This is a genomic window from Nocardiopsis sp. NPDC050513, from assembly GCF_044457925.1.
GTDB lineage: Bacteria > Actinomycetota > Actinomycetes > Streptosporangiales > Streptosporangiaceae > Nocardiopsis.
Genome location: NZ_JBITHK010000013.1, coordinates 1 through 55,835, shown reverse-complemented (window position 1 = coordinate 55,835; position 55,835 = coordinate 1). Strand labels below are relative to the sequence as shown.

The window sequence follows — 55,835 nt, the reverse complement described above, 5'->3', positions numbered from 1 at the left end:
GTGGTGGTGTACGTCCGGCCCGTGCACACGACGACGATGTAGCCGGACGGGCACGGTTCGACGGCTCCGCCCTCGGGTGGGGCCGTCTTCCGTTGCGCGAAGTGAAACAATACACATTGAGAAAGCTTGCATGGCATGCAACTATTGGACGTGCACGGGGGAGGACACCATGGGACTGCGTGAACGCAAGAAGCAGGCCACGCGCCGCGCCCTGCAGGAGGCGGCCGCCAGGCTCACGCTCGAGCGCGGCCTGGAGCACGTCACCGTGGAGGAGATCGCGGCCGAGGCCGACGTCTCCACACGCACGTTCTTCAACTACTTCGCCACCAAGGAGGAGGCCGTCGTCGGCGACGTCCCGACGGCCCCCGACGAGGAGACCCGGCGGACGTTCGTCGAGGGCGGGCCCAGCGGCGTGTTCGTCGACGACCTCATCACCGTGCTGACCGACACCCTGCTCAGTTCGGACGACCTCGCCGCGCACCGCGCCGCCATGCGCGCGCGCAAGCGGCTCATGGAGCACGAGCCCCAGCTGGTGCCCGGCATGCTCAGCCGCTTCCACAACCTGGAACTCGAGCTCGGCAGGGCCATCGCCGAGCGGACGGACGCCCCCGACGGGGACGAGCGCCCGCACCTGGTCGCCGCGACCGCCATGGCGGTGATGCGCCACACCCTGAAGTGCCTCAACTTCCGGGAGGGCGAGGGCGCCGCGGACGTGCGGGCGGTCCTGCGCGACGCGTTCCGGCACATCGGCCGGGCCTACGCACCATCCGACGACTGACGCGGAGCCACACCGCCCCAGGGACCTCCCCGGGGTCGTTCTCGAACGGAGTTCCATGCCTTCCACACAAGCAGGGCCCGAGGAGGGCGTCAGCCGCTCACGGCTGCGCTGGATCCTTCTCGCGATCATCCTGACCATCCTCCTGGCCTCGCTGGACCAGACGATCGTGGCCACGGCGCTGCCCACGATCGTCGGCGAGCTGCACGGCCTGGAGCAGCTCTCGTGGGTGGTCACGGCGTACATGCTCGCGGCCACGGTCGGCATGCCCATCTACGGCAAGGCCGGGGACCTCTTCGGCCGCCGCCACGTGTACGTCTTCGCCATCGCGGTGTTCCTCCTCGGCTCCGTCCTGGCCGGCCTCGCCCAGAACATGCCGCAGCTCATCGCCTTCCGCGCCCTCCAGGGCATCGGCGGCGGCGGCCTCATGATCAGCGCGCAGGCGATCATCGCCGACGTCGTCTCCCCGCGCGAGCGCGGCAAGTACATGGGCGTCATCGGCGCCGTGTTCGGCGTCTCCGCGATCGCCGGTCCACTGCTGGGAGGGTTCTTCACCGATCACCTGGACTGGCGCTGGATCTTCTACATCAACCTGCCGCTCGGCGCGATCGCCCTGGTCACGGCGGCCACGATGATCCGCCTGCCCCAGCCGACGGGCCCCCGGCCCAGGCTGGACTACCTGGGGACCATCCTGCTGGCGACGACGAGTGTGTGCCTGGTCCTGCTCACCAGCTGGGCCGGGACCACCTACGACTGGGTCAGCCCGCAGATCCTGGGGCTGGCGGCGGGCGCGGTCCTGGCGGCCGTCCTGTTCGTCGTGGTGGAGCGGCGCGCGGCCGAGCCGATCATTCCGCTGCGGCTCTTCGCCGACCGCAACTTCGTGCTCACCGCCCTCATCGGCGTCACCGTCGGCATCGCGATGTTCTCCACGGTCTCCTATCTGCCCACGTTCCTCCAGATGGTCAACGGCGCCACCGCCACCGAGTCGGGGCTGCTCATGCTCCCGATGGTGTTCGGAATGCTCACCAGCACCATCACCACCGGACGGCTCATCAGCGCGACCGGACGCTACAAGCACTGGCCGATCATCGGCACCGCCGTCATCGCGGTGGGCCTGGTGCTGCTCTCCCAGATGGACGCGGACACGCCCTACCTCTACAACGGCCTCGGCATGCTGGTGCTGGGTCTGGGGGTCGGCATGGTGATGCAGAACCTCGTGCTCATCGTGCAGAACTCGGCGCCCCGCAGCGACCTGGGCTCGGCGACCTCGGCGAACAACTACTTCCGCCAGATCGGCGCGTCCTTCGGCATCGCGGTGTTCGGTTCGATCTTCGTCTCCCGCCTCAACGAGCGGATGGCCGACCTCCCGGGCGGCGGTCTGGCGTTCGAGGGCGGCGAGGCCGGGATCAGCTCCATGACCCCCGAGATGCTCCAGGGCCTGCCCGATCCGGTGCGCGAGTTCGTCGTGGAGGCGTTCGCCGGGGCGCTCCCGCCGATCTTCCTCCTCGCCGTCCCCATCGTGCTGGCCGGCTTCGTGCTCAGCTGGTTCGTCCAGGAACACCCGCTCGCCACGACCGTCGGGGAGCCGGAGCAGCCCGAACCGGAGAAGGACACCGTCCCGGCGGCCTGACCGGGGAGGCCCTGGCGGCCCGGACGGCACGCCCGGGCCCCGGACGCCCCGCGCCCGGGCCGGTCGGCCCGGGCTCGGGGCGGCTCCGGCCGAGCACCGTGCGGCGGTACTGTCGGCGGTGTCTCCAGCACCAGGAGCGCACCGGGCGGTGCCCGGGCCGCGCCGGGCGTCAGCCGCGCATGTGCGGGCGGGTGCGGTCCAACGGGGCCAGGGCGCCGCTCAGGTGTTCGGGCCGCAGACCGATCGCGACCGCTCTGCCCGCCAGCCGGGTGAAGCCCTTCCAGTGGCGCAGGACCCGCAGGGGCGCAGGCATCCGCAGTGGTGCCGCGGGCGCCTCGGCGCCGCCCAGGGAGTCCGCCACGAACCTCCGCTGCGCGGCCCGCTGCGCCGCCTGGGTGAGCACGGTGGGCAGCCACCGGCGCCGCTGCACGCGTCCGAGGTCCCTGTCGGTCACGTGCCCGCGCCGTAGGGCGGGGGTCAGGTGGCGGGCCGCCGCCACCGCGTCCTGGATCGCCAGGTTCACGCCCACGCCCGCGATCGGCGACATCGCGTGGGCGGCGTCGCCGATCAGCAGTGCGCCCGGCACCCACCAGCGCGGGAGTCGGTCGATACGTACCTGCAGCACGGCGATGTCCTTCGCCCCGATCGCGGCCATGCGGTCGGCGAGGTGGGGCGCCAGTCGCGTGACGACCGCGCGTACGGAGGCGCCGTCATCGGCGCGCGCCGCCTCGGCCCGGCCTTTGCCGATCAGCAGGGCCGTCTGCCAGTAGTGGCCCCGGTCGATCAGGATCAGGCCGCCCGAGGCGGAGAACCGCAGGACCGTGTGCCCGGGGTCGCCGAGCTCGCGCGGAACGCGCATGTAGAGGACGTCGTGCGCGGCGCCCCAGTCCTTGGGTCGCAGGCCCAGGCGGTCGCGTACGGTCGAGTGGCGCCCGTCGGTCGCCACCACCACAGCGGCCCGCAGGGTGTGCTCGCGGCCGGTGTCCCGGTCGGTGTACCGCACCCCGCGTACGGTCTCCCCTTCCCGGATCAGGTCGGTGACCTCGGCGTCGCGGGCCAGGTGGAAGCACGGCGACTCCTCGGCGGCCCCGGCGAGCAGGTCGAGGAAGTCCCATTGGGGCACCATCGCGATGTGCCCGTGCCGACCGGGCAGTCGGCTGAAGTCCTGGTGGAACTCACCGTCGTCGAAGCGCATGGTGAGGGTGCTCAGCCGGCGCTGGGGCAGTGCGGCGAAGCGCTCGCCGAGGCCGAGTTCGTCGAGCAGCGCGAGCGTGGAGGCGTGGACGGTGTCGCCGCGGAAGTCGCGCAGGAAGTCGGGGTACTTCTCGAGGACGGCGACCTCCACGCCGGAACGGGCGAGCAGCAGGCCCAGCATCATCCCGGCCGGGCCGCCGCCGACCACGACACAGGGCACGGAGGTCTTCGTGATGGCTCCCATGGCCACCTCCCGAATTAACTGGGGATATTTTCCCCGCTTAGGTCGGAGCGTAGCACAAGCGGGGAGATCGTCCCCGGATACAATCCTCTCGACACTGATCCGGGGAGGCCCCATGAACGAACGCCCGCCACTGCGCGCCGACGCCCGGCGCAACCGCGAACAGATCCTGCGCGCCGCCCACGCGGCCTTCCTCGAACAGGGCCCCGAGGCGCCCCTGGACCGGATCGCCGACCGCGCTGGCGTCGGCAACGCCACGCTCTACCGGCACTTCCCCACCCGCGCCGACCTGGCCACGAGCGTCGTCGTGGAGTCCATGGCGCGGGTCCGGGCCGCAGCCGAGGAGGCGCTGGAGGACGCACCCGACCCCGGGGCCGCACTGCGCCGGTTCGCCACTCGGGTGGTGCAGGGGCGCCTGGTGGCGATGCTGCCCGTCCTGGGATCCCACGTCGACGGCGGCGCGACCTTCCACACGGCCCGTGCGGAGGTCCTGGACGTGCTGGACCGGCTGATCGACGCTGCCCGCACCGACGGCCCCCTGCGGGCCGACGTCGACTCCGGCGAGCTGATCCTGTTCCTGACCGTGCTGTCCCGGCCGCTGCCGGTCCTGTCGACCGGGCTTGACGAGGCCCTGCGCGCACGGATGCTGTGCACGCTGTTGGACGGGCTGTGCTCACCGGATCCGACCGTGCTGCCCGGCGCCGCGCTCGATCCCGACCTCATCACCGAGGATCTGCTCGAACACGACCGGAACGGCGCCCCGCCCGGCGAACCCGGCCCGCCGTGAGCGGGCGTCCCGGTGAGCCCGGCGCTGCCGGGCGGTGCCCGGGGAGTCCGCGACGAACCGCCGCCCGGGTGGACACCGCACGGTGCGCGGGGTGTGCCCCACGCCTCAGGAACGGCGTGTGCCCCGCGGCCGTCCAAGACGGTGCGGGGGCGCGTCGCGGCGCCCCCGTCCCTCCCCTCCCGGGGCTCCGGGGGATGTCAGGGGCGGCCCAGGGCTGTCCCCGATGGGAAACGTCGTCGGTGACCGGCAGGCTGGAGACATGAACGGAAAACTCCAAGGACGCCTCGTCCGCAGTGACTCCGACCGCCTCCTCACCGGTGTCTGCGGCGGCATCGCCGCCTTCCTCGGTGTCGACTCCACGATCGTCCGCGTCGCCTTCGCGGCCTTCGCCCTGCTGGGCGGCGGCGTGTTCGTGTACATCCTCGCGTGGCTGCTCATGCCGGCCGAGAGCGAGAGCCACTCCTTGTTGGAACAGATCATCCGCAACTTCCAGGGAAAGCCGAGCGTGAACTGATGTGGACCCTTCGAGCCCAGCCGGGCTGGCAGCGCCGTGACCTGACGACCCAGCGCGAGGAACGGGAGACCGAGGAGGCCCGCGAGCCCGCCGCCGCGTGCGGCGCGGAGGCCTGAGGGACCGGATCCGCCGCGCCAGGAGCGGCCCGAGCCCTTGCACGGGTCCGTTTCGGTGCGCCCGTCCCGTCCCGTTGCGGACAGACCCGGAGTCCGTAACCCACAGCTTCCACCCGACTACTTTTCGTGCGATCGGGGGCGGGGTATACCGGCCGCGTTCGGTTCTCCTCGCAGTTCGGGCGGCTCGCATGACCCATGGCCACGCCTTCCCTCCGATGACCACCGTCGGCCCCGGCGACAAGCGCTACCCGGCGCTCGCCCGCGGCTTCAACCAACGCTGGATCGCGCGTCCCGACTACGTCCGCCTGGTCGGCTCCCCCGCCGGCGCCGTCCGGGCCCTGTCCGAAGCGGTCAACCAGCACCCCGCCGACCCCACCCGCACCCGGATCACCGTGCGCTCCGGCGGACACTGCTACGAGGACTTCGTCTCCGGCGACGACGTCCGCGTCATCCTCGACGTCAGTCCCATGTGCGGCGTCTACCGCGACCCCGACCTCGAAGCCGACTGCGTGGAGGCGGGCGCCACCAACTGGCACGTGTACAGCCACCTGTACCCGCTCACCGGCCGCGCGCTCCCCGGCGGGTCCTGCTACTCCGTCGGCACCGGCGGCCACGTCACCGGCGGCGGGTTCGGACTGCTGTCCCGCCAGTTCGGCCTCACCGTCGACTACCTCTACGCCGTGGAGGTGGCGGTCGTCCGCCCCAACCGCACGGTCGACCTCGTCGTGGCCACCCGGGACGACCCCGGGACCAACCTCAGGGACCTTCTGTGGGCGCACACCGGAGGCGGCGGCGGGAACTTCGGCCTGGTCACCCGCTTCTGGTTCCGGGACCTCCCCCAGCCGCCCAGGAAGGTCCGCCTCGCCGCCCTGGCCTGGAAGTGGTCGAAGTTCGACAAGGCCGAGTTCGGCAAGCTCGTCTCGGCCTACGGACAGTACTTCCGCGACCACCAGGACCCCGACGAGGCGTCCGGGAAGCTGTTCGCGATGCTCAAGCTCAACCACGTGAGCAACGGGGAGATCGGCCTGCTCGCCCAGGTCGACGACGACGATCCCGGCGGCGAGGAGGCGCTGGCCGACTTCCTCCGCGCCGTCGACGGCGCGATCAGGCCCACCTCCGGTCAGATGAACGCGCCCATGGGTGAGCACCCGCCCCTCCGGGACATGCACACTCCGCGCGTGCTGCCCTGGCTCACCGCCACCCAGGCGCTCAACGGCTCGGGCGAGAACCGGTGCGGCAAGTACAAGTCGGCCTACATGCGCAAGCCCTTCACCACGGCCCAGATCGACGAGATGTGGGCCTACCTGGGCAACGTCCACTACAAGGACTACGTCAACGGGGAGGCGCTCATCCAGATCGACTCCTACGGCGCCGCGATCAACCATCCGCCCCGGGACTCGGCGGTCCCGCAGCGCGACTCGATCATGAAGATGCAGTTCCAGGTGTACTGGAAGCGCACCGAGTCCGACAGCGCGGTCAAGCGGCACGAGGCGTGGATCCGCGACATCTACCGCAAGACGTTCGCCACGAGCGGCGGGGTCCCCGCGATCAACGACCTGACCGACGGCTGCTACGTCAACTACCCCGACGCCGACCTGGGCAGCGGTGAGTGGAACGCCTCCGGCGACGCGTGGCACACGCTCTACTACAAGGACGCCTACACCCGGTTGCAACAGGTGAAGAGGTGCTGGGACCCGCTCGACGTCTTCCGCCACCGGCAGTCGGTCCGGCTGCCCAAGGCCCGGGGAGAGGCGTCCGGGCCGGAATAGCGGTCACGCCAGTCGGTCGACTGATGCCCCGTCGGACGGCTGATCCCTAATGTCGTCCCCATGAACGAGACGAACGAGGGAACGTACCTGGTCACCGGCGCCACGGGCAGGGTCGGAGGACAGGTCGTACGACAGCTGCTCGACGCGGGAGCGACCAATGTGCGCGCGCTGGTGCGGGACCCGTCGGCGGCGCGCCTGCCCACCGGGGTGGAGGTGGTCAGAGGCGACCTGTCCGACCCCGCCTCCCTGGACGCGGCGCTCGACGGCGTGACCCGCGTCTTCCTGGTCTGGCCCACCCTCCAGGCCGACGCCGTCGCCCCGCAGGTCCTGGCCCGGATCACCGATCGCGTCCGCCGGGTGGTCTACCTGTCCTCGATGGGAGCGGGCGCCGCCGATCCCCAGGACCCCGTCAACGGGTCGCACGCCCGGATCGAGCGCATCCTGCGCGAGTCGGGGGTGGAGTGGACCTTCGTGCGCGGTGGGGGCTTCGCGGGCAACGACCTGGCCTGGGCCGAGGAGGTGCGCGACGGGGGTGTGGTCCGCGAGGCGTTCGCGGGATGGCGCAGGTCCGTCGTCCATGAGGCCGACCTCGCCGCCGTCGGCGTCCGCGCGCTGACCACCGACGACCACGTCGGCGCGGTGTTCGCGGTCACCGGACCGGCGGTGCTGAGCCAGGCGGAACGCGTGCGGATCATCGGCGAGGTCACCGGTCTGGACCTGCGCTTCGAGGAGCAGACCCCCGAGGAGGCGCGCGAGGCCTTCCGCGCCTGGCTGCCGGAGGACGCGGTCGAGGACACCATGACCGAGATGGCGACGATGACGCGCGTCCCCGAGCCGGTCACCGCCGACGTCGCCGAGGTGCTCGGCCGCCCCGCGCTCCCCTACCGGCGGTGGGTGGCCGACCACCTGGCGGACTTCCTCCCCGTGGACGCCCCCGAAGGCGTGCCGTCCACGGCCCGGGTGGCGGCCCCGTAGGCGGAGGCGATCGCGCGCGGCGGCTTCCGGACGGTCCTCGACCGCCTGACCGCGCCGGACTGCGTGTGCGTCGCCTCGGACGGCATGACCGGTCCGCCGGTGGTGCTCGGGGTGGAGGACAGGGAGCGGCGGCTGGGCGCCTCCGCCGAGATCTCGCTGTACACCGTCCGGAGCGGCCGGGTCGTGCGGGAGGAGGTGTCCGTCCAGCGACCGCCCGCGGTTCGGTAGCGTGGCCACGTGCTGTGGGGACGGAGCGGGGAGACGGCGAGGATCGACGCGGTCCTCACCCGTGCCCGCTCCGGTCTCGGCGGCGCGCTCGTCCTCAGGGGCGAGGCCGGGATCGGCAAGTCGGCGCTGCTGGAGTACGCCCGGACCAGGGCGACCGGCATGCGTGTCCTGCGCGGAGCCGGGGTCGAGACGGAGAGCGAGCTTCCCTACGCGGGTCTGCACCTGCTGCTGGGCAGGGCCGTGGACCGGGTGGACGCGCTGCCCGGCCCCCAGGCGAGGGCGCTGCGCGGCGCGCTCGGGTCGGCCGACGGCGACGCGCCGAACCGGTTCCTGGTCGGGCTGGCGGTCCTGACCCTGCTGGCCGACCTCGCGGAGACCGGCCCGGTGCTCTGCCTGGTCGACGACGCTCACTGGCTGGACCAGGCCTCGGCTGAGGCGCTGCTGTTCGCGGCCCGGCGGTTGGAGGCGGAACGGGTCGCCGTCCTCTTGGCGGTCCGGGAGCCGCACGCGCCCCAGCTCGCCACACCCCACCTCGACGAACTCCCCGTCCGGCGGCTCCCCCTCGCGGACGCCGAGGAGCTGCTGCGGGAGCGCGCCGCCGACCTCCCGCGCCGGGCGAGGGAACGCGTGCTGGCCGAGGCGGACGGGAACCCGCTGGCGCTGCTGACGCTGTCGGGCGACGGCGGCCCGCACCGCCGGTCCGGCGAACCCGACCGGGTCCAGAGCGCCTTCGCCGAGCGGGTCGCCGCCCTGCCCGAGCCGACGCGCACGCTGGTCCTGGTCGCCGCGGCCGACGACTCCGGCGAGATCGCCGCCGTGCTCCGTGCCGCCGCGGACCTGGGCGCCCGCCGGGACGACCTGCGCCCCGCCGAGCGCGAGGGGCTGCTCCGCGTCGCCGAGGGCCGGGTGGAGTTCGGCCACCCGCTGGTCCGGGCGGCCGTCTACCAGGGGGCGGCCTCGGACGCGCGCGCCGCCGCGCACGGGGCGCTGGCGGCGGTGTTCACGTCGCGCCCCGAGTCCGCGGACCGTCGCGCCTGGCACCTGGCGGCCGCGGCCACGGAACCCGACGAGGACGTCGCCGCCCTCCTGGCGGAGACCGCCGAACGCGCGCGGACACGCGGAGGGCTCTCGGCCGTCTCGGCCGCCTACGAACGCGCCGCCGCGCTGAGCCCCGGCCCCCGGGACCGGAGCCGCCGCACGGTCGCCGCCGCCGAAGCGGCCGTCGACGCCGGCGACCTCGCCCGCGCGGCAGACCTGGTCTCCCGCGTCGACCCGTCCCACGGGGACCTGGCGGAGCGCGCCGCCGCGGCCCGGCTGCACGCGCGCCTCGCCGTGGCCGACGGGAAGGCGGACGAGGCCCATCGGATCCTCTTCGGCGCCGTCCTGGCCGCCGGGGTCGCCGGTCCCGGTTCCGGGGCCGCCGGTCTGGGTGCCGGAGCGACCGGCGGCGCTGCGGCGACCGCACGGGGCGGCGGCGCCGGGGCCGCGGAGGCCGGGGCGCTGTTGGCCGACGCCGTCCGGGCGGCGTGGGTCGCCAACGACTTCGACTGCGTGGCGGGCATCGGCGCGTACGCCGCCCGTTTCCCCGAGGGGGACCTGGCCCGGGCCCTGGCCAGGGCGGCGCTCGCGACCAACCGGCTCGACGACGGGCACGTCGCCGAGGGCGTCCGCGAACTGCGCTCCCTGCTCGCCGAACCCTCCCCGGCCGCCGAGGCGTCGCACGACCGCGTGACCCGCGCCCGGCTGCACCTGGCCGCGGGCGATCTCCACGGCGCCCACCGTCTGGCCGCCGACCTCGAACGCGAGTGCCGCCACCAGGGCGCGTTGGCGGTCCTGCCAGGGGTCCAGGTGGTGCTCGCGCACACCCAGACCCTCCTCGGCCGCCTGCGCGACGCGCACGCGACCGTCGCCGACGGCCTCCGGAACGCGGCGGAGACCCGCCAGGACCACGCCCGTGTGGAGCTCCTGGCGGCCGGGGCCCAGATCGCCGCCCTCCAGGGGGACGACGACCGCTGCCGCGAGCTGGCGTCCGAACCCCTGGAACTCGGCACGGCCCCCGCCTACGCGCAGGCCGCCGCCGCGCTCAGTCTGCTCGACCTCGGTCGCGGCCGCTACGAGGAGGCCGTGGTCCGGTTGGAGGCCGTGGTGGCGGGCGACCGGCCCATGGGGGTCGTCGGCAGTCTGCCCGTCCTGGTCGAGGCGGCGTTCCGCCTGGGACGGCCGGACCGGGCCGCCGACGCGGCCGACCGGTACGCCCTCTGGGCGCGGGCGACGCGGCAGCCCTGGGCCCGGGCGGTGGCGCTGCGGTGCCAGGCCCTGGTCGACGGCTCGGAGGCGGACTTCCAGAGGGCGCTGGAGCTGGACTCGCTCCCCTTCGACCTGGCGCGGACGCGGCTGCTCTACGGGGAGTGGCTGCGCCGCCGGCGGCGGATGACCGAGGCCAGGCGGCATCTGCGCACGGCGTCCGAGGACTTCCTCCGGTGGCGGGCCGAGCCGTGGGCGGCGCGGGCCCGTGCCGAGCTGCGCGCGACGGGGGAGGTCCGCGCGGCCGACACCCTCGCGAGGGACGGCGCCGAGGAGCTGTTGGACCGGCTCACTCCGCAGGAGCTCCAGGTGGTCCGGCTGGCCGCCACCGGACTCAGCAACCGGGAGATCGGCGCGCGGCTGTTCCTGAGCCCGCGCACCGTCGGCCACCACCTGTACAAGGCCTACCCGAAGCTCGGCGTCGCCTCGCGGACCGAGCTGGGCGCGCTGGGCCTGCACCGCCGACCGCCGGAGCTCGGCGCCGCGCGCGCCCCGGCGGGGTGACCGGACCCGCGGACGCCGGGTTACCCCCGGCCGCCCAGGAGGCCGAACAGCAGGTCCCAGTTCCCCGGCAGGGAGGCGTCCGGCGGCCACTCGTCCCAGTGGCCCGTCAGCGTACCGAGCAGGTACCGCAGGTGGCTGTGCCTCGGGGGCATCGGCTCACGGCTCAGCCGTTCGGAGGTCAGCACCCGGTCGGTGTCGTAGCACAGCCCCGACTCCCGTACCGCGTCGTCGACCAGGTCCCTCCAGTAGGCCGCGTCATGGGCGCCGTCGGTCAGGAGCATGTGCTCGCTCGCGAACGCCGCCATCGCGTCGGGGTCGTCGATCAGCGGGGAGACGACCATGTCCCCCTTGTAGTCGAAGCCGAAGTAGTAGCGGCGCCCGTCGATGGTCATGGACTCGATGCCGCCCACGTGGCCGTCCCTGCCGGGCAGCGGCGCGATCCCGCTCGGTGATCCGTTCTCGCTCATGGGGAGTGACCCTAACCGCCGGAGACGACGGGACCGCCCCGGGCGTCCTGCGGCTCCCTCTCCCCGGGGACGTGCCCGTCCCCGGCCTCGCCGGCCGGGACCTCGGCGACGGTCGTCTCCCCGCCGAGGCCCTCCAGGCGCACGCCCCGCAGTGCCCACAGGACGACGAGTCCCACCGGGACCAGCACCGCCGCCGTGAATCCGTATCCCGTCTGCACCGCGACCGTGAACGCCGACCGCGCCGCCTCCAGCAGCTCGGTCCCGATCCCGCCGGGCAGCGTCCCCGCGACCGCCGTCGCACCCCCGACGCTCTCCCCCGCCGCCTCGACCGCGCCGGCCGGGACCTCCTCCAGCCCCGCGCCGTCCAGCAGCCGCCGGTAGACCACCGCGGCCAGGCTGCCCAGGAAGGCGAGGCTGAGCGCGTTGCCGAAACCGCCCGCGACGTCGCCCATCGCGGCGGCCGACCCCGCCTTCCTCAGCGGCGCGGACGCGATGATGAGGTTGTAGCTCAGGGTGAACAGCGGCCCCAGCGCCAACTGGATCACCACCGCCGCGACGACGATCCCCGGCAATGACTCGCCGCCGACGAACCACACCATGGCCACGGCCCCGGCTCCCGCGAGCAGCAGCGCGAACCCCATGACGAACCCCGGGCGCGCCCACCGGTTCAGGACGGTCGGCAGCAGACCGCCGACGATCGAGCCCAGGGCGGGGGCGATCAGCAGGAGACCCGCCCGCCCCGGCGACATCCCCTCCACCGCCTGCAGGTACTGGGCCAGCAGCATGTCGGCCCCGCCCGCGCCCAGCAGCATCAGCAGCATGGCCACCAGGGACACCGAGAACGCGGGCGTCGAGAACAGCCGCAGGTCGAGGAGGGGTTCCGGCGCGCTCAGCTGCCGCCGTACGAACAGCGCCCCGAGCGCCAGCCCCGCCGCGACGCAGAGCAGGTACGGCCACACCGGGGCGCCGGACCCGCTGGCCATGTCGTCGGCCATCTCCTGGAGCCCGAAGATCACCGCGATGACGGCCAGCACCGAGAACACCACGCCGAGCAGGTCCAGGCGCTGTGCCCGTTCCCCCTCCACGCGCGGCAGCAGCGGGGCGAACAGCAGCAGGAGCACCGCCACGGGGACGTTGATGAGGAACACCGAGCCCCAGGAGAAGTACTCCAGGAGCACGCCGCCCAGCGGCGGTCCGATCGCCATCCCCGCCGAGAACGAGCTCATGACCACGGCGATCGCGGCGGAGAACTGACGCGTGTCGGGGAACATCACCCGCAGCAGGGAGGTGATGCTCGGCAGCAGGGAGGCCGCGGCCATCCCCATCACCGCCCGCGTCGCGATGAGCATGAGCGGGTCGAACGAGAACGCCGCGACCAGGGAGGACACGCCGTACACGGCCACCCCGGCCGTGAGCAGCCGCCGGTGCCCCATCCGCGGCCCGAGCCACCCCATGGTGAGCACCACGCCGACCTGGAGGAACGAGGCCACGTGCAGGATCCACAGCAGCTGCGTGCTGCTGGGGGCCAGGTCCGCGGCGATGGCGGGCAGCGCCAGGAACAGGACGGTCATGTCCGTGGCCGACATGAGCAGCGGCAGCGTCAGCACCGCCAGGCCCAGCCACGCACGCCAGGTCGCGGTTCGGGGGATGTCGGTCGCCACGTCGTTCTCCCATGTTCGGAGGGGTCCCAGCGCCCCGACCGTAAGACCTCAACAATGGTTTCGATCAACGCGGCCGAGCGCGGTGTGACGAGCGTCACGCGACTCTGCGCGACGAGACGAGACGAAGTCCCGGGAAATTCTCGCCGAGAGTGAGCACAAAGGCACAAGCCCAGTGCCTTACGGGTTCCCGTGCATTATCGTCTCGTCACATGGGGCACACACCGAGACATGCGCTGATGGACACCAAGGACCGTACAGGTCCCCCCGAACCACACGCGACACTGTCCGCCTACTTCGGAACGCCGCTCGCCCCCCGGGAGTTCACCCTCCCGGGCGGCGTCAGAGTCGGCGTGGACTGCGCGGACGACACCCCCACGACCGTGCTCGGGCAGTGTTACATCCACTGGGGACAGCTCAAGTCGAACCAGCGCAACAAGGTCATCGCCGACGCCTTCAAGCTCGCCTGGCTCCGGGACACCGGGTTCCCCGACGCACGGGCCGTCCTGGCGCTGAGCACGCCCTTCACCCGCCTGCTGGGACGCGGCGCCTGGCTGCCCGCGGCCCTCGCCGCCCACCGGATCGAGGTCCTCCTGGTGGACGAGGGCCAGAACGTGCAGCGTATGGATATCGTCCCGTGACCACTTCTTCACAATTCATCCATTTTTCGTCCCTAGCTTTGACGGGTCAACGATCTCCGCGGGCCGTCGACGATCCTGCTTCCGCCCGCTCTCCGTCGAAGTCTCCGGTTCCCCGCCGGAGGAGTCTTGTCTGGAGGGTGTCCCGTGGGCTCATCCCATGTGGTAGCGCTGGTAGGTAATCCCCGATCGGGCTCTCGCACCGCCCGCGCCGCGGAGCACCTCGCCCGTCTGCTCTCGGGCGCGGTTCGGGCCGACGCGCCGGTCACGACCGTCGACCTGTCGACCTACGGCCCGGCCGTGCTCGACCCCCGCGCCGCCGACGTCGACTCCGCCGTCGACACCGTCCGGTCCGCCGACCTGCTCGTCGTGGCCAGCCCCGTCTACAAGGGAACGTTCACCGGCCTGCTCAAGTCCTTCCTGGACCGCATGCCCCCCGAGGCGCTGCGCGGCACCGTCTGCGTGCCCCTCATGGTCGGCGCGTCCGACGCGCACTCGTCCGCCCCCGAGGCGTCCCTGCGCCCGGTCCTGGTCGAGCTGTCCGCCATCTGCCCCACCCCCGCGCTCTACCTCAAGGAGGCCGTGCTCGGGGAGCTGGGCAGTGACACCGACCCCGCGCTGCGCTGGTACGACCGGCACGCGCGGACGCTCTCCTCGGTCATCGACGCACTCCCGGTACGCACGTGATCCGGCAGACTCCACCGTCCCCCGGCTCGGCCGCCGCCCCCTTCTCCGCGGCGGCCGAGCGCACGTGTCCGTCCCCTGAGGAGCAGGCTTGACCTTTCCCGAACCCAGCCCGCACGCCGCCGACGTGCACAGCGACCCCGCCGCCTTCCGCGACGGTCTCGCCCGCATGGCCACGTCCGTCTGCGTGATCACCACCGAGGTCGAGTCCGGCCGCCACGGCTTCACCGCCAACAGCGTCGTCTCGGTGTCCTCCGACCCGCCGCTGATCGGGGCCTTCCTCGCGACCACCGCCGAGTGCCACGACGCGTTCGTCCACGCGCGCACCCTCGCCGTGAACGTCCTGTCCGACGGGCAGGAACACCTCTCCACCCTCTTCGCCACCCGGGGAGCCGACAAGTTCGGCTCGGCCGAGTTCGCCCGCGGCGACCTGGGCGCCCCGGTCCTGCCCGGCGCGGCCGTCATCCTGGAAGGCAGCGTGCACGCACGGCACTCCGCGGGGGACCACACGATGTTCCTCGTCGACGTCGCCCGTGTCCGCGCCGGGAACACCGCCCCCCTCGTCTACCAGGGCCGCCGCTTCCGAAGGTTGGCCGCCGCGTGACCAGAGAACGCATCGAGGTCCGCGGGCTCACCAAGACCTACGAGGGCGGCGACCCGCACCGGCCCACCCTCGACCGCATCGACCTCGACGTCCCCCGGGGGCAGTTCGTCAGCCTCATCGGCCCCAGCGGCTGCGGCAAGTCCACCCTCGTGCGCGTCATCGCCGGGTTGGAGGACTACGACGAGGGCTCCGTGACGGTCTTCGACGCCACGCCCCGCCAGATGTGCGCGGCCAAGGCCGTCGGCTTCGTCCCCCAGACCCCCGCGCTCCTGCCGTGGCTGAACGTGCGGCGCAACGTGTCCCTGCCCGCCCGGGTGAACCGCAGGGCGGGCAAGGGCAACGAGCACCCGGACGAGCTGCTGAGGATGGTCGGGCTGGAGGACGCCGCCCGCAAGTACCCGTACGAGCTGTCCGGCGGCATGCGGCAGCGGGTCGCCATCGCGCGCGCCTTCGGTACGCGCCCCGACCTGCTGCTCATGGACGAACCCTTCTCCGCGCTGGACGAGTTCACCCGCGAGGCGCTCCAGTGGCACCTGCTGCGCCTGTGGGAGCACATGTCGACGACGGTCCTGTTCGTCACCCACTCGGTCCGGGAGGCGGTCACGCTCTCCGACCGGATCGTGGTCATGTCCGCCCGCCCGGGCCGCGTGCACGAGGTGATCCCCGTCGACCTCCCCCGACCGCGCGGCGACGAGGTGACCGGTCCCGAGGGGCGCGCCCTGGAGGACCGCGTCCGCGCCTCGCTGCTCGGCGCCTGGGAGAGCGGCGCCGCCCCCGACGACCTGATCCCGCAGTGACGGGAGGAGAGAACGTGGCCACCGTCAGCACAGCGGCGGGCGTCGACCCCCGCCCCGCGTCCGAGAGTCCGCCCGGCTCCCGGAGGCCCAGGAGGCGTCGCGCGCGCCGGTCCCCGTTGTCCCCGCGCGTGTGGCTGCCCACCGTCGTCGCGGTCGCGCTGGTCGGCGCGGGGTGGTCGTGGGTCGCCGCCGAGCACCCCTACGTCCTGCCCACGCTCTCCGAGGTCGGCGAGACGCTGGTCTCCGACCCGGTGCTCTTCGTGGAGAACGCCTGGTCCACGCTCCAGATCGCGCTGCTCGGCGTGGCCTGGGGCGCGGGGACGGCGTTCGTCCTGGCGCTGCTGATGTCGGAGATCCCCGTCCTGCGCCGGGCGATCATGCCGCTCGCCGTCGTCCTGAACGTGACCCCGGTCGTCGCCCTGGCGCCCGCCCTGGTGGTGGCGTTCGGGTTCGGGATGACCCCCAAGGTCATCGTCACGGCGATCGTCACCGTCTTCCCCGTCCTGATCAACGTCACCACCGGACTGCGCTCGGTCCCGGGTCCGCCGCTGCACGTGTTCAGGACCCTGCACGCCTCCCGGCTGGAGGTGCTGCTCAAGCTGCGCCTGCCCAGCAGCCTCCCCTACGCCCTGGCCGCGCTCCGTGTGGTCCTCCCGCTGTCCATCGTGGGCGCGGTCGTCGCCGAGTTCGTCGCGGCCGGGTCCTCCAGCGGTCTCGGGACGATGATCCGCAACGCGGCGGCCAACGCCCAGCTGCCCCATGTGTACGCGGCCATCACCTGCCTGGCGACGATGGGCGTGCTCATGCTCGCCGTCACCACCCTCCTCGAACGCAGACTCCTGTTCTGGCACGAGTCTCAACAGAGAAATCCCTCATGATCGGAGCTGTCCGCATGTCCACCCCCATCGACTCTCCCCGGCCCCGGTACCTACGCGCGGCGGCCTCGGCGGCGGCGGCATCCGCCGTCCTGCTGGTCTCGGCGTGCGGCGGGGGGCAGGAGGACGAGGCGCCCGCGGCCGCGACCATCATCGACGACGAGCGGTGCGCGACCAACGAGGCCGCCGGCACGGTCACCTACATCACCGGCTACCAGTACCAGGCCTCGGTGAGCATCCTGGAGGCCATCGCCGCCGACGCGCTCGGCTACTTCGACGCGGTCTGCCTCGACGTCGAGATCCAGCCCGGCACCGGCGACACGATCGGCAACGCCCAGTTCGTCGCCGCGGGCACCGCGCAGTTCACCTCGCTGGGCAACGAGGCCGAGATCCTCCAGGCGAACGCGTCGGACATCGGCGTCATGGGCATCGCCACCTACGGGCACGTGCCCATCGCGACGCTGCTCACCGGCACGGACGTCGAGGAGCTCGGCGACCTGGAGGGCGCCACGCTCGGGCACAAGGGCATGCTGCCCGCCCCCCTGGAGGCCATGCTGGTCGCCGAGGACGTGGACCTCGACGAGGTCGAGCAGGTCGAGGTCGGCTACGACCCCAGCGTCCTGCCGCGCGACCAGGTCCAGGCGCTGACCGCGTTCCGCTCCAACGAGCCGTTCCTCCTGGAGGGCATGGGCGAGGAGTTCACCGAGTGGCGGCCCGAGGAGTTCGGCGTGGCCGGCTCCTTCGGCGTCATGGCGACCTCGCCGGAGTTCGCCGAGGAGAACCCGACCGTCGTCGAGGACTTCCTGCGGGCGCTGTCGCGTGCCTTCGAGTACTGCGTGGAGAGCGAGAACGGTGAGGAGTGCGTCGGGTACGCGGCCGAGCTGAGCGAATCGGGCTACGACGTCGAGCACAACCTCCGGGTCTGGCAGACCGAGAGCGACCTGGCCACGGGCACGACCCGGGAGAACGCCCCGGTCGGGTACATCGACCTCGACGCGACCGAGGCCGAGGGCCAGACGCTCGTGGACGCGGGGCAGCTCGAGGAGCTGCCGGAGCTGGAGCCCCTCTTCGAGCCGAGCTACCTGGAGGGCGTCCACACCAACGGCGAGGTGACCTGGCCCGCCGAGGGGCAGTGAGAGCACGGAAGCGACCAAGGAGTCTGAAGGAATGACTGAACCAGGCGTGACGGCGCCGACGGAGTACGGTCTCTTCCTGCCGATCGGCAACGGCGGGTGGATCATCTCCGAGACCGCTCCGCACCCCGAGGCGAGCTACGAGTACAACCGGCGCTCCGCCGTCCTGGCGGAGGAGAACGGTTTCGACTTCATCATGTCGATGGGCAAGTGGCGCGGCTACGACGGCGCCACCGACCACTGGGGCCGGACCCTGGAGTCCATGACCATGATGTCCGGGCTCGCCGAGGCCACGGAGCGGGTGAAGGTGTGGTCGACCGTCCACACCAACCTGTTCCACCCCGCCCTGACCGCGAAGATGTTCACCACCCTCCAGGAGATCAGCGGCGGCAGGGCCGGGCTGAACATCGTGGTCGGCTCCTACGTGGACGAGTTCGCGCAGATGGGCCTGTGGCGCGAGGAACTGTCGCACGCCGACCGGTACCGGTTCACCGAGGAGTGGACCACGCTGGTCAAGCGGTTGTGGACCGAGGACTCGGTGACCTTCGACGGTGAGTTCCACCGCCTGGAGGACTGCCGGTCGCGTCCGCACCCCGACCCGGTGCCGACGCTGATCAGCGCGGGCCGTTCCGAGACCGGCCTGGACTTCCAGGCGCGGCACTGCGACGGGTCGTTCCTGACCGCGTCGACCCTGGAGGGCCTGCGCGACGCCAGCCGCGACGTGCGCGGGCGCGCGGAGGCGCTGGGTCGGCGGATCAGGACGTACTCGATGCTGACCGTCGTGATGGACGAGACCGACGCCGCCGCCGAGGACCGCCGTGCGGAGTACGGGCGGGGCGCGGACATCGACGCGATCGTCAACATGAAGCGCTCGTGGGGTCTGCCCGCGGACAAGGCGCTCTCGCTCACCGCGGAGAAGCCGGAGGACGAGGCGTTCCAGACGCCGTTCGTCGTCGGCTCGCCGGACACGGTCACCGAGCGGATCCAGGAGATCGTCGGGTTCGCCGAACTGGACGGGTTGATGCTGATCTTCCCGGACTACCACGCGGATCTGGCGGCGTTCGGCGAGGCGGTCATGCCGCGCCTTCGCCCCGACGTCGTCACGGCCACGAGCCGCTGACCGGCACCGTTCCCCGCCCCCGTACCGGGGCGCGGGGAGCCGGGGCCGCCGTCATCCCACGGCGGCCCCGCCCTCGACACCTCGTGACGAGCGCCACATGACAGTGGGTGACGATCGAGCGCGTACTCCCACGTAGCCTTCGCCCACAGTGACTAGCGTGTCGCACCCCCTATACCACAGGGGTTTGAGTCCACTAAAGTCCTGATTCATGCGGCACACTACCCACGCTGAGCAGGCACGCACCTCGGGCTGACCACCACAGCCACCCCCCTTTTCGTTACCGTCCGTACACATGGTGGCCGTGTCCGACCGTCCGAGCGTCGGCACCCCCACCTTCCCCAGCCCCTGGGCCCCTGCGGGTCGACGCGAGCCCCGTCCGTTACGGCACGCGATCGGCCACACACTCCGAAGCACGGCCTGTCGTGTGCCGCGCCTGTTTCCGCCCCGGGGGCATGTGCCCCCGACACGAAGGAGTCACCGGCCATGTCCACCCCCCACCCCCCTGCCCCACGGCGACGGTCGCGCGTCGGCTCCGCGGCCGCGGTCTCGGTCCTGTTCCTGAGCACCGCGTGCGGCGGCGCCCAGGAGGACGAGGAGCCCGGGTCGGCCGCCGTCATCAACGAGGAGCGGTGCGCGACCAACGAGGCCGCGGGCACGGTCACCTACCTCACCGGTTACCGGTACCAGGCCTCGGTGAGCATCCTGGAGGCCGTCGCGGCCGACGCGCTCGGCTACTTCGACGACGTGTGCCTCGACATCGAGATCGTTCCTGGCACCGGCGACACCTTCGGCAACGCCGCGGCGGTGGAGAGCGGCGAGGCGGAGTTCACCTCGATGGGCAACGAGGGAGAGATCCTCCAGGCCTTTGAGCAGGGCATCGACGTGATCGGTGTCGCCACCTACGGGCACGTGCCGATCGCGACGCTGCTGACCGGCCCGGACGTGGAACAGCTCAGCGACCTGGAGGGCGTCACCCTCGGGCACAAGGGCGCCCTGCCGCCGCCCATCGCGGCCATGCTCGTCTCCCAGGGCGTGGACCTGGAGTCCATCGAGCAGGTGCAGGTCGGCTACGACCCCTCCGTCCTGGTCGACGAGGAGGTCGACGCGCTGACGGCGTACCGGTCCAACGAGCCGTTCCTGCTGGACGACATGGACGCGCGGTTCATCGAATGGCTGCCCGGCCAGTACGGCGTGGTCGGGTCCTTCGGTGTGATGGCCACCGACGCCGAGTACGCGGAGGCCAACCCGACGGTCGTCGAGGACTTCCTGCGGGCGCTCTCCTACGCGTTCGAGTACTGCCGGGACCACGTCACCGAGTGCGTGGAGTTCGCGGCGGCCCTGGAGGACGAGCAGGAGTACGACGTCGAGCACAACGCGCGCATCTGGCAGGAGGAGTACGAGCTGGTCAGCACCTACACGGTGGAGGGCGACCCGCTCGGCAGCATCGACCTCATCCGCACGGAGGACGAGGCGACCGTCCTGGTGGAGAACGGCCAGCTGGAGGAGATCCCCGAGCTGGAGCCGCGGTTCGAGCCCCGTTTCCTGGAGTCGGTCCACCCGGCCGGCGAGGTGAGCTGGCCCCGCGGGGAGTAGCCGCCCCGCACGGGCCCGACACACAGGAAGCCGCTACCCGGGAGGGTGGCGGCTTTCTGTGTAGGCGTACTCAGTCCGTTTGTCCCCCGTGTCGGCATAATGCACGAGATAGGGCGGTACGAGCGGTACCCGTCCCAGGGTCGGCGCGGGAGGCGGGAGATGAAGTTCGAGCTGGTGGAGCCCCCGGATTGGTCGGACACCCCGTCGACCGACGCACGCCAGCCAGCCCGCGGGCACACGGAGCCCGGGGCGACAGGGAACGTGGTCCCCGTCACGTCCCTGGACCGCATGCGCGACCGTTCGGACGACCACGCGAAGGCGATCTCCCAGGCCATCGCCGCGATCCAGCCCTCCCTGACGCGGATGAACGCCCGCATCGCCGAGGTCGGGCGCGAACTGGCCGACACCGGCCACACGGGCGACGACCCGCCGGACGGCTTCCGCCCGGACCGCTTCTCTCCCCGACGAACCCGCATCGCGCCCCAGGAGTCCCCATGAGCGGATGGAACATCGACGCCCCCGGGGTCGGCGGCGTCCTGAACGCGGTCCTCACCCACCTCGGCGACGGCGAGGGCAGCGGTCTGGACGGGACCGTCGGCAGGGTCCAGGAGGGGATCGTCGACGCCGCCGCCAGTGCCGTCAGCGCGCCCGTGGAAGCCGAGCTCTTCAACCTCCTCGAACACGTGGGCGCACTGTCCGGGGAGATGTTCGCCCGCGCCGGATCCGCGTTGGAGGGCTGCGCGAACGCGGTGGACGCCTATCTCGTCGGCAACCACGAGATGGCCGAGGAGGCCCAGCGCAACGCCGGTCGGATCGACGAGTCGGACCTGCCGCCGAACGTGTGACCCCGCCCCCCTTGACTTGGAGCCCCCGTGCCTCCCGTTGACGTCAGCCAGCCCAGTCCCGACGCCAGGTTCCAGCAGCCCATCGACCCGGACCCGCTGACGCTCGTCTACCCCCCGGCGATCCCCATCCCCGGAACCACTCCCGAGTCCCTCCAGGCCGCCGCGGCCGACATCGGCGCCGCGGCCTCGGAGATCTCGCAGGGCGCGAACGACATCAGGAGCACGTGGCAGGGGCTGCAACCGCACTACTCAGCCCCCGAGGCCGAGGACCTGTTCGCCGTCATGGATCCCGTCGCCGCGAAGGGGGACACGATCCAGGACGACCTGGCGGACGCGGTCAGCGCCCTGGAGGAGTTCGCCGAGGCCGCCGAGACCGCCAAGAGCCAGCTCAGGGAGCTCAGGGACAGCGCGTGGGGGTTCTACGAGGAGAACAAGGACGACGAGTTCTGGCACCTCAATCCGTGGAAACTCGGTGAGAACAGGGCGCTGAAGCTCGCCGTGAACCGGGTGTGGGCCAGATTCCAGGAAGCCGAACGCGACTGCGCCAACCGGATCGTCGCCGTGTACGGCGGCGACACCACCTACACGGCGGCGAGCGCGGGGGAGCCCGGGGCGAACGAGATCGTCCACGGCATCGATCCGGACGACATCCCCGACACCGACTACGACCTGACGTCGTTCGAGGACTGGCAGCGGGTGTGGGAGGACGCGAACCACATCGCCCGCGACTCCGCCAAGCCTTGGCCCCTGGACTGGGCCGCCGACGCCTACTACGCGAACTGGGACAACTTCGGCGGCGGGATGGTCTGGGACACGGCGGTGGGCGCGGTCGCCGCGACCGGGCTGTGGCGCGCGGGCAGCGGATGGGCCGAGACGCCCGGCGAGGCGTTGGACAACGCGGTCCAGCACCAGGAGGAGCGGCTCCAGGGGCTGGGCGCGCTGGCGGGGGTCTACGGCGAGGACGGGTGGATGAACCCGTTCTCCGGTCCCGACGCGGGGACCTGGGACGGCGACATGTGGCGGGAGAACGCCGGTGCGGCGTGGACCGAGGTCGCACACGAGTTCCTCCCGTGGCGGGAGTGGGACGACCGCCCCGCGTACACGGTGTACACGGGCGCGGGCAACCTCGCGCTGACCGTGGTGGCCTTCCCGGTCCGGGGCGGAACGATCCTGGCCCGGCTGGGCAGCGGCGACTTCCTCGACGGTGGCCGCGTGCCCGACGACCTGTCGCCGGGGGACATGCCCACCCACTGGGAGAACGGTGCGGCGGGCCGGGTCGACTTCGACCTGTCCGAGCACCTCGCGCCCGACGGTGGGGGTCACGCGGGGGCGACGTCGATCGACGAGCTGCTCCGGGGCCTGAGCACGGACTTCGAGGCCCGGTTCGGGGGTCCCGGCGGCGGCGCCCCGCACGGGGACCGCCACCACGACGGCGCAGCGTCGGAATCGCCGTCCCCGGAGATTCGCTCACCCGCCACGACGGGAGACCGGACGGACACCGCGGACCCGTCCTCGGAACGGGTGGAGGACGACGAGCGGATCGAGCGCCAGGCGGGCGAACTCGTCACCGAGGTCGATGCGCGGTACCGCGACGAACTCAACGGTAGTCAGGGTGAAAGTAACGCCCGCACCCCCGATCACGCATCTTCCAAACCGGATACCACTCACGAGATAGATCGGATTGGCGCCAAGACCCCCACAAGCCACACTGACAACTACGGACATCGCACTGACCCAAGCCAGTCGCCACAAAGCCAAGGAGACGTTCACCAAGACGAACCCGACACAGGGGACCTGGAAACAGCCCGGGAAGACACTCCAGAATCTCTGGATCCCTCGCATGACGGCCCATGGGAAGAATCCCTCGACAATCGGCAGGACTTCCCCTACAGCATCCCTGAAGACATGCCAGCCGATCTGGCTTCAGAGGTAAGCGACACCGTTTCCCTCCTGGAATCGGTACACAGGTTTCCAGAGAATATGCGCACAGTCAGATTCGAAACCGGGCCATTGCCTCCCGGAGTTCTCGGTAGATATGAGATGCGAACGCGAACGATCACATTTGACCCTGCCGCACCCAGGCTCCGCGAGAACTTGATCCATGAGATCGGCCACGCACTCGATCATTTGGCCTCTCCGAACCCTGGCGTCGCGTCAGCCGTGCCCAAGACGACACAGATGCGGGACTGGCGCAGGGCCGTGGTGGAGTCCTGGTCGTATCACCGACTGGACGCTGAGCCGAGCACCAGGTACCAGAGCTACTTGTTGCGCAACACCGAGATGTGGGCCCGCTCCTACACCCAGTGGGTTGCCGAACGTTCGGGGGACGCCCGACTGCGGGACGAGCTCCGACAGCATCTTTCGGGACCAGCGCCGAGCAGGTATCGTCAGTGGGAAGACGAGGAGTTCCAGCCGATCGCAGAGGCGATTGACAAGGTAATCGAAGAAGATTGGGGACTGCAGTGATTGCTATCGTCAACGACCCGGAGAACTACACCCTCGATGAACTGGTCCAGATGTACATGGACGAAGGATTCGACGAGGAGAGCGCTCACGTTTATGCAGACATCCTAAAGAACCCCATCGAGGAAGAGACCAACTAACTCCGAAGACTGGTGAAAACGATATCAAAGGCGACCCAGACTACCTTGGCGACCGCATCCGAGATCGTCGAATCCACCAGCAACGAAGCCTTCGGAATGAATCTGGGAAACTTTACTCGCACCGGGGAAAACATTCCTGAATGACTTCGGGTGGAGATGCGACGAACCGAGTGTGAGGCCTGAGGACCGTCACCCTCCAGCCGCCCCCAGGTAGTTCAACTGCGCCCGCACCAGGTCCATCGCGCGTCGGGCCTCCGACACTCCGCCGGGAACGGGGCACCAGACGGCCCGGTGCTCCCCCTCTCCCAACAGTGTGCCTGCCATGGGCCCCGCGACTGCCCCCTCCTCCCCGACCCGGCCCACCCCGTCCGGGCCGAGGGCCATGCCCACCGGGACGGCCAGCCCGTGCCAACGGGGCCCGTACGTGAGGTCGGCACGCCCGCGCATCCGGCGCACCTGGAGCACGCCCAGCAGATCCCGGGCGGCGAGCGCCTCCACCAGTCCGGGCAGCGCGTCGGTCGGCAGGTCGGCCTCGTCCTCGAAGCCCACCACCATGGAGACCCGCTCCGTGGCCCGCTCCCCGTCCCACGCCACACGCACACTCCCCGCGCACGGGTGTCCGACCCCCTGGGGCCCGGAGAAGTGCGCCACCGTCGGTCTGGGCACGCGGTGCCGCGCCAGCCGGATCAGGCGCTCCGGCTCCCACGCCGCGAGCGCGGGCTCGTGCGGTCCCCACCCGGCGGGTGAGCACCCGGCCAGATGTTCCGTGACCGCCTCGGCAGCCTGCCCCAGGGGCGGCGCGAACTCCTCCTGGTGGCGCACCGACAGGTCCAGGACGAGCTGAGCCCCCAGCGGCGCGTCGTCGAGGAACCCCTCCGGCGGCGCCGCCGACTCCTCACCCCGCACGGGCACGTAGCCGTGCTCGTCATCCCAGCGCAGGGGAAGCCCGCTGACTCCGTCGAAGCGGGTGCCGTCCTCCGCGCGCACGACCCACCTGGCCATCGACGACGTGACCAGCGTGCGCAGGGCGTGGGTGAGCCGCGCCGAGGGCGGCGTGAGGACCTGGAGCCCCGTGCCCCGGGCCCAGGACACCGCGTCGGAGATCCACGAGGAGAGCGGGACGACGTCGCGGTCCTGGGCGATCACGACCGCCTCGGCCGCCGTGCGTTCGGCCGCCGGGTGCCCGGTCTCCTCCCACTCGGAGAAATCCGCAGGGCCCGACGTCCACACGGTGCCGCCGGATCTCAGGACCAGGAGGTCGGCGACGCGGTGCGCCGCCTCCCGCCCCTGGTCGTCCGGTCGGGCCCGTACCTCCACCCACCAGCACGGATCCGGCAGACCGATGGCCGCGTCCGGGCCGAGCAGACGGGCGACCTCGTCCCGTGCCTCCACCAGCTGCGCGCGCTCGACGGAGGCCAGGACGCGCCGGTCCGCGTCGCGGATCTGGAGGATCCCGCCGTCGTGCAGGGGACGGACCCAGAGGTCGGGGCCCGCGTCGTTCAGGGCGTGCGCGATCAACCGCAGGTCGGGGTCCCTCGCCGACAACGCCACGACGTCATAACTCACCGGTTCTCTCCCCGCGTCGGTCGGTCACGTCCCGCCGGGAAGCATAGACACGACGCGCACGGGCAGGTCTTTCGACCGTCCTGTCGGAGGCGGGGGCCAGAGTGGGGCCGACGGCACCGGACGAAGGCGGGGAACCACATGGCGATCACGAACGAGCGGATGGCGGGACACGAGTTCCTCCGGGCGATGTACGCGGACGGCTGCTATCCGGACCACGTGGTGGACCAGGGCAGGGACATCCTGGTGCGCCTGTGCGAACGGATCGAGGCGGAGCGGCCCGCGGACCTGGCGGCGCTGTACGCGCTCACGCACGCCGCGACGGACGGGTTCAACGCCTTGGAGGCGGAGTTCGAGGCCGCGGGCAGCGAGATCGAGACCGTCGCGCGCGAGGCGATCGCCGAGGAGTTCTGGCTCGTGGCGTCGGCCTACGGGTTCGCGGGCGCCGACGTGGAGGAACTGATCGCCACCCGGGAGTGGTGACGGCGACCGGCCGTTCGCGGGTGGGTCGCCGCGACGGCCGACACGGCGGAGGTGCCCCCGACCGGGCGGCCACCGGCCGAGCCGTCCCCGGCCGACGGCCGCGTCCGATCCCTCACCTCCTCCGCCGTTCGCGGAGCGGGGCGCCCGCCGCGTGCATGTGGGCGAGCGCCTCGACGTGTGAGCGCACGAAACCCGTCTCGTGGTACGGCACGCCGATCCGCTCGCAGTACCCGCGCACGATGGGTTGGGCCCGCCGCAGGTGGGGGCCGGGCATGCTCGGGAACAGGTGGTGCTCGATCTGGTAGTTGAGTCCGCCCAGGGCGATGTCGGTGAACCACCCGCCGCGGACGTTGCGCGAGGTCAGCACCTGCTTGCGCAGGAAGTCGAGCTTCTCGCCCCTCTTCAGCGTGGGCATGCCCTTGTGGTTGGGGGCGAAGATGCAGCCCAGGTAGACGCCGAACAGGCCTTGGTGGACCGCGACGAACGCCAGCGCCTGGAGCGGTTCCAGCACGGTGAGCACCGCCGCGAGGTAGAGCACGAAGTGGGCGCCGAGCAGGGCGCCCTCCAGGAGACGGTGTCTGGTGCTGGAACGGAACAGCGCGCGCACACTGCCCACGTGCAGGTTGATGCCCTCCAACGTGAGGAGCGGGTAGAAGAGGAACGCCTGCCACCGGCCGAGGAACGCGGGTAGCCCCCTGGCAGCCCGCGCCTGGTCCTGTGACCACACCAGGAGTTCGGGTTGGACGTCGGGATCGAGCTCCTCGTGGTTGGGGTTGGCGTGGTGACGGGTGTGCTTGTCCTGCCACCAGCCGTACCCGAGACCGATGCCGAGGTTGCCGACGATGCGGCCGACGAACTCGCTGGGGCCGCGCCGCCGGAGGATCTGGCGGTGCGCGAGTTCATGGGAGACCAGGCCGACCTGGCCGAACACCGCCGCCATCGCCACCGCCGTGGCGAGCTGCCACCACGAGTCGCCGACGAGGACGAACACCGCCCACGCACCGGCGTAGGCCAGACCGATCAGCGCCAGCCGCACCCCGAAGTACACGGGGGTGCGGTCCATGAGCCCCGCGGCCTGGATGAGCCTGGACAGTTCGGCGAAGTCGCTGCCGCCGGGGCTCCGGGGCTCCGGGGCGCTGCGCGCACTGGTGAGGGGCATGGGAGGTCTCCCTGGGGTGAGGGTGCCGCGTGTCCCACGACGCTAGGCGGGTACCGACGACCGCCGCCATGGCGCTCACAGGTGGATGTCCAGGGGTGCGTGCACCCGTGCGCCGCCGCCTCCGGGCGCCTCGTACCGGCGAGTCACCCACTCCCCGGTGTCCCGGACCCGGTGGCGCCGCCCGACGGGTCCGCCGCGTCCGGGGGCCGTCAGTCGAGCTCGCGCAGGAGTTCGGCGACGCGTTCGGGCCTCTCGTGCAGGGCGAGGTGCCCGGCCCCCTCCAGCACGCGCACGTCCGCGTCGAGCAGGCGGCGGGCGGGCCCGTGCAGCCTGGCCGGGGAGAAGAAGGTGTCGTCGGACCCCGTGGTCACGAGCCGGGGGACGTCCGACCACGGCCGCAGGCACTCCATGGTCAGCGGCCCGGGGGCGAGGCTGGTCCGACAGTGCCGTGCGACCAGGGTCATCCACGGAGCCAGCGGGTGCACGCCCGCGCTGACGTGCTCGGGTCCGCTCATGGAGTTGAGCAGCCGGGTGCTCTTGCTGTCACGCGGCCCGATCATCCACGGCAGCACCGCTCGCATCACCTCGGGGGTCATCCCGGCCGCGGTGAGCCCCGCGGGACACACGAGCATCAGTGCCTTGGTGAACGCGGACGGTTTGGCGGCCAGGGCGATCGCCGCGCCCAGCGAGTGCCCCAGGACGATCACCGGCTCGTCGGTCAGCTGGGGCAGCACCTCGTCCAGCCAGGCTCCGTAGGCGGCGGTGCGCGGCGACCGGGGACGGACGCCGCAACTGAGACCGGGCTGGCCGGGGACGTCGACGGAGATGACGGTCCGGTCGCGGGCCAGGACGCGCAGCGGTTCGACGGAGCTGGCCGTGTTGAAGTTGGTGCCGTTCAGGACCACGACGGGGGTGCCCGTGTCGGCCGCCCCCGCCGACGCGCGGAACGCCCGCGTGGTGCCGAGCTCGGAGGTGACCACGGGGAGCGGAACGAGGCCGGTCCACCCGGAGATCTCGTCCTCACACCAGCTGCGCACGGTCCGCGCACCTGATTCGGATCGGTAGACGTGCGCGCCACGCACGTGGGAGTCGAGCATCAGCCGCCTGGTTTCCAGATAGGGGTGTTCAACGCCGACCAGTCTTCCCGGCACTCCATCTTCGGACTGTACGCGGGTGACGCGTGTCACGCCAGACCCGTCGCGTCCGGCGGCACCGGCCCTGGCGCCCGGGTCGCGGAGGCGGATCACGCCGCTCGGCCCGACCACCCATGCTAACCGTGGACCCCCGGTGACCAGGGATCGCGCATCGCGACCCCCGTCTCCCCGGACGCACGGAGCACGAATGGGACGCGCGTCACATTTCTCGTCTCCGGAACACGAACATCAAAGCGCCGCATTCGGGTAGGAGTTCCCGTCGTCGGCGCAATCCCGCCGCGCACACCCCGAGGGAGCGCACGCCAGTGGTGGACGTCACCGAGGAACCCCCGGGCCGCTCGCCCGAATCATTGACATATGATGCCTGGTGCCTGTTATCGCAGGACCTGAAGTCCACCGTGTAGCCAGCGGGACTCCAGGCAGGGACACGACTGGGCCGACAACCAACCAACCCGTTGGTCCCAGTCACCGGCGGTGGTCCCCACCGCCGCGCTCCCCGCCTGCCCGACGGCTGCGCGACCGCCCGTGCGCCTGCCCGACCGGATCGGGACCAGCGCGGACACATGCCCTCTGGGCTGGACATCCACCCACGGGTCCGTGAACATGGGCGGGGCGCCGAGCGCCAGAGGTGTGCCGGGAAGACTGGTCGGCGAGTCCCTGTCGAGTCACGTCCTGGAGCGTCGCACATGAGCATCGACCCGATCGAGCACCCGACTCCCTCGAGCCCACTGCTCAGCCGTTTCGCGGACACTCTGCGCAGCGACAGCGTCGGCGGCTTCATCCTCATCGGCGCGGCCCTGCTGGCGCTCCTGTGGATCAACTCGCCGTTCGGCGAGGCCTACGAACACCTGCGCGAGATCCGGTTCGGCCCCGAGTCGCTCCACCTGAACCTCACCCTGGAGACGTGGGCGGCGGACGGACTCCTCGCGATCTTCTTCTTCGTCGTCGGCAACGAGCTCAAACAGGAGTTCGTCAACGGCGAACTACGCAACCCGCGGCGCGCCATGCTGCCGATCATCGCCGCCGTCTGCGGCATGGTCGTCCCCGCCGCGATCTACGCCGCGGTCAACTTCTCCACGCCGGAGACCATGTCGGGCTGGGGCATCCCGATGGCCACGGACATCGCCTTCGCCGTGGCGATCCTCGCCGTCATCGGCCGCTGGCTGCCCCCGGCGCTGCGCACCTTCCTGCTGACCCTGGCGATCGTGGACGACCTGGGCGCCGTCATCGTCATCGCCGTCTTCTACACCGCCGAGATCCACTTCGGCTCCCTGGCCCTGTCCGGCGTCGGCCTCGCGGTGTTCTGGTACCTCCAGCGCGGCAAGGGCCTGGCCGCCAAGCTCAACGCCTCCGTGATCCCGAACTGGCTCGTCTACGTCCCGCTGGCCGTGGTCATCTGGGTCCTCATGCACGAGAGCGGCGTCCACGCCACGATCGCCGGCGTGGCCATGGGTCTGCTCATGCGCACCTCCAAGCGGCCCGGTGAGCACCACGACCCGAGCCACGGTGTCGAGCAGCTGCTGCGCCCCTGGTCCGCGGGTCTGGCGCTGCCGATCTTCGCCTTCTTCTCCGCCGGCGTCGCCTTCGACAGCATGGGCGCCGTGTTCACCGACCGCGCCGCGCTGGGCATCATCCTCGGCCTCGTGGTCGGCAAGGTGGTCGGCATCGTCGGCGGCTCCTGGGTCATGACCAAGCTGACCGCCGCCGAGCTCAACCCCAGCCTCAGGTGGATCGACCTCATCGGCATGTCGCAGCTCGCGGGGATCGGCTTCACCGTGTCCCTGCTCATCACGGAACTGTCCTTCGCGAGCTCGCCCGAGCACCTCACCCACGCCAAGTCGGGCGTGCTCATCGCGTCGCTCATCGCGACCGTGCTCGCCGTGGTCATCCTGGGCGCCCGCAACCGGCACTACCGCGCCCAGGCCGCGATCTCCCCGTCGGAGGCCGGGAAGAGCTCCTGACCCCGCTCTCCTGACAGACGACGGGACGGCCCCGCCACCTTCCGGGTGGCGGGGCCGTCGGCCGTCCGGGGCCGTTCGGGACCGGACGGGGCCTGGTCCCCGCTCCCCCGCCGCCCGCGGCGCACGGCGGGTCCGCGCGGTGCGACGGGACCGTCCCGCCTTCTATGAAATACCGAGCCACTCGGTTTTGTTTTAGGAGAGTGCCGGGCGCAGAACCGCGCCCGGCCCCAGACCCCCCGAAAGGACTCCGCCTCCCATGCGCTACGCAGTTCTCGGCACCGGCACCGTCGGCCGGACCATCGCCGGAAAGCTCGCCTCGCTGGGCCACGAGGTCGCCGTCGGCACCCGCGCCCCCGAGGCCACCCGAGCCCGCACCGAGCCCGACGCCCACGGCAACCCGCCCCTCACCCAGTGGCTGGCCGAGCGGCCGGGGGTGCGGCTGCTGCCCTTCGCGGGCGCCGCCGCCTTCGGTGAGGCGCTGGTGAACACCACCTCGGGCACCGCCTCGCTCGCGGCGCTCGCGGCCGCCGGGCGCGACCACCTCGCGGGCAAGATCCTGATGGACATCGCCAACCCGCTGGACTTCTCCGCCGGGATGCCGCCGTCCCTCGACCCGGTCAACACCGACAGCCTCGGCGAGCAGATCCAGCGCGCCTTCCCCGAGACGAAGGTCGTCAAGACCCTCAACACCATGACCGCCCTGGTCATGGTCGAGCCGTCCCGCGTGCCCGGCCCGCACCACGTCTTCGTCTCCGGCGACGACGCCGACGCCAAGGAGTTCGTCACCGGGCGCCTGGTCGAGTTCGGCTGGCCCGGGGAGAGCGTGATCGACCTCGGCGACATCACCACCGCCCGCGGCACCGAGATGCTTCTGCCGCTCTGGCTCCGCCTGTGGGGCGCGCTGGGCCACGCTGACTTCAACTTCCACGTCCAGGGCGCCCCCACCGGCGCCTGACCCGAGAACCGGGTGGCCCGGGCACCGGGGCGGCGCCGAGCCCCGGCGCCCGGCCCGCCCCGGTGGCCGGGGAGGTCCGCGACACGGAACCCGGACCGAACCGCTCGGTCCGGTGGACCCCTATCCTTCGGCAATGCGCGAAACAACCACAGGCAAAGGCGCCGGACGGCCCCGGTCCGCGGAGAAGGACGAGGCCATCCTGCGCGCGGCCCTGGAACTGCTGGCGTCCCACGGCTACACCCGCATGAGCCTGAGCCAGGTGGCCGCCGCGGCCCAGGTCAGCAAGTCCACCATCCACCTGCGCTGGAGGACGAAGGCGGACCTGGTCACCGCGGCGCTGGAGGCCATGCGCATGGTGGACGCGCCGCCCGCGAGCGGGGACACGCGGGCCGACCTCGTGGCGATCCTGCGGGACTTCGCGGCGACGGTGGAGCGAGTACGCGGCATGGCCCTCATCGGCACCTGCCTCGCCGAGGAGGCGCACACCCCGGACCTGCTCGCCCTGCTGCGCGAACGCACCGTGCTGCCCCGCCGCGCCCTGCTGCGCCGGGTGCTCGAAAGGGCCCGGGACCGGGGGGAGATCCGCGACGGCGCCGACCTGGAGGCCGCCGTCTCCGCCCTCCTCGGGCCCTTCTACGCCGACTACATGGCCGGGCGCGGCGGCCGTCCCGGGTGGGCGGAGCAGGCCGTGGACCTCACACTGGCGGGACTGCGTCCGACGGGCGCGTGATCCGCCACTCCCGGGCGAGGACCGCCCAGATCTGTGTGTCGTGGCGGCTGCCGTCGTAGGACCAGCTCTCGCGCCGCACGCCCTCGAGCGTCATGCCGAGCCGTTCGGACACCGCGGCGCTCCGCTTGTTGTCGGCCCGGCAGTGCCACTCGGCCCGGTGCATCCCCCGGGTCCCGAACGCCCAGTCCAGGAGGACTCGGCACGCCTGCGTGACCAGGCCCCGGCCCTCGGCGGCCGGTTCCAGCCAGCAGCCGATCTCGCATGAGCCCGAGGACGCGTCGAAGTCCGCGAACAGCACGCCGCCGACCAGAACCCCGTCGAGCCAGATGCCGTAGAGGCCGGCCCCGTCCGCGGCCCGGCGCTCGGCGTACCGGCGCAGCGTGGCCCGTGCCCCGTCGAGGTCGTCGGTGACGAACGTCCGCCCGACCCAGGGCCGGATGTGCTCGCGGGCCCGGTCCATATGGACGGCGAACTCCTCGGCGTGCCACAGCTCCAGGGGACGGAGCTGGGCGTTGTCCCGGAGGGGGAGGGAGAACATGGCGACCCCGCATTCACATAACAGGCGTTACGGTTATGTACCGTAGCAGCATGCCACGCACCAAGGGAGACCACGAGGCCCGTCGCCGCGACGTCTCCGAGGCGGTCTGGCGGGTCCTGGCCGCGCACGGTTTCGGCGGACTGACCCTGCGCGCCGTCGCCACGGAGCTCAACGCGACCACCGGCCTGCTCACCCACTACTTCCCCACCAAGCGCGATCTGGTGACGTACGCCCTCGACCTGCTCGAACAGCGAACCGAGGCGCGGCCCCGAACCGTGGCCGGGCAGGGGCTCCCCGCCGTCAGGGCGGCCCTGCTCGACATCCTGCCGCTGACCGCCGAGGCCACCTCCAGCAACCGGATCTGGGTGTCCTCCTGGGACGCCGCGCTCGCCGACCCCGAACTGAGCGGCGACCACGCCGGGAGGTACGCGCGCAGCCGCGACAGGCTGCGCGACCTGGTCGCCACCGCCCAGCGGACCGGCGAACTGCCCCCCGGCGATCCGGCGCGCATCGCGGCCGGCGCCCAGTCCTTCGTGCTCGGCCTGGTGGTCCAGGCTCTGTTCGACCCCGCCGCGTTCCCGCCCGACCGCCAGGTCGGGCAGCTCGACGACTACCTGGCCGCCCTGGCGTCCCGGCCGCCCTCCCCTGCTCGGTGACCGATGCCCACGAGTTCGCCGGTGGGGAGGGTCGGCCACGGAGCCGTCCTCACGTCAACGGCCAGCGGGGACCGTCCGGGTTCTGGAACCACACCCACTGCTCCGAGGAGTGCGCCGTGACGCCGAAGTGCGACCAGTCCGGTTCGCCGTTGGCCATCCACCACGCGTGGGTGTCCTCCAGCACGCTCCACAATCGCCTCGGCCCGCCCTGGGACACCGTGAACCCGCCGTCGGCCGGTGCGGTGTCGACCTCCGCCCACGCCCCGTCCGCCCCCTCCAGGGCGAGGAACTCGGTGCCGTCGTCGGCGACCCTGAGCACGGTGTGTGCGTCGACCGTGGCGAGCTGGGCCACGAACGCGAACGCCGGTTCGCTCACCAGGGAGGGGTCCAGCGCACTCACACCGGACTCGCCCTCGTCGTCCACCGTCACGCGAGGGCGAGGGTTGTGGCTACGTGCGGGCATGAACCCCGCCCACTCCGGCAGGAAGCGGCCCTGTGCCCTGCCGTCGTCGCCCACCCGGAGCTTGAGCATCGCGACCCCGGTACCGCCCGCGATGTTCACCAGGACCAGCCCACCGGATGCGACCTGGTCGATCCACGCCACCGGTACGTGGGTGAAGGCCGTGGTGGAGATGATCCGATCGTGGGGAGCCCGGTCCGGGAATCCCTTGTGGCCGTCGTACTCCGCGACGACCGGGTGGTAGCCCGCCCTGCGTAGGCCACCAACGGCTTACCGGACACCGCTCGGCCCCTTCCGGTCCACGGCCACCATTCGATCGGCGGGCAGCCGGTACCAGGTACTGCCGAGCCGGACATGGACGTGTCCGAACTCGGGCGGGCGAATGTCGGTGACCACGCGCAGGTGCCCCGCGTGCATCAGCACGATGTCGTTGCGCTTGAGCCCGTCGGCTCGGCGGTTCTCCCACTGGGGCACGGCGCTACCTCCGGTGCTGCGCGGCGTGGAGACGGGATCCGAGCAGCTCCACACGGGCGGCTCGGATGACGTCGTCAGACCGGCCGGTAGAGGGGTCGGTGTGCACCGCGATGAACCCGTCTTCGGCGCGGGAGATCATCCATCCGGGATGGAGTGGGCGGAGGGCGGCGAGGGCGGTCGGCTCGGGGCTACCAGAGTTCGTCATGTAGCCCAGCTCACACCTTCGTAACGCTGTGTCGCGACCTAATGACGAGCCCGTGCAAGCTCCGTAAAGTCCATGGCATGGAGGGCAATGACTTTTGCACGACGCTCACGATCGCACGCAATAACGCGGGCCTCAGCAAAGCTCAGTTGTCCCGAAGAATCCCGTGTTCTCCTGCCTTGGTCACCAAGTGGGAGCAGGGAAAACACTTGCCCAGCTGGGACAACGTCGCGCGCCTGGACGAGGTGCTGGGTACCCGGAATCACCTGGTGCACCTGTGGCAGGTGGCGATGACGGGGTCGTTGTTGAAGCCGTGGGAGGACTCCATCCCGGAACTGGAACAGGGGTCCCACACCATCGAACTCGGCTCTCCCTGGGTAATCCCCGGCCTGCTCCAGTGCCCGGCGTACATGGCGCTCATGTTGAGGGAAGGTCGCTACCCAGAGACGGAGGCGGAGATCAAACGGGAGGTATCCGCACGTAGCGGCAGGTACGATGCGCTCGCCAAGAACGGCACACCTTGGGTGACAGCGGTGTTCCCGCTGGGTGCACTGGCCTGCCTACCCGGCGATGTTCGCCAGGATCAGGTGGAACACCTGTTGAAGCTGATCAGTGGTCGCCGGGTGGAGACTCACCTGATCCCTGACCGAACCGTGATCGGTCTGGTCTCACCGATGTCCGTCTTCCGCCTCCGTGATGGGCGGGTGATCACGGCCAGCGAGCACAACCGAGGGGTTGTCATCCACTCTGACCCAACAGGAGTAGAACGGATGACCACTCGGTTCACCCGCGTGCTGGGCTCCGCCCTACCGCCCCGCGATTCGGTGCTGAAGATGAAGGAGATGATGGCGTGAACGACTGGCACAAATCGAGCTACAGCCCGAGCGGCTCCGAGTGCGTCGAGGTCCGCGAGCACGAGTCCGGTGCCGAGGTCCGCGACACCAAACACCGCGAACACGGCTCCCTGGCCTTCGACACCGACCAGTGGGTCAAGCTGCTCGCCAGCGTCTCCCGCTGACGCCCCGGTTCCCCGTGAACGGACGCATGTCCACGGGGCACCGGTCTGGCCGGGTCAGAGCCGGTCGAGGTCGAACGCCGCCCAGACCTGGGTGGCGTAGCCCGACCACTCGGGGAAGGCGTGGAACCCCCAACTGGTCGCCAGGTTCTCGACCAGCAGCAGCCCGCGCTGCCCCTCCGCGAAATCCCACTCCTCGGCGGTCCGTTCGACGGGGACGCGCGGCCGGGTCGGCCCACCGGGGTCGCTGACGGCCACCCGCAGGGTCCGCCCGTCCAGCAGGCACATCGTGCGGATGATCTCGCCACCGGGGCGGGCGTACTTGGCGGAGTTGGCCACGAGTTCGCTGGTGACGAGTTGGACGGTGTCCACCAGGTCCGGCTCGAACCCGATCAGGTCGCGGCCGAGGTCGGCCCGGACGCGGGCGAGGTCGGAGAGCCCGCGGGAGTAGGCGCGGTAGGGCCAGTAGACACCAGGCAGGGTGATGTCGAGGGTGCTCACGCCGCCACCGCCGCACGCCGCTGAACCTGCTCGGTCCGCTGCCGCTGCCAGACGCGGACCAGGGCCGCGAGTTCGTCGAACTCCCCCGGCGTCGGCCGCACAGGGTCGGCGAGCAGGTCACCCAGGGGAACGGGCGGCGTCTGCTTCGGGATCCAGCCGTGCAGGCGGGCGGTGGCCTCGGCCTGGGCTCGGGCGGGATCGACGGCGGGGACAGGCTTCGGGACGGGAGGCGCGGTGGCCTCGACCGGGTCGGGCGCGTAGGGGCGGACCCGGGTGGAACGACGGCGGCGGGCGGCGGGGGCCGCGTGACGGCCGCGTGCGGGGGTGAACAGCGCCTTCAGGTACATCCCGAGCAGGGCGAAGAAGGCCGCGCTATAATCGCGCATGCTGGCAATTCCTTTGCGTTAAAGGGTTGAGGTTGCTGGCCACGACCCCGGACGTTCTTCAATCGTCGCGGGGTCTTCCGTGTATGAAGTTGGGTGTTCGACAGCAGAATAGGGGGGCGGGAGGAGCGGTGGGGGACTTTCCGCGAAGTTCTTCGGAGAAAGCTCACCAGGAGGGGTGTCATCCCAGCTCAGAGCCATCAGAATAAAGTAGGAACCCATATTGCTTCAGAGTCGGAACAATCCCGTTCGCCCGAAATGAATGGCTTTGATGGGCTACCCCGGAGCGCAGCGGAAAGCCCCCGTCCGTCGCGCGACGAACGGGGGCTCCACACGCGGCTCAGCCCTCCAGGGACGCCCGGTAGGCCAGCCAACCGCCGTGCTCGCTGATGTCCTCGGCCCCCTCGACGGCCGACGGCTCACAGCCGAACCCCACCACCGACCGGCCGTCGGCCAGCGTGACCGATCCGAGCGTCATCGGCGCGGGCAGCGCGGCCAGGAACGCCCCCAGGCCCGCCGGGGAGATCCGCCAGACCTCGCAGCGCACCGCGACCCCGGCGTCGGACACCCGCTGGAGCCCCGGCTTGGGCGGCGTCGTGGCCAGCGCGTACATCCGGTAGTCCGCGCTGGTCTCGGTCGCCTCGACGAACCGCGCCCCCAGGTCGGTGAGCTGGTGGTTGAGCGGCTGCCCGCGCAGGTGCGCGCCGAACACGGCCAGCTCCGCGCCCGGCTCCGGGTAGGCCTCGCCGGGGTCGTCGCCCGTCAGCAGCGCGGCCAGGTCCAGGCCCACCTGGTCGTCGAAGGCGTCGCTGACCAGGCTCACCCCGAACGTGTGCCCGTCCGCCGTCCCGGCGGGAACGGCGACCGCCGCCATGTCCAGCAGGTTGACGAAGTTCGTGTACGTCCCCAGCCGCGAGTTCTCCCCGACCGGGTCCGCCGCCACCTCCGCCAGCGTCGGGTGGCCGACCGTCGTCGGCAGCAGCAGCGCGTCGAAGCCAGAGAGCAGCTCCCGGGCCGACGCCCGGTAGGCGGCCAGCCGGTGCTGGTCGGCGGCCAGAGCGTGCGCGGGCAGGTCGGCGGCGGCCAGGATGATCCCGGACACCGTGGGGTCGGCTGACTGCGGCCCGCCCGCGAGGAACTCCCCGACGGCGGCGTACCGCTCGGCGACCAGCGCGCCGTCGTACAGCAGCCGCGCCGCCTCCAGCAGGGGCGCCACGTCCACGGCCTCGACCTCCACGCCCGCCGCGCGCAGGACGTCGGCGGCGGCGTGGAACGCGGCGCGTTCGTCGTCGCCCAGCACCGCGATCCCGTCGGGCGCCGGGACGGCCACCCGCGCGGGGTGGCGCGGGGCGAGGCGCACGTCGGACGGCCAGTCCCTGCTGTACGGGTCGGCCGGGTCGGGTCCGGTCATCACCCTGAGGGCGGCCGTTCCCGTCCCCAGGTCGCGGGCGAACACGGTGACGCAGTCGTAGGGCTGGGCCGCCGGGACCACCCCGGTCGCGGGCACGAGGCCGAGCGTCGGCTTGATCCCGACGATCCCGTGCAGCGCCGCCGGAACCCGTCCCGACCCGGCCGTGTCGGTGCCGAGCGCGACGTCGGCGATCCCCAGCGCGACCGCGACCGCGGACCCCGAACTCGATCCGCCGGAGATCCGCTCCGGGTCGAGCGCGTTCCGCACCGCCCCGTACGGGCTGCGCGTGCCGACCAGCCCCGTGGCGAACTGGTCCAGGTTGGTCTTGCCGAGCACGAGCGCGCCCGCGTCCGCCAACCGCCGGACGGCGGTCGCGCTCGTCTCCGGGGTGTACGCGAACTCCGGGCAGGCCGCCGTGGTCGGCAGCCCCGCCACGTCGATGTTGTCCTTGACCGCGACGACCGTGCCCGCCAGCGGCAGGTCCTCCCCGGCCGCGAGCCGGTCCTCGACCGCCTTCGCCTCCACGAGCAGGTCCGCCTCGGGGCGCAGGGTGATCCAGACCTCGGGCCGGTCAGCCTCGGCGATCCTCCGGTAGGCGTCGTGGACGCGTTCGGTGGGGGTGGGCATCAGGAGGCTCCTCCTTGCGTGATGACGGCCATGGCGCGCCCCGGGTCGAGGTGCTGTCCGGGTGCGACCAGGATGTCGGAGACCGTACCCGCGCGGGGCGCCCGGACCACGACCTCCAGCTTCATCGCCTCCAGCCGGACGATCGGCTGGCCCTCCTCGACCGTGTCGCCGGGGCGGACGTCGACCTTCCAGACGGACGCGGACAGCGGGGACTCGACCAGGGCGGCGCCGGGCGGCAGGTCGACCCCGCCGACGTCGGCGACGGGCTCCGGTTCGGGCCGGTCCTCGAACTCGCCCGCCGCCTCCCACGCCTGGCGCTCGGCCTCGAAGGCCTCCGCCTGGCGGTCCCGGAAGGCACGGATGGAGTCGGCGTGGTCGACGAGGAAGCGCTCGTGGTCGGCGAGGACGAACTCGCCGTCGGCGACCTGGAGCCCGTGCCGTCCGGCGAGCAGGTCGGCGCGGATGTCCAGCAGTTCCTCGTGACCGACCGGATACCAGCTGATCCGGTCGAAGAACCGCAGCAGCCACGGGGTGCCGGGCTCGAAGGGGCCGTACTGGCGCAGTCCCGACCAGATCGGCACCGTGCGGCCGATGAGCTGGTAGCCGCCGGGGCTCTCCATGCCGTACACGCACAGGTACGCCCCGCCGATGCCGACCCCGGCCTCCGGGGTCCAGGTGCGCGCCGGGCTGTACTTGGTGGTGACCAGCCGGTGGCGCGGGTCGAGCGGGGTGGCGGCGGGCGCGCCCAGGTAGACGTCGCCCAACCCCAGGACCAGGTAGGAGGCGTCGAAGACGATGTCGCGGACCTGGTCGACGGTGTCGAGGCCGTTGATGCGCCGGATGAACTCGATGTTGTCGGGGTTCCAGGGCGCGTCGTCGCGCACGCCGGTCCGGTACCGGCTGATCGCCTCGTGGATCGACGGGTCGTCGAAGGACATCGGCAGGCGCAGGGTGCGGCTCGGCACCCGCAGCCGCGAGGTGGGCGGCAGTTGTCCCTCGATCTCCTGGAGGAGGTCGAGCAGGGTGCGCAGCGGCAGCACCTCGGGGTCGGTGTGCAGGTGCAGGGAGCGCACGCCGGGGGTGGTGTCGACGATGCCGCGCGGCGCGGCCCCGTCGAGCGCGGCCATGAGGGCGTGGACGCGCATGCGCAGGCCCAGGTCCAGCGCCATCGGCCCGTACTCGACCAGGATGTTGTCGTGGCCGCTGCGGCGGTAGGTGACCTCGGGGGCGCCGTCGGCGGCGGGCAGCCGCGCGAGCACTCCGTCGTCGCCGTCGGAGCCGGTGGCGCGCAGGAGCGGTGCGGCGGTGGGCACGTGGTGCAGCTTCTCGGCGGCGGCCTCGGTCACGGGGTGGAAGCGCACGGTGTCGCCGGGGCGGAGCTGGCCGACCTTCCAGCGGGAGCCGGTGACGACGGTGACGGGACAGACGAACCCGCCGAGGCTCGGTCCGTCCGGCCCCAGCAGGACGGGCGTGTCGCCGGACAGGTTGACGGCTCCGACGGAGTAGGCGGTGTCGTGCACGTTGGACGGGTGCAGACCGGCCTGGCCGCCGTCGGGTCGGGCCCATCCCTGCTTGGGTCCGGAGAGGCGTACGCCGTTGCGGGCGGACTGGGGGTGCACCTTCCAGGCGGTGGCGTAGAAGTCGGCGAGGCCCTCGCGGGTGAGGAACTCGGGGGCGGCGTGCGGTCCCTCGGAGACCTCGACGTCCCAGTGGGACGAGGAGCCCTCGCCCGCCTCCGCCGGGGCTCCGAAGTCGGGGCGGTCCGCCTCCGGAACGGGTCGCGGTGTGACCGGGTCGGCTGCCGCGCCCGGGGTGACGCGCGCAGCGGGCGTTCCGGCCGTGGCGGCCGTGGCTCCCTCGGGGCGAACGCCGAGCGGAGCCTTCGGCCGGAGCACGTCCCCGAGCCGCAGCGCGCGTCCGCTGTGACCGCCGTACTCCCCGGCGGTGAACGTGGCCGCGCTGCCCAGGTAGCCGGGCACGTCCAACCCGCCGCGGACCAGCACGTAGGTGCGCATGCCGGGGCCGCGCGCGGGGCCGACGTCGAGCACGCCGCCCGCCGGGACCCCGACCGGCTCCCACTGCGGCACCGGCTCGCCGTCGACCGTGACCTCGGCGGGGGCGCCGGTGACGCACACGGTCGCGGCGGCGCTGAACCGGAGCGCCGGACCCTCGATCGTGCACTCCAGACCGGGCGCCCCCTCCGGGTTGCCCAGAGCGGTGTTGCCCAGCCGCAGCGACAGGTCGTCCATCGCCCCCGACGGCGGCACGCCCACCTGCCAGTACCCGGTCCGGCCGGGCCAGTCCTGCACGGTGGTGAGCGTTCCGGCGCGCTCGACCTCGATGCGCGGCTCCGGGTCCCCGACCGTCCCGCAGGTGGCCGTGGTGTGGTCGACGGCGCGCACCTCCGGGTGGTCGGCCAGGGCGCGCAGGAGGCCGAGGTTGGTCTGGAGGCCGTCGATCCGCACCTCGGACAGGGCGCGGCCGAGCCGGTCGAGGGCGTCGGCCCGGTCCCCGCCCCGGACGATGACCTTGGCGAGCATCGGGTCGTAGTCGCTGGTGACGCGCTGGCCGGTCTCGACCCAGCCGTCGACGCGCGCCCCCGCGGGGAACTCGACCCGGGTGAGCAGGCCGGAGCTGGGGCGGAAGTCGTGCGCGGGGTCCTCGGCGTAGACGCGGGCCTCGACGGCGTGGCCGGTGCGGTCGGGGCCCTCGGGGGGAACGTCGGCGAGCACGTCCTCGCCCCGGGCCAGGCGCAGCATCCAGGCGACGAGGTCGACGCCGGTGATCTCCTCGGTGACCGGGTGCTCGACCTGGAGCCGGGTGTTGACCTCCAGGAAGGAGGCCTCGCCGCGCTCGACGTCGTAGACGAACTCCACCGTCCCCGCGCTGCGGTAGGACACACCGGCGCACAGGGCGCGGGCGGTGCGGTGGAGTTCGGCGCGCAGGGCGTCGGGCAGGCCGGGGGCGGGCGCCTCCTCGACGACCTTCTGGTTGCGGCGCTGGAGCGAGCAGTCCCGGTCCCCGAGGGTGACGACCCGGCCCAGGCCGTCGCCGAAGACCTGCACCTCGATGTGGCGGGCGCGGGGGACGAAGCGTTCGACGAACACCCCTCCCCCGCCGAAGTGTGTCTCCGCCATGCGGCTGACCTGGTCGAACGCTGCGCGCAGCTCGGCCTCGCCGTGGCAGGGGAACAGCCCGATCCCACCGCCGCCGGAGGTCGACTTGAGGATGACGGGGTAGCCGATGCGCGCGGCGGCCTCGGCGGCCTCGTCGGCGTCGCCGAGGGTGTCGCTGCCCGCGACCATGGGCAGCCCGGCCGCCGCGGCGGCCTTGCGCGCGGTGTGCTTGTCGCCGAACTCCTCCAGGTGGCGCGCCTGGGGGCCGACGAACACCAGTCCCGCGTCCTCGACGGCGCGGGCGAACGCGGCGCTCTCGGAGAGGAAGCCGTACCCGGGGTGGACGGCCCCGGCGCCGGTGGCGGCGGCCGCGGCCAGGACGCGGTCGATGTCGAGGTAGCTCTCGGCGGCGGGGGCGGGACCGAGGCGGACGGCCTCGTCGGCGAGCCGGGTGTGCGGGGCGCCCGCGTCGGCGTCGGAGTAGACGGCGACGGTGCGCAGGCCGAGGGATCGGGCGGAGCGGACGATGCGGCAGGCGATCTCGCCGCGGTTGGCGACGAGCACGGAGTCGAACACGCTGTATCTCCTTCTCTCCCAGGTCAGAGCGCCGGGAGGAGGTTCGCGGTCACAGGATGTCGGAGTGGAGCGCCATCTGGGTCAGGGCGCGCTGGGCGCGTTCGAGGACGACCTCCATGGAGGCGCCCACGTGGTCGTGCATGGCGCGGTAGGCGCAGTCCAGTTCGCGGGCGAGGAGGTGCTCGACGATCTGGATGTGTTCGCTGATGGTGGAGGTGATCCGGTCCTCGGTGAGGAAGTCGTACATGCGCACGCGGCGGATGCGCTGGTTGACGGAGACGAGGGACTCGGTGAGGGCGCGGTTGCCGGAGGCCCGGGAGAGGGCGGCGTGGTACTCCTCGTCGAGGAGGACGAAGGAGGGGTCGGGGGCCGGGGGATCGGCCCGCAGCTTCTCCCAGCGCTCCAGCTCGGCGGCGAGGATCCCGGGGTCGTGGACGACGGTGGGGTCCTCTATGGCGCGGGCGATGCCGCGCAGTTCGAGGGTGACCCGGAGTTCGTAGAGATCCCGGAGTTCGGCGAGGTTGGGAACGGTGGCGTAGAAGCCGTTCTCGCGCCGCTCGACGAGGCCGTCGGAGTGCAGGCGGGCGAGGGCCTCGCGGACGGGGGTCCGGGAGACGCCGAAGCGTTCGGCGAGACGGACCTCGCCAAGGCGGGTGTGGGGACCGATCCGCCCGCTCAGGACCTCCTCGCGCATGAGGGCGTAGACCCGGTCCCGACGCGAGGTGGCCGTTCCGTCGCTCCCCGGGCCGGGCCGTGTATACATCGGTGTGTCCATGGGGCCCGACGGTAGGAACACCGTGTTTCGGAAGCCATGTCGCGCCGTGAAGCCTGTGTTTCCCCGTGTTTCGCCGCGTTTCGCGCCTGGTCGGGCGGGGCGGCGGCCGTTGAGGGGGGGTCGGGTGGGCGGACGTCCCGGGGCATGGCATATTACGAGACAAGTCGTTCCGAAACGGATCGTTCCATAAAGGAGCCGTCATGACCCCCACCCGTTCCGCCCGCGCGGCCGCCCCCGACGCCGCCGCACCGCTGCGCCCGGTCGTGGTCGCCGGATGGTGCGTCACGGTCCTCGGTGTCGCCCACACCGTGATCGGCCTCATCCTGACCGCCGCCCACGTCCCCGGCTGGTTCACCGGCACGCTGTGGGGCGTCGGCGGGAGCCTGGCCTCCCCGGCCCCGACGCTGGGGGCGTTCTGGCTGACCGTCGGGTCCTTCGGGGTGCCGCTGGCCACGCTGGGCCTGGTGATCCGGTGGATGGGCCTGCGGGGGATCGTCCCCCCGGCCGTCGTCGCGTGGACGCTGGCCGTCTGGTGCACGGTGGCGGGCGCGATGTTCCCCTCGCCCTTCCCCCTGCTCTGGATTCCCGCCGTCCTGCTGATCGTCCAGGCACGGCGCGCGGCCCGGGCGGGCGACGGCCCCATGCGGGCGGAGGCGGCGCTCTGATGGCGGGACGTCCCAGGGACGAACGGGTCGACCAGGCCATCCTGGCCGCGACCAGGGGGGTGCTCGCCGATCAGGGCTACTCCAGGCTCACCGTGGACGCCGTCGCGGCGGCGGCCGGGGTGGGCAAGGCGGCCATCTACCGCCGGTACGCCTCCAAGCACGAACTGGTCTTCGCCGCCGCCGTCCACGACGTGGACCTGGAGCCGCCGCCCGACGGGGGGTCGCTCACCGCCGACCTGACCGCGCTCGTCCGGGAGATCCTGGACACTCTGGGCACCCCGACCGCCCGGGCCGCCGCCCCGGGTCTGATCTCGGACTTCCTGGGCGATCCGGCCCTGGCCGACCGGTTCGAGGAGACCTTCCTCGCCCGGGAGCGGGCGTGTGTACGGGCCGCCCTGGACCGGGCGGTCGCACGGGGCGAGATCGAGGCGCCGCCGGAGCGCGACCTCGCCCACTCACTGATCCTCGGGCCGGTGTTCGCGTGGCTGTACATCTTCCGGCGCCAGGAGGAGGAGTCCTTCGCCCGGGACCTGGTCGTGCGCGTGGAGGCCGCGCTGCGGCACATCCCGGTCTAGGGCGCCGCGGATCCGTCCGCACCCTCGGCTCCCTCGGCCGCCCGGGCCCGCCTGCGGGTGACGGAGAGGCGGAACCCGAACGCCGCCAGCGCGCTCAGCGGCAGCCAGACGGCCAGGACCGCCCAGAGGTTCTCGCCCAGACCGCTCGTCAGGACCGGGGAGACCAGCCCGATGAAGAACACCGCCACGGCGAGGCTCATCGTCGCGCCCATCCCGTCGGTCGGCCCGGGTTCGTGGAGGCGGGCCAGTCGCCACAGGCCCGTGGCCGCCAGGAGGAGGCCGGTGGGAACGGCGATCAGCGCGCCGATGAGCACCCGGGTCCGCCCGTCGTACGGGGCGTCGAGGGTCTCCTGGAAGTCGTCTCCGAGCGCGATCCCGGTCAGCCGGCCGCGCCAGACCGTCCCGGTGACCCGGTCGCCCTCGTCGAGCCGGGGCACGACGGGGCCGCGCTGGGCATAGGCCGACTCCCACTCCGCGCCGTCGTCGCCGGTCAGGACCGTGGTGGTCGAGTCGTTCCGGTGGCCGCGACGCGACAGGTGGACATCCGACACGGTGAGCTCCTCCGTCCACAGGCAGTCGGAGGGCCCGGCGGGAGCCGAGGAACACGGCCCCGCCGCCTGGTAGGCCTCCAGTTCGACCGTGCCGTCCGGGGCGGTCGCCGCGACCGCGAGGGTGGGGAGCGCGACGATCCCGAGACCGAGCAGCAGAGTGAGGAAGCTCGTGAGACCGTTGCGCAGGAGCCAGTGGGTCATGTCTTCATTGTCCAGTTTGCGAAGTTCGGCGGCGTACCGCCCCGCTCCCCCTCAGACGGGATCCCGTGCCCCCGCGTTGCATGGCCCCGGCGGTCATCCGGCTGAGGACGCGCCGTCCGGGGCGGGCCGGTAGCAGAGGCGGACCACACCCGAGGGGAAGGTCGTGGCGCCGGTGAACTCCAGCCGGACGGGCCCGATGCCGTCGAGGATCCGCGGCCCGGTCGCCCACAGGTACGGGCTGACGGTGAACCAGAACTCGTCGACCAGGCCGCGGGCGATCAGGTCGCGGGCGAGTTCACCGGCGGCGGGATGGACGATGTCGCCGTCGTGTTCCTCCTTGAGCGCCCTCACGGCGTCGGCGAGGTCCCCGTCGAGCAGGGTGGCGTTCCACTCCAGCGGCGCGCTCAGCGTTCGGGACGCGACGTACTTGGGCATGCCGTTCATCCGGGCCGCGTACGCCTCGAACCCCGGAACGCCGGCGAGTCCGGGCCACACCGTGGACAGTCCCTCGTAGGTCCTGCGGCCGAGCAGCATGGCGTCGGCCGCCCGCCACATCTCCAGCGAGGCCCGCATGCTGTCGGGGTCGGTGACCAGCCACCCGCCGTTCGACGCGGGTGCCGGCGCCTCGAAGGCTCCGTTGACGGTCATGGCGGTGTTGACGATCAGTCGTCCCATGGGCTTCTCCTGTCGGTGCTGTCGGTGCTGTCGGTGTCGGGTGTGTCCGCGGCGATGAGCGCCGCGAGCTGGTCGAGGCACTGGCCGAAGCCGATCTCGATGCCGGCGACGAAGTCGGCGGACTCGACCGTGCTGTCGGTGATCCGGTAGCCGACGTCGAGATCGGTCCCGGTCCCGGTGGTCCGGAGGGTGACGGCGACGTGGGCGGTGAAGGCGGAGCCGCCGTCGGGCAGCAGGGGCGAGAGTCGGTAGAGGAGGCGCTCACCGGGGACCGTCTCCTCGACGACCCCCTCCGCGCGCCCGGCGACCGGCTCGGATCCGTCCGTGTCCTCGGCGTCGCGGTACTCCTGGAGGATCCGACCGCCCGGGCGCGCCTCGAAGACGAGTTCGGAGGTGCGCAGGCTCTCGGGCGTCCACCACCGGGCGAGCAGGGACGCCTCGGTGAGGTGACGCCAGACCGTCTCCGGGTCTCCCGCCAGGGCGCGGCGGAACCCGAACGAGCGCCCGTCCGCCCACCCCGTCCCCTCCTCGGCCGCGAGCCGCTCGGTGCCCATGCTGAGCCCGTAGCGGTCGAAGGCGGCCTGGGGGCCGTCGGCCCGCTCCGTGGCGTCGGCGAGCCGCCCGAGCGCGGACGCCAGGTCCCGCAGCGGACCGGGGCGCAGCGCGTAGACGCGGCGCTGACCGGTGCGCTGGGAGACGACGACCCCCGCACGCTCCAGGGTCTGCAGGTGTTTGGTGGTCTGCGGCTGGCGCGCCCCGGCGAGCCGGGCGAGGACGCCGACCGACCGGGGCCGCTCGGCCAGCAGGTTCACGAGCCGCCACCGGGCCGGGTCGGCCAGTGCGGCGAGGAGTTCGTCCATGCCGAGAAGTATTCTCCATGGAGAATATTCGTGTCAAGGAATATCTTTGGTTCCGTACACGCGAAGGGGCCGTGCACGGTGGTCGCCGTGCACGGCCCTGGGAACGGGCGGCCTGGTCCGGACGGTCCGGGAGGGAGTAGGGAGTTCCGTCCGGCCGGGCCGCCCCTCGGGTCGGGGACGTCCCCGCGGACCGGGTGACCCGGTGGGGCGGATCACCCCGGGACGCGTGCCCGACCCCGTTGGGAGGGGGTCCCGAGCGCCCCTAGAACGGGATCCCCAGCGCCCACCCGGCGAGCGCGTACATCCCGAGCAGGATGACGAACAGCGCCGCGAGGTTGAGGAACACGCCGCCGCGCATCATCTGGTTGATGTTGACGTAGCCCGACCCGAAGGCGATGGCGTTGGGCGGCGTGGCGACCGGCAGCATGAACGCCATGGACGCGGCCATGACCGCCGGGACCACCAGGACCAGGACGTCGACGTCGAGCCCGGCGGCGATGCCGCCGAGGACCGGCAGGAAGGTCGACGTGGTGGCGGTGTTGCTGGTGAGCTCGGTCAGCAGGAGCACGATCCCGGTCACGCACAGGACGAGCACCCAGACCGGCACCCCGCCGAGAGCGGAGACCTGACCGCCGATCCAGGCGCTCAGGCCGGACGAGGTGAACTGGCCGGAGATCGCGATGCCGCCGCCGAACAGCAGCAGGATGCCCCACGGCAGCTTGACCGCGGTGTCCCAGTCCATCAGGCGCGTGTTCCGGTCGGCCGGGATGAGGAAGAGCGCGATGGCCACGGCCATGGCGATGACGGGGTCGGTGATGCTGCCGAGCCACGGCAGCACGCCGCTGACGGCCTCGCTCTGGGCCAGCATCGGCACGAAGATCCAGGCCAGCGCGGCCGCGGTGAACAGGGCCAGGACCAGCTTCTCCGGCCGCGAGATGGGCCCCATCTGGCGCAGCTCCTCGCGGATCAGGTCCTGGGCGCCCTCGATCCGCCTGACCCCGGGGCGGAAGAGGAGGCGCGCCAGCAGGATCCAGGCGAGGAAGAGGAAGACGGCCGCGATCGGGAGGCCGACGATCATCCACTGGCCGAACCCGATGGTGATGTCGTGGAACTCCGCCAGGTAGGCGACCATCAGCACGTTGGGCGGGGTGCCGATGAGAGTGGACACGGAGCCGATCGAGGCGGCGTAGGCGATGCCGAGCATGAGCGCGGTGGCGAAGTTCGCGTCGGTCCTACCGCCCCGGAACTGGGTGATCAGGGCGATGACCGACAACCCGACCGGCAGCATCATCACGGTCGTGGCCGTGTTGGAGACCCACATCGAGATGAACGCGGTCGCCACCATGAACCCGCCGACGAGCCCGACGGTGTTGGAGCCCACCTTGGACACGATGGTCAGTGCGATGCGCTTGTGCAGGTTCCACCGCTGCATGGCCAGAGCCAGGATGAATCCGCCCATGAACAGGAAGATGGTGGCCGATCCGTAGGACGGAGCGACGTCGGCCACGTCCGTGCCCTCGATGAGGATCGGGAAGACCACCAGGGGCAGCAACGAGGTGACCGGGATCGGGATGGCCTCGGTCGCCCACCAGGTCGCGATGAACACGGTGATGGCCGCGACCATCCGGCCGTTGACCGCGAGGTCGCCCATGCCCGCGCCGTCGGGCAGCGGCAGCGGCATGTCGGGCAGCAGGAAGTAGGTCAGCAGACCGAGCACCGGCCCGAGGACCAGCCCGATCCTGCGGGGGAGCGGGTTGGTTTCGCGGTTGCCGCTGGCGCGGTCCTTGTCCGGGGAGACGGAACCCCCGGGAGCGGGTTCCTGGGAGACGGGCACGCTGTCGCGTGTGCCGACACCGGGGTCGTCGGTGGCCATGGTGTTCCTCCTGTGCGGGCGGGGGGTGTGGCTGTCGGTGCTGTGCACCCGCCGGGCGAAACCTGGAGCGACGGCGCTGTTGCCCGGAGGTTTCCCTGCGATGACACGGTCCTGATGGAGTGATGGTGGTCACGTGGGTACGTGACCTGCAATCCACGTGAGGAAGAGTTGGGATTCCCCTGACATTGCGGCACCGTGCGCACCCGAGGCGGCACACACCGTCATCCGAGGGCTCGCGTGCGTCCGCCCCGCCCGTGGTCACCTGGGTCTAGGCTGCGGATATGCGAGTGAGGGGACCGGACCGGCGGAGCGTGCTGGTCGGCGCGGCGGCCGCCGCCGTCGGCGGGCTCACCGCGTGCGGGCGCGGTGGCGTGCCCGCACCGCCGGAGCTGGTGATCGCGACCGGGCCGCCCGGCGCGGTGTTCCGGGAGATCGGCGGGGCGTTCGCGCAGATCCTGGGCGAGCGGATGCCGGAGACCGACGTGCGGTCCGTGGAGAGCGGCGCGTCCCTGGACAACCTGCGGCTGCTCGCCTCCGGTGAGGCGCAGCTGGGACTGGCCAGTCTCGACCTGGTGACGGCGGAGGAGGTGACCGAGGACGAGGGGATCTCCGCGATCGGCCGCGTCTACGACAGCTTCCTGCACCTGCTCGTCATGGCCGACTCACCCGTGCGGGAGCTCGCCGACCTGGAGGGGCTGCGGGTGTCCCTGGGCGCGCCCGAGTCCGGCACCGAGTTCACGACCACGCGGCTCGCCGACGCCTTCGGGCTGACCATGGACGCCGTCCTGCTCAACCAGGCCGACTCCGCCGACCTGGTGAGCCAGGGCGAGCTCGACGCCATGCTCTCGCTGACCGGGATCCCGACCCCGGCCATCGCGAGCCTGGCGCTGCGCAGGACCGTGCGCCTGATCGACCTGAGCGACGCCGCCGACGTGCTGGCGGAGTCCTACCCCGAGGCGTACTTCCCCGCCTCGATCCCCGCCACCACCTACGAGGGCGTGCCCACGACGCCGACCCTGTCCATCCCCAACCTGCTCCTGTGCCGGAGCGATCTCGACGAGGACCTCGCCTACCTGGTCACCGACACCCTGTTCACCCGCTCCGCGCGGCTGGCGGCCACCCGGCCGGAGGCGGCCCAGATCAACGTCCGCACCGGGATATCGACCGGGGACGTCCCCCTGCACCCGGGGGCCGAGCGCTGGTTCCGCGACAACAAGCCGATCTGACCAGGGACGCCACCGCCACCGCTCAGGAGTCCAGGTCCCCTTCCAGACGGGCCCTACTCCGGCGACGCCGCAGGGAGCGCGAGCACCGCGCCGAACCCCGGGTGACCGCCCTCCGCCAACCCCCCCTCCAGCAGGAGCTCCCCGCCCGCCTCCCGGGCCAGGTCCGCGACGATCGCCAGCCCCATCCCCGTGCCCTCCACGTTCTGGTGCCGCGACGACCGCCAGAACCGGTCCACGGCCGACCGCCGCTCCTCCTCCGTCAGCCCGACGCCGTCGTCGAACACCCCGATCCGCACCCGGTCCCCCTCCCCCGTCGCGCCACGCTCGGTCTCCGCCCGCACCTCGATCCGCGTTCCCCCCGACAGCCGGAACGCGTTGCTGACCAGCTCGTCGAGGATGCTGCCCAGACCGCCCGCCGGAGCCTGCACCCACACCCCCTCCGGGACGTCCGTGACCAGGGCGAACCCGCGCGTCTCACACAGCGCCCGCCACCGGTCCACGCGCGTGCCCAGCACCTCCGCCAGCTCGACCGCCTCCGTGCCCGTCACGCTCTCCAGACGGGTGGCGGCGAGCAGCGAGTTCAGCATGCGGTGCATGTGCGTGGCCTCGTCGATCGCGACCTCGTGCGCCTCCCGCGCCTCGGGGCCGCTCAGGTGCGGAGCGAGGTTCTCCACCGCCAGCCGCAGGCTCGCCAGGGGGTTGCGCAGCTGGTGGGAGGCCTCGGAGACGAACGCGCGCTGTCGGTCCAGGGCGCGCCGCACGACCTCCACCATCGTGTTGAACGACTCCGTCAGACGCCGCAGCTCGGGCGGACCGCCCGCGGCGTCGACGTGCACGTCGAGGTCGCCCGAGGCCACCGCGGTGGTGGCGGCGTCGAGGCGGCGGATCGGCCTCAGCACCCACCGGGACAGCGGCAGCACCGACGCGGTCAGCAGCGCCAGCGGCACCAGGCTGGCCGCGGCGATCCAGCCCCACGCGGTGAGCACGTCCGAGGCCAGCCGCTCCGTCGGCGCGACCAGCACCACCACGCCGACGACCTCGCTGTCCCGGCCGATGGGTTCGGCGATGACCATCGGATCGGTCGTCCACGGCCAGACCGCGCCGGGCGGTTCCGGGCGCGCGCCCGCCATGGCGGCGGTGATGCCCGTCCGCGTGGTCACCCCCGCGATCACGTCCTCCAGCCGTTCGACGCTCCCCGAACCGCCGACCACCTGCCCGTCCGGGGCGACGATCGCCGCCGGGACGCCGTACAGGTGCTCGTAGCGGGCCATCTCCTGGGTGAGGGCGTCGGTCCGGTCGGTCTCCAGCGCCGTCCTGGCCAGTGCCGCGAACCGGCCCGCGTCAGCGAGGAGGTCGACGTACACGTTCTGGGTGCGCTGCTGGGCGATCACCCCGCCGATGGGCACGGCGACCGCCGCCACCAGGACGAACACGGCCGGAAGCAGCAGGGTGATCAGACGTCGGAGCACGGCGTCACGCCTCGTCGAGCAGGTAGCCGACGCCCCGCACGGTGCGGATGCGCACCGCCGAGCCGAGTTTGGCGCGCAGCGAGGCGATGTGGGTGTCCAAGGTGCGCGACGACGCCTCCCAGGACGCGCCCCAGACCTGGTCGAGGATCTGGTCGCGGGCGACGACCGACGGCGAGCGCGACGCCAGCAGGGCGAGGAGGTCGAACTCCTTGCGGGTGAGGTTCAACTCGCGATCGCCCATGCGGGCCTCGCGGGTGCCCGGGTCCAGGGTCAGGGGGCCGACGCCGACGGCCGGTTCGGTGTCGCTCGCCTCGCCGCGCGCGACCCGGGTGCGGCGCAGGACGGCGTCGATGCGGGCGAGGAGTTCGGCGACGCCGAAGGGCTTGACCACGTAGTCGTCCGCGCCCGCCCGCAGGCCGCGTACCCGTTCGCGCTCCTCGCCCCGGGCGGTCACGGCGATGATCGCCGTCTGGGGGCGCTCCCTCAGTCGGCGCAGGAGGTCGATGCCGTCGGCGTCGGGGAGGCCGAGATCGAGCAGGACGACGTCGGCGGGCGGGGCCGACAGGGCGCGTTCGGCCGTGGCGACCCGGTGGACGTCGAAGGAGGCCGATCGCAGCGCGGTGACCAGACCGCGCGCGACCCGGTCGTCATCCTCGACCACGAGTATGCGCATGTCCTGGATGTTAGGCGCTGGCGGCGTCCCCGTGTCCGAGCAGGGCGGGGAGGGACCGGAGGGAGTCGATCAGCCGGTGGATGTCGGCGGCCTCCTCCGTCGCGCCGATGCTCAGGGCGAGGCGGTGCACCTCCGCCAGGGACGCCACGGCACCCGGGATCGGGAAGGGTTCGCCCGAGGTCTGGGCCACGTCCGGGCGGCGCTCGATCAGGGCCCGCACCGCCCGGGCGAGGTCGCGCAGGCCGTCGTCGTCGGGCAGGGGCTCCCCGTCGTGGTCGGGGACCGGCGTGCGGGTCGGAGAAGGCGGGTTCATCCGCGTGCGGTGGCGGCGGGGCAGGGGTGGGCGGTCGGCCTGTGCGTGCGGGGGCATGGGCGGCTTCCTGGGTCTGTGGCTGGGAGCGCTCTGAGAACGAGGCGCACGTCTGATGCGACGGGTCAGTGCCGCGCCGCAGGGGGCAGCGGGCACGGGCTGTGGAACATGGCGTTGACCGAGGTCCATGCGCATCCGGCAACCGGGCAGCGCCAGTAGGACGCGGGATGCGTGCGGGAGATCGCCGACTGCGCTCGACGGATCCGCTGTTCGAGGGCCTCCGGCGACGCGGCGCGGATCGGTTCGACGTCGGCGTCGCCCTGGTAGAAGGCGAAGTACCGGCGTGCTCCGGGGCCCCACATGACCCACCACAGGCGGCGGTGCCGTTCGTGCAGCCGTTCGGCGGCGCGATACTGCGCGTGGTCATCGCTCACGTGCCAGGCCACCGTGTTCACCGTGCTCCCTTGCGTCCCGTTTTCGGGGGTATGCGTGAATGCACGACCTTGCACGATGGATACCGTTCACGCAGGTCGCAACGCCGTTTCCAGAAAGCGTCGCAGCACTTCGGGCACCTAGTCTAGGGTAATCGCAAATGTCGATCTCATTCGTATTGCCTGCGATGAGATGCGATCACTCGGCGATATTGGCGGTGAGGAAACGATGAATAGCGATCCCGCAAAGCAGCGGTTCGGGGCTCTGCTTCGCAAGTACCGCAACCGAGCTGGGATGACGCAACAGTAGCTGGCCAAATCGGCGGCCGTCTCGCAGAGCGCAGTCAGCGAACTTGAGACCGGCGCAAAAGGGGCGACGCGTGACTACGTGGCGCGACTGGACAGTGCCCTTATCGCTCACGGAGCACTTGTCAGCGCCTGGGACGCGTACTTCTCTCCTACTGGGATGACTGACTACTTCCGAGAGATCGCGGAGTACGAGCGATCCGCCACGGAGATCCGACAGTACGCAATGGGCATCATCCCCGGACTAGCCCAGATGGAGTGCTACGCCCGGACCATAACCCAGTTGGCCCTTCCTCACGCCCCACCCAAACAGATCGACGAGATGGTCGCAGTGCGTATGCACCGGCAGGAGATCCTGGAACGAGCGCACCCTCCTGTGTTCACCGTGGTCCTAGACGAGAGCATCCTCTATCGCACCTTCCGCGATCCCGGGGTGATGCGAGCACAGATCAACCGTTTGGTCGAGCTGTCCTACCGGCCGCGCATCACCATCCAGGTGGTGCCCATGATGACCGAGGGACACCCCGGTCTGGACGGCTCCTTTAGACTGATGACCGTCCCCGACAGCGGTGATTTCGCCTACATCGAGGGGCGGGAAGTGGGCTTGCCCATCAAGGAGCCCGAGCTCGTGCAGAACTACGAACGAGTGTTCGCCGACCTTCGGAGTGCCGCCCTCCCCGTCCTCGACTCACGGGCGCGGATGGAAGAGATTCGAGGAGCACTCCCATGATCAGCGAGCGCTGGACCAAGTCCAGCTACAGCAACGGCAAGGGCGGCGAATGCGTGGAGGCCCGTGGCGTCCTGGCGGCCTCGACCATCGCCATGCGCGACACCCAGAACCGTGACCTCGGCTCCCTCCGCTTCCCCAGCGGGGAGTGGACCGCCCTGCTCGACACCCTCAGACAGCGCGGCTAGCAGCGGACCTCAGGGGGCGGATCCCGGCGGGGGTGCCGCCCCTCTTCCATGCCCACGACCCCCATGCCCACGACCCGCCGACACGCGGCGGGGGGCACGGCACGAGTGCGGCACGTCACTGTCGGCCGGAAAAAACAAAGGCAAGGAGAAAAATTCACTCCCTGCCACTCTTAATGTATAGCGCACCCCGGGGCTTGCGGCAAGACCCAGGTCGTGTTGCACAATCTCCAGCCGAAGCCGGAACCCGCGGAAATCGAGACCCGCGAACCTGGCTGGAATGCGACACATGGGGGGGTACATGATCGACGTGATCGTGGTCGGCGGCGGGCCGACCGGCCTGATGCTGGCCAGTGAGTTGAGGCTGCACGGCGTGCGCGTGGTCGTGCTGGAGACGTTGACCGAACCGACCAAGCAGTCCCGTGCCCAGGGTCTGCACGTGCGCAGTATCGAGATCATGGACCAGCGCGGCCTGCTGGACCGCTTCCTCGCGCTCGGCAGGCAGATCGTGACCGGCGGCTTCTTCGCCGCCATCGACAGGCCCTGGCCCGACCGGTTGGACACCGCGCACTCCTACGTCCTCGCCATCCCGCAGCAGGACACCGAGCGCCTGCTGGCCGAGCACGCCGCCGAACTCGGCGTCGAGATCCGGCGCGGCAGCGAAGTGGTCGGGGTGAGCCAGGACGGGAACGGCGTGACGGCCGAACTCGCCGACGGCACGCGGCTGCGCTCGCGCTACCTCGTCGGCTGCGACGGCGGCCGCAGCACGGTACGCAAGGGGATCGGCGTCGCGTTCCCCGGCGAGCCGGCCAAGGTCGAGACCCTGCTCGGCGAGATGGAGCTGACCGAGGATCCCGAGACGCTGGCTTCCGTGACGGCCGAGGTCCGCAAGACCCACCTTCGCTTCGGCGCCGTCCCCATCGGGGAGGGGGTGCACCGCGTCATCGTGCCCGCCGACGGCGTGGCCGAGGACCGGGCGACCGCGCCGACCCTGGAGGAGTTCCAGCGGCAGCTGCGGGCCTTCGCGGGCACCGACTTCGGCATCCACTCACCGCGCTGGCTGTCCCGGTTCGGTGACGCCACCCGGCAGGCCGAGCGCTACCGGGTCGACCGGGTGTTCCTGGCCGGGGACGCGGCGCACATCCACCCGCCGACCGGCGGCCAGGGGCTCAACCTCGGCGTGCAGGACGCGTTCAACCTCGGCTGGAAGCTGGCCGCCGCGGTCAACGGCTGGGCTCCGGACGGGCTGCTCGACAGCTACCAGGCCGAACGGCACCCCGTGGCCGCCGACGTGCTGGACAACACCCGCGCGCAGATGGTGCTGCTGTCCCCCGAGCCGGGTCCCCAGTCGGTCCGCACGCTGCTGTCGGAACTGATGGGCATCGAGGAGGTGAACCGGTACCTGATCGGGAAGGTCACCGCGATCGGGGTCCGCTACGACTTCGGCGAGGGCCATGACCTGCTCGGCCGGCGGCTGCGCGACCTCGGTCTGAAGCGGGGCCGACTGTACGGGCTGACGCACGGCGGGCGCGGACTCCTCCTCGACCAGACCTGCGGGCTGTCGGTCGAGGGTTGGACGGACCGGGTCGACCACGTCGTCGACACCAGCGAGGAACTGGAGGCGCCCGCCGTGCTGCTGCGGCCGGACGGCCATGTGGCGTGGGTCGGTGAGGACCAGCGGGACCTGGTCGGCCACCTGCGGACGTGGTTCGGCTCAGCCGACGACTGACCGCGCGGCCGCGGCCCGGCGTCGGTGCGCGGCACCGGCGGACACGGCCGCTCTGTGAATAGTTCTCACAAAGAAGCAGGGGTGGCGCTTCCCAGGGGCGCCACCCCTTTCCCGTGCCCGCGACCCACGTGCGTACCGCCGAAGAACATTTCCCTTCATTCCAGACAACCGGGATTCTTCCGACTCCCCCGCCCAATAAAACCCACCCGTTCGAACACACACCCTGACCTGGACCGACAACCCTCATCGCGAACTTCCTCCCCACGATTTCGCGGAAAAGTTCGCACCCACCCTCCCCATCCCCTATTCTCCTACCCAACAACTGAAAAAGACCTCGCGACGGTTGACTACCGCCCGAGGTCGTGGCCAGCAATTCACCCGTTGAACAAAAGGATTGCCATAGGGTTGGCCGCCCGGCGAGGTATCTGCCATTTGCAGACCCTTTTCCGAGCGACCTCCCTCCGAACCACGCATGCCAGTTTCCCGGCACTTAGCTCTCCAGTAACTCACACCGCGCTAACCGCAGGTTTTTCACTCCCGTGGACACGGTCATGGCACGCCGAACAGAGAACAAGAGTCTTTCGTC

55 protein-coding genes and 1 pseudogene (1 of these 56 running past the window's edge) are annotated in these 55,835 nt (G+C 71.8%); 33 read left to right on the top strand and 23 right to left on the bottom strand.

Annotated features, from left to right (window positions below; genetic code table 11):
- From ACIBFB_RS21545 to ACIBFB_RS21535, 3 genes are all read left to right on the top strand, one after another.
- A protein-coding gene (locus ACIBFB_RS21545) for a PPOX class F420-dependent oxidoreductase (RefSeq protein ID WP_397232819.1) crosses the window boundary here: on the top strand, nt 1-42 show its final stretch. The gene continues 351 nt to the left of window position 1, outside the view; only the last 42 of its 393 coding nucleotides appear in the window; the start codon falls outside the window, past its left edge; it ends in the stop codon at nt 40-42.
- 127 nt (nt 43-169) lie between these two features.
- On the top strand, nt 170-778 hold the full coding sequence (locus tag ACIBFB_RS21540; RefSeq protein WP_397233063.1) for a TetR/AcrR family transcriptional regulator: 609 nt from the start codon (nt 170-172) through the stop codon (nt 776-778).
- A gap of 55 nt (nt 779-833) precedes the next feature.
- Nucleotides 834-2,405: an MDR family MFS transporter gene (locus ACIBFB_RS21535; RefSeq protein ID WP_397232817.1), complete on the top strand. Its 1,572-nt coding sequence runs from the start codon at nt 834-836 to the stop codon at nt 2,403-2,405.
- 169 nt (nt 2,406-2,574) lie between these two features.
- Here ACIBFB_RS21535 and ACIBFB_RS21530 read toward each other — a convergent pair whose 3' ends face one another.
- The gene (locus tag ACIBFB_RS21530) at nt 2,575-3,843 is read right to left on the bottom strand and encodes an FAD-dependent oxidoreductase (protein ID WP_397232815.1); all 1,269 of its coding nucleotides are present in this window, start codon (nt 3,841-3,843) and stop codon (nt 2,575-2,577) included.
- A 112-nt stretch (nt 3,844-3,955) separates the two neighbouring features.
- On the opposite strand from ACIBFB_RS21530, the gene ACIBFB_RS21525 reads away from it, so the two are divergent.
- The 6 genes from ACIBFB_RS21525 (at nt 3,956) to ACIBFB_RS21500 (ending at nt 11,037) form a co-directional block, all read left to right on the top strand.
- Nucleotides 3,956-4,627, top strand: a complete 672-nt coding sequence (locus tag ACIBFB_RS21525; RefSeq protein ID WP_397232813.1) for a TetR/AcrR family transcriptional regulator — start codon at nt 3,956-3,958, stop codon at nt 4,625-4,627.
- Between the two features lie 259 nt (nt 4,628-4,886).
- Nucleotides 4,887-5,141 carry a PspC domain-containing protein gene (locus tag ACIBFB_RS21520; RefSeq protein WP_397232811.1) on the top strand — a complete coding sequence of 85 codons (255 nt, stop codon included), beginning with the start codon at nt 4,887-4,889 and terminating at the stop codon, nt 5,139-5,141.
- A 304-nt stretch (nt 5,142-5,445) separates the two neighbouring features.
- Nucleotides 5,446-7,026, top strand: coding sequence for an FAD-binding oxidoreductase (locus ACIBFB_RS21515; protein WP_397232809.1), 1,581 nt, complete (start codon nt 5,446-5,448; stop codon nt 7,024-7,026).
- Nucleotides 7,027-7,086: 60 nt separating this feature from the next.
- Nucleotides 7,087-8,001 carry an SDR family oxidoreductase gene (locus tag ACIBFB_RS21510; RefSeq protein WP_397232807.1) on the top strand — a complete coding sequence of 305 codons (915 nt, stop codon included), beginning with the start codon at nt 7,087-7,089 and terminating at the stop codon, nt 7,999-8,001.
- An 84-nt stretch (nt 8,002-8,085) separates the two neighbouring features.
- Nucleotides 8,086-8,229: a hypothetical protein gene (locus ACIBFB_RS21505; RefSeq protein ID WP_397232805.1), complete on the top strand. Its 144-nt coding sequence runs from the start codon at nt 8,086-8,088 to the stop codon at nt 8,227-8,229.
- 9 nt (nt 8,230-8,238) lie between these two features.
- On the top strand, nt 8,239-11,037 hold the full coding sequence (locus tag ACIBFB_RS21500) for an AAA family ATPase (RefSeq protein ID WP_397232803.1): 2,799 nt from the start codon (nt 8,239-8,241) through the stop codon (nt 11,035-11,037).
- A 20-nt stretch (nt 11,038-11,057) separates the two neighbouring features.
- On the opposite strand, the gene ACIBFB_RS21495 is transcribed toward ACIBFB_RS21500, so the two are convergent.
- Together ACIBFB_RS21495 and ACIBFB_RS21490 are read right to left on the bottom strand one after the other, a co-directional pair.
- A complete protein-coding gene (locus ACIBFB_RS21495) occupies nt 11,058-11,504 on the bottom strand; it encodes a hypothetical protein (protein ID WP_397232801.1) in 447 nt (148 codons plus the stop codon).
- A gap of 11 nt (nt 11,505-11,515) precedes the next feature.
- Entirely contained in the window at nt 11,516-13,165 is a 1,650-nt protein-coding gene (locus tag ACIBFB_RS21490; RefSeq protein ID WP_397232799.1) for an MFS transporter, read from the bottom strand.
- 236 nt (nt 13,166-13,401) lie between these two features.
- Here ACIBFB_RS21490 and ACIBFB_RS21485 point away from each other — a divergent pair, with 236 nt between their 5' ends.
- The 11 genes from ACIBFB_RS21485 (at nt 13,402) to ACIBFB_RS21435 (ending at nt 23,917) form a co-directional block, all read left to right on the top strand.
- Complete coding sequence (locus tag ACIBFB_RS21485) at nt 13,402-13,803, top strand: hypothetical protein (protein ID WP_397232797.1); 402 nt, start codon at nt 13,402-13,404, stop codon at nt 13,801-13,803.
- Between the two features lie 144 nt (nt 13,804-13,947).
- A complete protein-coding gene (locus tag ACIBFB_RS21480; RefSeq protein WP_397232795.1) occupies nt 13,948-14,487 on the top strand; it encodes an NADPH-dependent FMN reductase in 540 nt (179 codons plus the stop codon).
- 88 nt (nt 14,488-14,575) lie between these two features.
- A complete protein-coding gene (locus ACIBFB_RS21475; RefSeq protein WP_397232793.1) occupies nt 14,576-15,088 on the top strand; it encodes a flavin reductase family protein in 513 nt (170 codons plus the stop codon).
- Nucleotides 15,085-15,885 (top strand): ABC transporter ATP-binding protein, encoded by an 801-nt coding sequence (locus tag ACIBFB_RS21470; protein ID WP_397232791.1) that lies wholly within the window; start codon nt 15,085-15,087, stop codon nt 15,883-15,885. The genes ACIBFB_RS21475 and ACIBFB_RS21470 overlap by 4 nt, the downstream gene beginning before the upstream one ends.
- 14 nt (nt 15,886-15,899) lie before the next feature.
- Nucleotides 15,900-16,763: an ABC transporter permease gene (locus ACIBFB_RS21465; protein WP_397232789.1), complete on the top strand. Its 864-nt coding sequence runs from the start codon at nt 15,900-15,902 to the stop codon at nt 16,761-16,763.
- A gap of 14 nt (nt 16,764-16,777) precedes the next feature.
- On the top strand, nt 16,778-17,896 hold the full coding sequence (locus ACIBFB_RS21460) for an ABC transporter substrate-binding protein (RefSeq protein ID WP_397233061.1): 1,119 nt from the start codon (nt 16,778-16,780) through the stop codon (nt 17,894-17,896).
- A gap of 31 nt (nt 17,897-17,927) precedes the next feature.
- Nucleotides 17,928-19,013 carry an LLM class flavin-dependent oxidoreductase gene (locus ACIBFB_RS21455; RefSeq protein WP_397232787.1) on the top strand — a complete coding sequence of 362 codons (1,086 nt, stop codon included), beginning with the start codon at nt 17,928-17,930 and terminating at the stop codon, nt 19,011-19,013.
- Between the two features lie 483 nt (nt 19,014-19,496).
- Entirely contained in the window at nt 19,497-20,606 is a 1,110-nt protein-coding gene (locus ACIBFB_RS21450) for an ABC transporter substrate-binding protein (RefSeq protein WP_397232785.1), read from the top strand.
- Between the two features lie 159 nt (nt 20,607-20,765).
- Entirely contained in the window at nt 20,766-21,104 is a 339-nt protein-coding gene (locus ACIBFB_RS21445; RefSeq protein WP_397232783.1) for a hypothetical protein, read from the top strand.
- On the top strand, nt 21,101-21,451 hold the full coding sequence (locus ACIBFB_RS21440; protein WP_397232781.1) for a DUF6507 family protein: 351 nt from the start codon (nt 21,101-21,103) through the stop codon (nt 21,449-21,451). Before ACIBFB_RS21445 ends, ACIBFB_RS21440 begins: the two co-directional genes overlap by 4 nt.
- A 27-nt stretch (nt 21,452-21,478) precedes the next feature.
- Nucleotides 21,479-23,917: a hypothetical protein gene (locus ACIBFB_RS21435; RefSeq protein ID WP_397232779.1), complete on the top strand. Its 2,439-nt coding sequence runs from the start codon at nt 21,479-21,481 to the stop codon at nt 23,915-23,917.
- 326 nt (nt 23,918-24,243) lie between these two features.
- Here the strand turns inward: ACIBFB_RS21435 and ACIBFB_RS21430 are convergent, their stop codons facing one another.
- Entirely contained in the window at nt 24,244-25,620 is a 1,377-nt protein-coding gene (locus tag ACIBFB_RS21430) for a DUF6177 family protein (RefSeq protein WP_397232776.1), read from the bottom strand.
- 138 nt (nt 25,621-25,758) lie between these two features.
- On the opposite strand from ACIBFB_RS21430, the gene ACIBFB_RS21425 reads away from it, so the two are divergent.
- Nucleotides 25,759-26,100, top strand: a complete 342-nt coding sequence (locus ACIBFB_RS21425; protein ID WP_397232774.1) for a DUF5713 family protein — start codon at nt 25,759-25,761, stop codon at nt 26,098-26,100.
- A 112-nt stretch (nt 26,101-26,212) separates the two neighbouring features.
- Here the strand turns inward: ACIBFB_RS21425 and ACIBFB_RS21420 are convergent, their stop codons facing one another.
- Both ACIBFB_RS21420 and ACIBFB_RS21415 read right to left on the bottom strand, forming a co-directional pair.
- Complete coding sequence (locus ACIBFB_RS21420; RefSeq protein WP_397233059.1) at nt 26,213-27,163, bottom strand: fatty acid desaturase family protein; 951 nt, start codon at nt 27,161-27,163, stop codon at nt 26,213-26,215.
- A gap of 305 nt (nt 27,164-27,468) precedes the next feature.
- Nucleotides 27,469-28,356 (bottom strand): alpha/beta fold hydrolase, encoded by an 888-nt coding sequence (locus ACIBFB_RS21415; protein ID WP_397232772.1) that lies wholly within the window; start codon nt 28,354-28,356, stop codon nt 27,469-27,471.
- 743 nt (nt 28,357-29,099) lie between these two features.
- Here ACIBFB_RS21415 and nhaA point away from each other — a divergent pair.
- The 3 genes from nhaA (at nt 29,100) to ACIBFB_RS21400 (ending at nt 32,059) form a co-directional block, all read left to right on the top strand.
- Complete coding sequence (gene nhaA / locus ACIBFB_RS21410) at nt 29,100-30,374, top strand: Na+/H+ antiporter NhaA (protein ID WP_397232770.1); 1,275 nt, start codon at nt 29,100-29,102, stop codon at nt 30,372-30,374.
- A gap of 256 nt (nt 30,375-30,630) precedes the next feature.
- Nucleotides 30,631-31,329 carry an NADPH-dependent F420 reductase gene (locus tag ACIBFB_RS21405; RefSeq protein WP_397232768.1) on the top strand — a complete coding sequence of 233 codons (699 nt, stop codon included), beginning with the start codon at nt 30,631-30,633 and terminating at the stop codon, nt 31,327-31,329.
- Nucleotides 31,330-31,462: 133 nt separating this feature from the next.
- Nucleotides 31,463-32,059 carry a TetR/AcrR family transcriptional regulator gene (locus ACIBFB_RS21400; protein ID WP_397232766.1) on the top strand — a complete coding sequence of 199 codons (597 nt, stop codon included), beginning with the start codon at nt 31,463-31,465 and terminating at the stop codon, nt 32,057-32,059.
- On the opposite strand, the gene ACIBFB_RS21395 is transcribed toward ACIBFB_RS21400, so the two are convergent.
- Nucleotides 32,025-32,597, bottom strand: a complete 573-nt coding sequence (locus tag ACIBFB_RS21395) for a GNAT family N-acetyltransferase (RefSeq protein WP_397232764.1) — start codon at nt 32,595-32,597, stop codon at nt 32,025-32,027. The two genes, ACIBFB_RS21400 and ACIBFB_RS21395, sit on opposite strands and share 35 nt — an antisense overlap.
- A gap of 50 nt (nt 32,598-32,647) precedes the next feature.
- On the opposite strand from ACIBFB_RS21395, the gene ACIBFB_RS21390 reads away from it, so the two are divergent.
- Nucleotides 32,648-33,253 carry a TetR/AcrR family transcriptional regulator gene (locus ACIBFB_RS21390; protein ID WP_397232762.1) on the top strand — a complete coding sequence of 202 codons (606 nt, stop codon included), beginning with the start codon at nt 32,648-32,650 and terminating at the stop codon, nt 33,251-33,253.
- Nucleotides 33,254-33,302: 49 nt separating this feature from the next.
- On the opposite strand, the pseudogene ACIBFB_RS21385 reads toward ACIBFB_RS21390, so the two are convergent.
- From ACIBFB_RS21385 to ACIBFB_RS21375, 3 genes and pseudogenes are all read right to left on the bottom strand, one after another.
- A pseudogene (locus ACIBFB_RS21385) lies at nt 33,303-33,932 on the bottom strand (protein-L-isoaspartate(D-aspartate) O-methyltransferase); the annotation flags it as partial.
- Nucleotides 33,933-33,983: 51 nt separating this feature from the next.
- On the bottom strand, nt 33,984-34,187 hold the full coding sequence (locus tag ACIBFB_RS21380) for a hypothetical protein (RefSeq protein WP_397232760.1): 204 nt from the start codon (nt 34,185-34,187) through the stop codon (nt 33,984-33,986).
- A 4-nt stretch (nt 34,188-34,191) separates the two neighbouring features.
- Complete coding sequence (locus tag ACIBFB_RS21375) at nt 34,192-34,392, bottom strand: hypothetical protein (RefSeq protein ID WP_397232758.1); 201 nt, start codon at nt 34,390-34,392, stop codon at nt 34,192-34,194.
- A gap of 77 nt (nt 34,393-34,469) precedes the next feature.
- Between ACIBFB_RS21375 and ACIBFB_RS21370 the strand changes: the two genes are divergently transcribed.
- Nucleotides 34,470-35,243, top strand: a complete 774-nt coding sequence (locus tag ACIBFB_RS21370) for a helix-turn-helix domain-containing protein (RefSeq protein WP_397232756.1) — start codon at nt 34,470-34,472, stop codon at nt 35,241-35,243.
- A complete protein-coding gene (locus tag ACIBFB_RS21365) occupies nt 35,240-35,407 on the top strand; it encodes a DUF397 domain-containing protein (RefSeq protein WP_397232754.1) in 168 nt (55 codons plus the stop codon). Before ACIBFB_RS21370 ends, ACIBFB_RS21365 begins: the two co-directional genes overlap by 4 nt.
- Before the next feature lie 54 nt (nt 35,408-35,461).
- Here the strand turns inward: ACIBFB_RS21365 and ACIBFB_RS21360 are convergent, their stop codons facing one another.
- From ACIBFB_RS21360 to ACIBFB_RS21340, 5 genes are all read right to left on the bottom strand, one after another.
- Nucleotides 35,462-35,905, bottom strand: a complete 444-nt coding sequence (locus ACIBFB_RS21360; protein ID WP_397232752.1) for an ATP-binding protein — start codon at nt 35,903-35,905, stop codon at nt 35,462-35,464.
- Nucleotides 35,902-36,291 (bottom strand): hypothetical protein, encoded by a 390-nt coding sequence (locus ACIBFB_RS21355; protein WP_397232750.1) that lies wholly within the window; start codon nt 36,289-36,291, stop codon nt 35,902-35,904. Before ACIBFB_RS21355 ends, ACIBFB_RS21360 begins: the two co-directional genes overlap by 4 nt.
- 337 nt (nt 36,292-36,628) lie before the next feature.
- Nucleotides 36,629-38,326, bottom strand: a complete 1,698-nt coding sequence (gene atzF, locus ACIBFB_RS21350) for an allophanate hydrolase (RefSeq protein WP_397232748.1) — start codon at nt 38,324-38,326, stop codon at nt 36,629-36,631.
- A complete protein-coding gene (gene uca, locus ACIBFB_RS21345) occupies nt 38,326-42,018 on the bottom strand; it encodes an urea carboxylase (RefSeq protein WP_397232746.1) in 3,693 nt (1,230 codons plus the stop codon). The genes atzF and uca overlap by 1 nt, the downstream gene beginning before the upstream one ends.
- Nucleotides 42,019-42,067: 49 nt before the next feature.
- Nucleotides 42,068-42,793, bottom strand: a complete 726-nt coding sequence (locus ACIBFB_RS21340) for a GntR family transcriptional regulator (RefSeq protein WP_397232744.1) — start codon at nt 42,791-42,793, stop codon at nt 42,068-42,070.
- Nucleotides 42,794-42,993: 200 nt separating this feature from the next.
- Here ACIBFB_RS21340 and ACIBFB_RS21335 point away from each other — a divergent pair, with 200 nt between their 5' ends.
- Together ACIBFB_RS21335 and ACIBFB_RS21330 are read left to right on the top strand one after the other, a co-directional pair.
- A complete protein-coding gene (locus ACIBFB_RS21335) occupies nt 42,994-43,458 on the top strand; it encodes a DUF6463 family protein (RefSeq protein ID WP_397232742.1) in 465 nt (154 codons plus the stop codon).
- Entirely contained in the window at nt 43,458-44,033 is a 576-nt protein-coding gene (locus ACIBFB_RS21330; RefSeq protein ID WP_397232740.1) for a TetR-like C-terminal domain-containing protein, read from the top strand. The genes ACIBFB_RS21335 and ACIBFB_RS21330 overlap by 1 nt, the downstream gene beginning before the upstream one ends.
- On the opposite strand, the gene ACIBFB_RS21325 is transcribed toward ACIBFB_RS21330, so the two are convergent.
- The 4 genes from ACIBFB_RS21325 to ACIBFB_RS21310 form a co-directional block, all read right to left on the bottom strand.
- Nucleotides 44,030-44,785, bottom strand: coding sequence for a hypothetical protein (locus ACIBFB_RS21325; RefSeq protein ID WP_397232738.1), 756 nt, complete (start codon nt 44,783-44,785; stop codon nt 44,030-44,032). The two genes, ACIBFB_RS21330 and ACIBFB_RS21325, sit on opposite strands and share 4 nt — an antisense overlap.
- Nucleotides 44,786-44,878: 93 nt before the next feature.
- Complete coding sequence (locus tag ACIBFB_RS21320; RefSeq protein WP_397232736.1) at nt 44,879-45,460, bottom strand: dihydrofolate reductase family protein; 582 nt, start codon at nt 45,458-45,460, stop codon at nt 44,879-44,881.
- The gene (locus tag ACIBFB_RS21315; protein WP_397232734.1) at nt 45,448-46,320 is read right to left on the bottom strand and encodes a metalloregulator ArsR/SmtB family transcription factor; all 873 of its coding nucleotides are present in this window, start codon (nt 46,318-46,320) and stop codon (nt 45,448-45,450) included. Before ACIBFB_RS21315 ends, ACIBFB_RS21320 begins: the two co-directional genes overlap by 13 nt.
- Nucleotides 46,321-46,582: 262 nt before the next feature.
- Complete coding sequence (locus tag ACIBFB_RS21310) at nt 46,583-48,193, bottom strand: SLC13 family permease (protein ID WP_397232732.1); 1,611 nt, start codon at nt 48,191-48,193, stop codon at nt 46,583-46,585.
- A gap of 281 nt (nt 48,194-48,474) precedes the next feature.
- On the opposite strand from ACIBFB_RS21310, the gene ACIBFB_RS21305 reads away from it, so the two are divergent.
- Entirely contained in the window at nt 48,475-49,419 is a 945-nt protein-coding gene (locus ACIBFB_RS21305; protein ID WP_397232730.1) for a TAXI family TRAP transporter solute-binding subunit, read from the top strand.
- Nucleotides 49,420-49,472: 53 nt separating this feature from the next.
- Here ACIBFB_RS21305 and ACIBFB_RS21300 read toward each other — a convergent pair whose 3' ends face one another.
- From ACIBFB_RS21300 to ACIBFB_RS21285, 4 genes are all read right to left on the bottom strand, one after another.
- Nucleotides 49,473-50,888: an ATP-binding protein gene (locus ACIBFB_RS21300; protein ID WP_397232728.1), complete on the bottom strand. Its 1,416-nt coding sequence runs from the start codon at nt 50,886-50,888 to the stop codon at nt 49,473-49,475.
- Nucleotides 50,889-50,892: 4 nt separating this feature from the next.
- Nucleotides 50,893-51,561, bottom strand: a complete 669-nt coding sequence (locus ACIBFB_RS21295; RefSeq protein WP_397232726.1) for a response regulator transcription factor — start codon at nt 51,559-51,561, stop codon at nt 50,893-50,895.
- 10 nt (nt 51,562-51,571) lie between these two features.
- Complete coding sequence (locus ACIBFB_RS21290; RefSeq protein WP_397232724.1) at nt 51,572-51,931, bottom strand: hypothetical protein; 360 nt, start codon at nt 51,929-51,931, stop codon at nt 51,572-51,574.
- Between the two features lie 65 nt (nt 51,932-51,996).
- A complete protein-coding gene (locus tag ACIBFB_RS21285; protein ID WP_397232722.1) occupies nt 51,997-52,305 on the bottom strand; it encodes a hypothetical protein in 309 nt (102 codons plus the stop codon).
- A 463-nt stretch (nt 52,306-52,768) separates the two neighbouring features.
- Between ACIBFB_RS21285 and ACIBFB_RS21280 the strand changes: the two genes are divergently transcribed.
- The 3 genes from ACIBFB_RS21280 (at nt 52,769) to rox (ending at nt 55,249) form a co-directional block, all read left to right on the top strand.
- Nucleotides 52,769-53,338, top strand: a complete 570-nt coding sequence (locus ACIBFB_RS21280) for a DUF5753 domain-containing protein (protein WP_397232720.1) — start codon at nt 52,769-52,771, stop codon at nt 53,336-53,338.
- Nucleotides 53,335-53,523, top strand: coding sequence for a DUF397 domain-containing protein (locus tag ACIBFB_RS21275; protein ID WP_397232718.1), 189 nt, complete (start codon nt 53,335-53,337; stop codon nt 53,521-53,523). Before ACIBFB_RS21280 ends, ACIBFB_RS21275 begins: the two co-directional genes overlap by 4 nt.
- 298 nt (nt 53,524-53,821) lie before the next feature.
- Entirely contained in the window at nt 53,822-55,249 is a 1,428-nt protein-coding gene (gene rox / locus ACIBFB_RS21270; protein ID WP_397232716.1) for a rifampin monooxygenase, read from the top strand.
- The last annotated feature ends 586 nt before the right edge of the window (nt 55,250-55,835 follow it).

Coding starts and splice junctions, on each gene's coding strand:
- ACIBFB_RS21515 (WP_397232809.1), top strand. CDS start 5,446: ATGACCCATGGCCACGCCTTCCCTCCGATGACCACCGTCGGCCCCGGC.
- ACIBFB_RS21525 (WP_397232813.1), top strand. CDS start 3,956: ATGAACGAACGCCCGCCACTGCGCGCCGACGCCCGGCGCAACCGCGAA.
- ACIBFB_RS21455 (WP_397232787.1), top strand. CDS start 17,928: ATGACTGAACCAGGCGTGACGGCGCCGACGGAGTACGGTCTCTTCCTG.
- nhaA (WP_397232770.1), top strand. CDS start 29,100: ATGAGCATCGACCCGATCGAGCACCCGACTCCCTCGAGCCCACTGCTC.
- rox (WP_397232716.1), top strand. CDS start 53,822: ATGATCGACGTGATCGTGGTCGGCGGCGGGCCGACCGGCCTGATGCTG.
- ACIBFB_RS21505 (WP_397232805.1), top strand. CDS start 8,086: ATGACCGGTCCGCCGGTGGTGCTCGGGGTGGAGGACAGGGAGCGGCGG.
- ACIBFB_RS21400 (WP_397232766.1), top strand. CDS start 31,463: ATGCGCGAAACAACCACAGGCAAAGGCGCCGGACGGCCCCGGTCCGCG.
- atzF (WP_397232748.1), bottom strand. CDS start 38,326: ATGCCCACCCCCACCGAACGCGTCCACGACGCCTACCGGAGGATCGCC.
- ACIBFB_RS21310 (WP_397232732.1), bottom strand. CDS start 48,193: ATGGCCACCGACGACCCCGGTGTCGGCACACGCGACAGCGTGCCCGTC.
- ACIBFB_RS21530 (WP_397232815.1), bottom strand. CDS start 3,843: ATGGGAGCCATCACGAAGACCTCCGTGCCCTGTGTCGTGGTCGGCGGC.
- ACIBFB_RS21330 (WP_397232740.1), top strand. CDS start 43,458: ATGGCGGGACGTCCCAGGGACGAACGGGTCGACCAGGCCATCCTGGCC.
- ACIBFB_RS21315 (WP_397232734.1), bottom strand. CDS start 46,320: ATGGACGAACTCCTCGCCGCACTGGCCGACCCGGCCCGGTGGCGGCTC.
- ACIBFB_RS21440 (WP_397232781.1), top strand. CDS start 21,101: ATGAGCGGATGGAACATCGACGCCCCCGGGGTCGGCGGCGTCCTGAAC.
- ACIBFB_RS21445 (WP_397232783.1), top strand. CDS start 20,766: ATGAAGTTCGAGCTGGTGGAGCCCCCGGATTGGTCGGACACCCCGTCG.
- ACIBFB_RS21340 (WP_397232744.1), bottom strand. CDS start 42,793: ATGGACACACCGATGTATACACGGCCCGGCCCGGGGAGCGACGGAACG.
- ACIBFB_RS21495 (WP_397232801.1), bottom strand. CDS start 11,504: ATGAGCGAGAACGGATCACCGAGCGGGATCGCGCCGCTGCCCGGCAGG.
- ACIBFB_RS21375 (WP_397232758.1), bottom strand. CDS start 34,392: ATGACGAACTCTGGTAGCCCCGAGCCGACCGCCCTCGCCGCCCTCCGC.
- ACIBFB_RS21370 (WP_397232756.1), top strand. CDS start 34,470: ATGGAGGGCAATGACTTTTGCACGACGCTCACGATCGCACGCAATAAC.
- ACIBFB_RS21510 (WP_397232807.1), top strand. CDS start 7,087: ATGAACGAGACGAACGAGGGAACGTACCTGGTCACCGGCGCCACGGGC.
- ACIBFB_RS21290 (WP_397232724.1), bottom strand. CDS start 51,931: ATGCCCCCGCACGCACAGGCCGACCGCCCACCCCTGCCCCGCCGCCAC.
- ACIBFB_RS21520 (WP_397232811.1), top strand. CDS start 4,887: ATGAACGGAAAACTCCAAGGACGCCTCGTCCGCAGTGACTCCGACCGC.
- ACIBFB_RS21295 (WP_397232726.1), bottom strand. CDS start 51,561: ATGCGCATACTCGTGGTCGAGGATGACGACCGGGTCGCGCGCGGTCTG.
- ACIBFB_RS21460 (WP_397233061.1), top strand. CDS start 16,778: ATGTCCACCCCCATCGACTCTCCCCGGCCCCGGTACCTACGCGCGGCG.
- ACIBFB_RS21415 (WP_397232772.1), bottom strand. CDS start 28,356: ATGCTCGACTCCCACGTGCGTGGCGCGCACGTCTACCGATCCGAATCA.
- ACIBFB_RS21425 (WP_397232774.1), top strand. CDS start 25,759: ATGGCGATCACGAACGAGCGGATGGCGGGACACGAGTTCCTCCGGGCG.
- ACIBFB_RS21420 (WP_397233059.1), bottom strand. CDS start 27,163: ATGGACCGCACCCCCGTGTACTTCGGGGTGCGGCTGGCGCTGATCGGT.
- ACIBFB_RS21405 (WP_397232768.1), top strand. CDS start 30,631: ATGCGCTACGCAGTTCTCGGCACCGGCACCGTCGGCCGGACCATCGCC.
- ACIBFB_RS21275 (WP_397232718.1), top strand. CDS start 53,335: ATGATCAGCGAGCGCTGGACCAAGTCCAGCTACAGCAACGGCAAGGGC.
- ACIBFB_RS21450 (WP_397232785.1), top strand. CDS start 19,497: ATGTCCACCCCCCACCCCCCTGCCCCACGGCGACGGTCGCGCGTCGGC.
- ACIBFB_RS21325 (WP_397232738.1), bottom strand. CDS start 44,785: ATGACCCACTGGCTCCTGCGCAACGGTCTCACGAGCTTCCTCACTCTG.
- ACIBFB_RS21395 (WP_397232764.1), bottom strand. CDS start 32,597: ATGTTCTCCCTCCCCCTCCGGGACAACGCCCAGCTCCGTCCCCTGGAG.
- ACIBFB_RS21390 (WP_397232762.1), top strand. CDS start 32,648: ATGCCACGCACCAAGGGAGACCACGAGGCCCGTCGCCGCGACGTCTCC.
- ACIBFB_RS21485 (WP_397232797.1), top strand. CDS start 13,402: ATGGACACCAAGGACCGTACAGGTCCCCCCGAACCACACGCGACACTG.
- ACIBFB_RS21305 (WP_397232730.1), top strand. CDS start 48,475: ATGCGAGTGAGGGGACCGGACCGGCGGAGCGTGCTGGTCGGCGCGGCG.
- ACIBFB_RS21540 (WP_397233063.1), top strand. CDS start 170: ATGGGACTGCGTGAACGCAAGAAGCAGGCCACGCGCCGCGCCCTGCAG.
- ACIBFB_RS21535 (WP_397232817.1), top strand. CDS start 834: ATGCCTTCCACACAAGCAGGGCCCGAGGAGGGCGTCAGCCGCTCACGG.
- ACIBFB_RS21355 (WP_397232750.1), bottom strand. CDS start 36,291: ATGCGCGATTATAGCGCGGCCTTCTTCGCCCTGCTCGGGATGTACCTG.
- ACIBFB_RS21280 (WP_397232720.1), top strand. CDS start 52,769: ATGACTGACTACTTCCGAGAGATCGCGGAGTACGAGCGATCCGCCACG.
- ACIBFB_RS21335 (WP_397232742.1), top strand. CDS start 42,994: ATGACCCCCACCCGTTCCGCCCGCGCGGCCGCCCCCGACGCCGCCGCA.
- ACIBFB_RS21320 (WP_397232736.1), bottom strand. CDS start 45,460: ATGGGACGACTGATCGTCAACACCGCCATGACCGTCAACGGAGCCTTC.